Below are 52,519 nucleotides of genomic sequence, written 5' to 3'. Positions count from 1 at the left end.
GTGCTGTTCGCGCTCTGGCACCATCTGCACGTTCGGATCACGCTTGTCGCTGTTGATGAAGTGTTTGAAGCGAGTCTGCGCGGACGGTGTATTGACCGTTTCAGTCCACTCACATACTACCGCTTCACGCAGGCGCGCCATCTCTTCTTCCAGATGTGCGTTCAGCCCCAGTTTGTCGTCAATGATCACCGCTTTCAGGTAATCGATGCCGCCTTCAAGGTTTTCTAACCACGGCGCGGTACGCGTCAGTTTGTCGGCGGTACGGATGTAGAACATCATGAAGCGGTCGAGATATTTGATCAGCGTTTCGCGATCGATATCCGCTGCCAGCAGATCCGCATGACGCGGTTTCATGCCGCCGTTACCGCAAACATACAGGTTCCAGCCTTTTTCAGTGGCGATAATACCCACGTCTTTACCCTGAGCTTCTGAACATTCACGGGTACAGCCGGAGACACCGAACTTCATTTTGTGCGGCGTACGGATGCCTTTGTAGCGGTTTTCCAGTTCCACGCCGAGGCCGACGCTGTCGCCAACGCCGTAGCGGCACCAGGTGCTACCCACGCAGGTTTTCGCCATACGCAGTGCTTTCGCATAGGCATGACCGGTTTCGAAGCCGGCTTCAATCAGCTGACGCCAGATCTCCGGCAGATCGTCTTTCTGTGCGCCAAACATCGCCAGGCGCTGGGAGCCGGTGATTTTGGTGTAGAGATTAAATTCACGCGCGATACGACCTACTGCCATCAGCCCTTCCGGGGTGATTTCACCGCCCGGAGAACGCGGGATCACCGAGTAGGTGCCGTCTTTCTGGATGTTAGCGAGGAAGTTATCGTTTGAATCCTGCAGCGGAGTATGTTCCGGTTTCAGAATGTATTCGTTCCAGCAGGAGGCCAGCAGCGAACCGACGGTCGGTTTACAAACTTCACAACCGTAGCCTTTGCCGTGTTTCGCCAGCAGTTCTTCGAAGGTTTTAATGCCTTCAACGCGGATTAAATGGAACAGTTCCTGACGCGAATAAGCAAAGTGTTCGCACAGGTTGTTGTTAACTTCGATGCCCTGTTTCGCCAGTTCCGCGTTCAGTACCTGAGTGACCAGCGGGATACAGCCACCGCAGCCAGTACCCGCTTTGGTTTCAGCTTTCAGCGCCGCAACGGTGTGGCAGCCTTTGTTGATGGCAGCAATCAGATCACCTTTGGTGACGTCGAAGCAGGAGCAGATTTGCGCGCTGTCCGGCAGTTTATCAACACCGATAGACGGCTTACCGCTACCCGAGTGCGCCGGCAGAATCAGAGAATCCGGGTTTTCCGGCAGCTCGATAGCGTTCAGCACCAGTTGCAGCAGGTTGCCGTAGTCGCTGGTATCGCCCACCAGTACCGCACCGAGCAGGGTTTTGTTGTCTTCGCTGACAATAAGGCGTTTGTAGATCTCTTTGCTTTCGTCGAGGTAAACGTAGCTACGTGCGCCAGGCGTGCGACCGTGCGCATCACCAATACCGCCTACGTCTACGCCCAGCAGTTTCAGCTTGGCGCTAAGGTCAGCACCTTCAAAGGCATTTTCGCTACCGAGAATATGGTCAACGGCGACCTGCGCCATTTTGTAGCCTGGTGCTACCAGACCAAATACACGGTTGTTCCAGCTTGCGCATTCACCGATGGCGTAGATATCCGGATCGGAAGTCTGGCAGGAATCATTAATGACAATACCCCCACGCGGAGCAACGTCCAGACCACACTGGGTTGCCAGCTTATCGCGCGGACGGATACCGGTTGAGAAGACGATAAAGTCGACTTCCAGCTCGCTGCCGTCGGCAAAACGCATGGTTTTACGCGCTTCGACACCTTCCTGCACAATCTCAAGGGTGTTTTTGCTGGTGTGAACGTGCACGCCCATACTTTCGATTTTGCGACGCAGCTGCTCGCCACCCATCTGATCAAGCTGTTCCGCCATCAGCATAGGGGCAAATTCGATAACGTGGGTTTCAATACCTAAGTTTTTCAGCGCGCCAGCGGCTTCCAGACCTAACAGGCCGCCACCAACAACGGCACCGCGTTTGCTGCGACGGGCACAGGATTCAATGGCGTTGAGGTCTTCAATGGTGCGATAGACAAAGCAGTCCTGAGTATCAGAACCTTTGATTGGTGGGATCCACGGGTAGGAACCGGTCGCCATGATCAGCTTGTCATAAAAAACGGTGCGCCCGGCGCTGGAGTGAATCACCTTCTCCTGACGGTTGATGGTGATAGCGCGTTCGCCGACCAGAACTTTGATGCCGTGTTTCTCGTAGAAGCCTTCGCGCACCAGCGACAGCTCTTCGGCGGTGTGGTGAGAGAAGTAAGACGAGAGGTGTACGCGGTCATAAGCGATGCGCGGTTCTTCACAGAAAACGGTAATATCAAAGTTGGCCGCATCAGATTTATCAAGAAGATCTTCGATAAAGCGATGGCCGACCATACCGTTACCGATAATTGCGAGTCTGACTTTGCTCATTTTTGCCTCGATTTCTTTTCTATTACCGCCTACCTTAACGATTCAGCAACCCCGCTTATTGATGTAAATCAAATTCACCTTTATATACTCCTTAAGGGGTATATTGCTGATTTGTATAAATTTTCTTAAGTCACGGAATTGTCTGACATTTCATGTTTGTGCAAAAAACAGACAAATTGAACGGGTTTATAGAAATAGATGCACGTAGCGGGGTTAGAGAGGAAAAGGCCGGACGACGATAGTGCCGTCCGGCATGAGCAATTAATGAGAGGTCAGGGTGTTATGCTGACGGTGACGGCTGACGAAACCTAACAGGAAGCACATCACAAAGACGACAGCGTACAGACCGTTTGCTGTAAGCAGTGCCGCCTGCGGACCGCTATGTTCAACAATCGGCCCGGTAACCACAAAGGTCAACATAGTACCGATGGTCCCGCAGGTCAGGACAAAGTTAACCAGTTTTGGCGACGGTACTTTGGTCTGCTGTGAACCCAGGGTGATGATGGTGGTATAGATCGCGCTGGAGAAGAAGCCCAGGGCGAGAATTGACCACGCCATATGTGCCGGTGTTCCGGTGTTAAAGACGTACATCAGAATCGCGGCCAGACCCGCCAGTACGGTCAGGATACGTTGCAAATCAAAGAAGCGAAGAATAAAGCTGAACGCCCACATGCCGACCATGTATGACATCCAGAAGTTACTCACCAGCGTACCAGCATCATTCAGGCTCATGCCCAGGCCTTTGGCATACTCAGGCACCCAGGAGATAAAACCTAACTGACCGAGGATGTAGCACAGTGCCGCAATGGAGAGAAACAGCACGCCGATCCCCCACTTTTCTTTCTCTACCGGAGCATCCGTTTTTGGTGCATGTTTGCCCAGTGCCGGGAACTCACAGCCGAAGGTCAGAATAAAAATAGCGACATACACCAGCCCGATGCAGGCATAAACCCAGTACCACTCAATGCTGCGCGCCAGTAGAAACGCGGCGATCATTGGGAAAATCATCCCAGCCATACTGAAGAAGGAGTCGGTAAATAACAGGCGGGAACCGCGCTGACGCCCTTCATACATTTGTGTTATCAGGAATGTACCAATCGACATGGTGATGCCGCTGACCACCCCGAGAATGAACATCGCCGCCGAGAACAGCGCCAGGCTGTGGCTGAACATCAAACCGGCAACCGCCAGCACCATCAGGAGAAAGCCAAAACGTAACTGCGTTTTCAACGGGACGATTTCCATCAGCCAGGCGTTGAGGAAGATAGAGATTAAAATGCCGGCGTTGAGGAAGGTGAAGGTATTACTCATACTGGAAACAGGCAGATTGAAATAATCGGCGATATTTCCCATCACCATCCCGGTGACAATAACCAACGCACCGGTCAGTGCGTAGGAGAGAAAGCTAATCCATGTGAGCTTGATGCGATTGCTGTTAGTCATGATTGGCCTGCGTTCAAAAATAAAATGGCATAGCGGGCTATGCCGCGAGCGGGCGATTTTAGGTGATTTTGTGATCTGATTAAATGTTTTATTGCAATCGGTTGCTAAATTGCATTTTAAGAGGTGATTTTTATCACAGAATAAAAAGTGATCGTCAGGTTACATATATTTCAGATACGTAAAATTAGGTAAAGGGATGGCCTTGTTCTTGAAGGCTATTTAGAATCTCTTCACTTGCTTTTTTTCTGCTCTGTTTGTTAAGGAAATCTCATGTTCAAATCGACCCTGGCGGCGATGGCTGCTGTTTTCGCTCTTTCTGCTCTTTCTCCCGCAGCAATGGCAGCGAAAGGGGACCCGCACGTATTGTTGACAACCTCAGCTGGTAACATCGAACTGGAACTGGATAAACAAAAAGCGCCAGTGTCTGTGCAAAACTTTGTCGATTATGTGAACAGCGGTTTTTATAACAACACTACCTTTCACCGCGTCATTCCTGGCTTTATGATTCAGGGCGGCGGTTTCACCGAGCAGATGCAGCAGAAAAAACCAAACCCGCCAATCAAAAATGAAGCCGATAACGGCCTGCGCAACACGCGTGGCACCATCGCGATGGCGCGTACCGCTGACAAAGACAGCGCCACCAGCCAGTTCTTTATCAACGTTGCCGATAACGCCTTCCTTGACCACGGTCAGCGTGATTTCGGTTACGCGGTATTTGGTAAAGTGGTGAAAGGCATGGACATTGCCGATAAGATTTCCCAGGTGCCGACTCATGATGTTGGTCCGTACCAGAATGTGCCGTCAAAACCGGTAGTTATCCTTTCCGCTAAAGTCCTGCCGTAATGATTTCTCGCGCGGGCAATCTTGCCCGCGCTTCTGCTCTCCCGGCGTAACCCGGATTTGCCGCTTATACTTGTGGCAAATGGACACGTTCAGGGAGGCATCAAGTGAAGAAACTCACCGATAAGCAAAAGTCCCGTCTCTGGGAGTTTCAGCGTAATCGTAATTTCCAGGCCAGTCGCCGTCTTGAAGGCGTCGAGATGCCTTTAGTCACTCTTACTGCCGCAGAGGCTTTAGCGCGACTTGAAGAGCTGAGGAGGCACTATGAGCGATAAATTCGGCGAAGGGCGCGATCCGTATCTTTATCCTGGCCTTGATATCATGCGTAACCGGCTGAACATCCGCCAGCAACAACGTCTGGAACAGGCCGCTTACGAAATGACGGCGCTACGTGCTGCGACCATTGAGCTTGGTCCGCTGGTGCGCGGTTTACCGCATTTGCGCACTATCCATCGCCAGCTGTATCAGGATATTTTCGACTGGGCGGGGCAACTGCGTGAAGTTGATATTTATCAGGGTGATACGCCGTTCTGCCACTTTGCTTATATCGAAAAAGAGGGCAATGCCCTGATGCAGGATCTGGAGGAAGACGGTTATCTGGTTGGCCTGGATAAAGCGAAGTTCGTCGAGCGGCTGGCGCATTACTATTGTGAAATCAACGTGCTGCATCCCTTCCGTGTGGGAAGCGGACTGGCACAGCGGATCTTCTTCGAGCAGCTGGCGATTCATGCGGGCTACCAACTGAGCTGGCAGGGTATCGAAAAAGAGGCCTGGAATCAGGCAAATCAGAGTGGGGCAATGGGGGATCTCACCGCGCTGCAGATGATATTTAGCAAAGTGGTAAGCGAAGCCGGGGAATCTGAGTAAAATAGCGCGGTTCTTTCGTACCGGAGCCGCCATGATCCTGCTTATTGATAACTACGATTCTTTTACCTGGAACCTCTACCAGTACTTTTGTGAACTGGGGGCGGATGTGCTGGTTAAGCGCAACGATGCGTTGACGCTGGCGGATATCGATGCCCTTAAACCACAAAAAATTGTCATCTCACCCGGACCCTGTACGCCAGATGAAGCCGGGATCTCCCTTGACGTTATTCGCAACTATGCCGGGTGCTTGCCGATTCTTGGCGTCTGCCTCGGTCATCAGGCAATGGCGCAGGCATTTGGCGGCAAAGTTGTGCGCGCCGCAAAGGTCATGCACGGCAAAACCTCGCCGATTACACATAACGGTGAGGGCGTATTTCGGGGGCTGGCAAATCCACTTACCGTGACACGCTACCATTCGCTGGTGGTGGAACCTGACTCATTACCAGCGTGCTTTGAAGTGACGGCCTGGAGCGAAACCCGCGAGATTATGGGGATTCGCCATCGCCAGTGGGATCTGGAAGGCGTGCAGTTCCATCCAGAAAGTATTCTCAGCGAACAAGGACATCAACTGCTGGCTAATTTCCTGCATCGCTGATTTCTGATTGCTATTAAGTGATTTTTTATGCATATTTTGTGATTATAATTTCACATTTATTTATGTGTAACAGGGTGATCATGAGATGGCAACTGAACAAACAGCAATTACACGCGCGACTTTCGATGAAGTGATCCTGCCGATTTATGCTCCGGCAGAGTTTATTCCGGTAAAAGGTCAGGGGAGCCGAATCTGGGATCAGCAAGGCAAGGAGTATGTCGATTTCGCGGGTGGCATTGCAGTTACGGCGTTGGGCCATTGCCATCCTGCGCTGGTGAACGCGTTAAAAACCCAGGGCGAAACTCTGTGGCATATCAGTAACGTTTTCACCAATGAACCGGCGCTGCGTCTTGGTCGTAAACTGATTGAGGCAACGTTTGCCGAACGCGTGGTGTTTATGAACTCCGGCACGGAAGCTAACGAAACCGCCTTTAAACTGGCACGCCATTACGCCTGTGTGCGTCATAGCCCGTTCAAAACCAAAATTATTGCCTTCCATAACGCTTTTCATGGTCGCTCGCTGTTTACCGTTTCGGTGGGTGGGCAGCCAAAATATTCCGACGGCTTTGGGCCAAAACCGGCAGACATCATCCACGTGCCTTTTAACGATATCCACGCAGTGAAAGCGGTGATGGATGATCACACCTGTGCGGTGGTGGTTGAGCCGATCCAGGGCGAGGGCGGCGTGACGGCAGCGACGCCAGAGTTTTTGCAGGGCTTGCGCGAGCTGTGCGATCAACATCAGGCATTATTGGTGTTTGATGAAGTGCAGTGCGGGATGGGGCGGACCGGCGATCTGTTTGCTTACATGCACTACGGCGTGACGCCGGATATTCTGACCTCTGCGAAAGCGTTAGGCGGCGGCTTCCCGATTAGCGCCATGCTGACCACGGCGGAAATTGCTTCTGCATTTCATCCTGGTTCTCACGGTTCCACCTACGGCGGTAATCCTCTGGCCTGTGCAGTAGCGGGCGCGGCGTTTGATATCATCAATACCCCTGAAGTGCTGGAAGGCATTCAGGCGAAACGCCAGCGTTTTGTTGACCATTTGCAGAAGATCGATCAGCAGTACGATGTGTTTAGCGATATTCGCGGTATGGGGCTGTTAATTGGCGCGGAGCTGAAACCACAGTACAAAGGTCGGACGCGTGATTTCCTGTATGCGGGCGCAGAGGCTGGCGTAATGGTGCTGAATGCCGGACCGGATGTGATGCGTTTTGCACCGTCGCTGGTGGTGGAAGATGCGGATATCGATGAAGGGATGCAACGTTTCGCCCACGCGGTGGCGAAGGTGGTTGGGGCGTAAATAAGACGCATCAGGCAAAAGATGTCGGATGCGGCGTGAATGCCTTATCCGATGGTTTAGCCTGTATTACGCCTTCGAATCCCGCAACTTGCGACTCAGCCAAATCCCATGATGTGGTCGCTGACGCCATGCCATCGACGAAATGGTGTGCATGGTGTTCAGATGACCTATAACCCGCTGTAAATGCTGCTCCAGCGTACCTGCCGCGCCTTCGTGCGGCTGCATCTCCGGCGCATCCATGATATTGGCATCGCCGGAACTACCCGGTTCGTCATACTCCAGCCGCTGCTGACAACGCTGAATGGCGATTTCACAAGACTGTAAATACTCTTGTGCCAGTTCCGGTGGCAATGCCCGGTGTTCCCGCGCCAGCGTGGTCATGGCATTAATATGCTCAACAATAAACTGGCTGTGCGTTACCCACAGTTTCATATCTGCCAGATAATGGCTGTTAAACGCCGGTTCCTGCATCGCCTGATTCAATGAGTTATACAGAGTGTTATGCGCCTGATTTACCCGCATTCGCTGCCAGGCCAGTGGCGTAGGTTGCGGGTCCTCGCTCAGAATCAAGCGAATCGCGTCCTGATAGGCTTCTAAAGCGTCATGGGCGTTCTTACGCAATAACCCGCTCTGCCACTGCGGCCACAGCCAGACAGTACCGCCGAAAGCAATTAAACAACCAATAATGGTATCGATAAGACGCGGAAGGATGTACTGCTCACCGTTCAGCCACAACAGTTGCAGGGTATACACTGCGGTAATGGTAAAGCCGACCGTCGCCCAGCCGTAGTTTTTGCGCAATATCAGGTAGCTGGCGAGGGTGGTAATCAGCATCAAGGTCAGAGTGTAACCTTCGGGAATTTTAAAGTGCAGGGCAACGCCCGCAATGATTAACCCAACCACGGTTCCCACGGAGCGATTCACAATCCTCAGACGGGTTGCGCCATAGCCATTTTGCGTCACCAGCAATACCGTCATCAGGATCCAGTACGACTTCGGCAGATGTAGCGCGGTGCCCATCAGGCTGGCAACGCTTAACATCACACTGAGTCGTCCGGCATTGCGTAGCGCCGGAGACTTTAGTGACAGATAACTTTTCAGCGCCGGAAGTAACGGCATTCGCCGCTGTTTATCGGCCAGTAAGTCACGCGCATAGAGCGGTTTTTGGGTGCGCAGCACGCGGGCAATGCGGCTGAAGTGCCAATAGCAGAATTGCCCAACCGGATTATCCGGATGCTGGCGGGCGATTTTTTCCAGTGCGCCAATTTGCTTTTCCATCGTAAAACGCGTCGGCAGGCGATGGTAAAGAATGTCATCAGCCAGCACGCGCAGGCGAGCGGCGACGGTTTGCGCATTCCAGCGGATAACTTCCTCCGCATGGCTACGCTCGACCAGTTTTTGCACCTCTTCCGGCTGATGCAAACTGACCGAAATATGTTCCTGCAAATCCAGCGCCTCCTGGAAAATACGCAGCATCCGCTTGTAATCGTTATTATTTTGCGCGGAAAGCATATGCATTTGCTGATAGCACTGGGTAATTAAATCGACCGCTTTTTGCTGGCGCACCAGCAGCGGCGGCAGCGCTTTTTCAGGGTCGGTGTGCTGGGTAAGCAGGCTGTATTTGGCTTCACAATAATCTGCCAGTTCACGGTACAGCAGACTTAGTGACTCGCGCAGCGGTTGTTCGCGCCAGATCCAGAACCAAAACCAGTTAAACAATCCGTACCAGAGAGTGCCCAACGCATAGATGAGCAACGGTTCCCAGACCGGCATGTATCCCGCCAGACTGAGGGTAAAAATGGCGGCGAGCAGCGATGCGGGAAGCAATTTTGCGTGCAATGGCCCCAGCTCAGCAGTGACGCCAAGTACCAGCGTTAATCCGGTCAGCAAAAAGGGCAGGGGAACATCTTTTGCCAGTAGTAGCTGTGTCAGCAAGCTACAGGTGGCAAACAGCGACGCACCAATGATTAAGCGTTTGAAAAAACGTTTATGAGGCGTATCAAGGCCCGCAATATTGCAACAGGCAGGAACGAGGGAGAAGAGCAGACCGAATCGTAATTCGCCAAGCATTAACCCAACGGCCACGGGCAAACATAGCACCAGCGTTTGTCGCAGTGCATAGTTGATATCGGGGTGATAAATCAGTCTGCGCCACATCGGGGGAAACAAAATGGCGCGCTACCAGGTAACGCGCCACTCCGACGGGATTAACGAGTGCCGTAAACGACGATGGTTTTACCGTGTGCGGAGATCAGGTTCTGATCTTCCAGCATCTTCAGAATGCGTCCCACAGTTTCACGAGAACAGCCGACAATCTGACCGATTTCCTGACGGGTAATTTTGATTTGCATACCGTCCGGGTGAGTCATAGCATCTGGTTGTTTTGCCAGATTCAGCAGAGTCTGTGCAATGCGGCCCGTCACGTCGAGGAACGCCAGGTTGCCCACTTTCTCTGAAGTGACTTGCAGACGACGCGCCATCTGTGCAGACAGACGCATCAGAATGTCCGGGTTTACCTGAATCAATTGGCGAAATTTTTTGTACGAAATTTCAGCCACTTCACAGGCGGTTTTCGCACGTACCCATGCGCTACGTTCCTGGCCCTCTTCAAACAGGCCCAGTTCGCCAATAAAATCACCCTGATTCAGATAGGAGAGGATCATTTCTTTACCCTCCTCGTCTTTGATCAGCACTGCCACAGAGCCTTTAACGATGTAGTACAGCGTTTCCGCTTTTTCACCCTGGTGAATAAGCGTGCTCTTGGATGGGTACTTATGAATGTGGCAATGAGACAAGAACCATTCGAGAGTCGGGTCTGTTTGCGGTTTGCCAAGCACCATGCGCGGTTATCCTCTGTTATAAGCTTTCTCCAGAGCCAGATAACGCCGCTGTCTCTGGATTGCCGAAATATGCTTCCCGCTACCTGGGAAGGGGCTATCAACTGTACTGCACGGTAATGTGACGTCCTTTGCATACATGCAGTACATCAATGTATTACTGTAGCATCCTGACTGTTTTAGCATAGCTTTCGCTTTGTGTCTCCTGGTGTCTCGCTTCAGCATGACCCAGGTCGCCTTCCGTTGCGCGATTTGGTTAGTACGCGTACTCTGTCAGGAAAATTGACGCAGTGGAGTAGCAAAAATGCAAGCGCGAGTGAAGTGGGTCGAAGGGTTAACTTTTCTGGGCGAATCCGCCTCTGGTCACCAGATTTTAATGGACGGCAACTCAGGCGATAAAGCACCAAGTCCGATGGAAATGGTGTTGATGGCGGCGGGGGGTTGCAGTGCCATCGATGTGGTTTCTATTCTGCAAAAAGGGCGTCAGGATGTGGTCGATTGTGAAGTAAAATTGACCTCTGAACGCCGCGAAGAGGCACCACGCCTGTTTACGCACATTAATCTGCATTTTATCGTCACCGGTCGCGACCTGAAAGACGCAGCGGTTGCGCGTGCGGTAGATCTCTCTGCCGAGAAATATTGTTCAGTAGCGTTGATGCTGGAAAAAGCGGTGAATATTACTCACTCGTATGAAGTGGTTGCCGCGTGATTTAACTATCCCATTGTGAAGCCGGATAGTATTTTATCCGGCGTAATAGCAAAGTTACTCGATTTTCTTTCCTTCCATCAATCGTTGCACCAGCGGCAGCATAATTAATTCCATTGCCAGACCCATTTTGCCGCCAGGCACCACTAAAGTATTGATGTGGGAAATGAATGAGCCCTGCAACATCGCCAGCAGCCAGGGGAAATCGATCCCTTCCAGATTACGAAAATGGATCACCACAAAGCTTTCATCCAGCGACGGGATACCTTTTGCCGCGAACGGGTTTGAAGTGTCGACGGTGGGAACGCGCTGGAAGTTAAGATGGGTGCGGGAAAACTGCGGTGTGATGTAGTTGATATAGTCTTCCATTGAGCGCACTACCGAGTCCATCACGGCTTCTCGTGAGTGCCCGCGCTCGCTGGTGTCGCGGATCAGTTTTTGAATCCACTCAAGGTTAACGATAGGCACCACGCCGACCAGTAAGTCCACATGCTGCGCAACGTTATGCTGTGGCGTGACGACGCCGCCGTGTAAACCTTCATAAAACAGTACATCAGTGGGTTCCGGTAAAGGTTGCCATGGGGTGAATGTCCCCGGTACCTGATTCCACGGTACGGCTTCGTCGTAGGTATGCAGATATTTGCGAGATTTCCCTTTGCCGCTCTGACCATATTCAATGAAGGTTTGTTCCAGCAGGCCAAAGTCGTTCGCTTCGGGGCCGAAGTAGCTGATATGCCGCCCGGCGTCGCGCGCTTTGCGGATCGCCATGTCCATTTCCGGGCGGGTGTAACGGTGAAAACTGTCGCCTTCCACCTCAGCTGCATGCAGATTTAACTGCGCGAATATTTTACGAAACGCGAGGCTGGTGGTGGTGGTCCCCGCGCCGCTGGATCCTGTTACCGCAATGACCGGATGTTTGGCAGACATAGTAACTCCATGACTTAGCTATCATTATTATCTCGTCCGCCGACGGTTGCAGGTTATTCGCGAAACTGACTGCGCGGCATGATATTGACCGTTTCGTGCAGCTCCGACCATACCAGCACCGCTTCTCCGCACTGTAGCTGGCGTTTGACGTCGGCGACTTTCTGTTCAAGTGTACGCTCATGTTCACCATAATCGGTGCCTTCACGTAACACAAAGCTTTCAATTAAATTTTCCAGCGTTTCGGGGGAGAGGTCTTGCCACGGAATCAACATGATTTCGCCTCCAGATACGTTGTTAACCAGTCAGGAATACGTGACTCCAGCCACATTTGCGGATGAAGTAATGTACCGCCAATAAAGCCAACATGACCGCCATGTTCAGTCAGCTGATACTCCACCTGCGGGGGGAGACTTTCCGGTTTCGGGATCACCTGATGATCCATAAACGGATCGTCTTTGGCGTGAATAATCAGCGTCGGTTTGGCTATCCGATTGAGCATCGGCATGGCGCTACACTGACGATAATAGTCGATAGCGTCAGCGTAGCCGTGAATTCTGGCGGTGATGAGATCGTCAAATTCACGGATGCGACGTACCGATTTTAACTGCGCGAGATTAATCGGCAGTGTTCCGGGGTAGGCTGCCAGCTTGCGCGCGGCATTGGCTTTTAACAGGTTCAGCAAGTAACGCTGATAAACGCGGGAAAAGCCCTTTTCCATATGGTAACTACAGGCCTCCAGCATAAATGGCGCGGAGACAATTACCGCGGCATCAATCGGGAGGTTATTACCTTCTTTTGCCAGCAAACAGGCCAGCATATTACCGCCGAGCGAATAGCCGACGGCAGCCGTTGGCGCATGACCAAATTCGCGTTGCAGCCAGCGTAAAAACCAGCTGGCGTCTTCGGTTTCGCCCGAATGGTAAATGCGGTGCATACGGTTTGGTTCACCGCTGCATCCGCGAAAATGCATCACCACGCCCAGCCAGCCGCGCTTTTGTGCCGCCTCAACCAGACCGTGGGCGTAAGGGCTATTGAGACTGCCTTCCAGCCCGTGAAACACCACTAAACGCGGTTTATGTTTCGCCTGTGCGGGGTCTTCACTCCACGCGAGATCGACAAAATCGCCGTCGGGCAACTCCAGTCGCTGCCAGTGTGGGGTGAATTTCACCTGACGACGAAACAGACGCGGCAGCATGGTTTGTAGATGACAATTGCTAAAGCCGCGCATGGGGGTGAATTCAGCACTGCTGCTGAATTCATTGGCATCGGTCGTCGTTATCTGCGCCATCAGTTGCTTTGGCCTTCCAGCAGCATCTGCTCAAGCTGCTCCTGGGCTTCCAGCCACGCCATTTCGCACTCTTCCAGGCCGGATTTGGCGCTGGCTTGCTGTTGCAGGCAGGCGGTCAACTCCGCTTTACGGCTTTGATCGTACAGTTCGCTGTCGCCGAGTTTCTCTTCCGCCTGCGCCAGCTGTGCGTTCAGCTTTTCCATCTCTTTTTCCAGACGGGCGATCTCTTTACGCAGCGGTTGGGTTTGCGCACGCAGCTCCGCTTCCCGACGCTTCTGATCTTTACGTGCCTGGGCGCTGTTTGCGTTCTCTTTTGGCGCTTCGTCGGTCTGGTTTTCCTGCTTTTGTACGTCGCTCAACCACTGTTGATAATCTTCCAGATCGCCGTCGAACGGTTCGACTTTACGATCGTGAACCAGGTAGAGATCGTCAGTGGTGGAACGCAGCAAATGACGGTCGTGCGAGACGACAACCAGCGCGCCTTCGAACTCGATTAATGCTTCAGTCAGTGCCTGACGCATGTCGAGGTCAAGGTGGTTAGTCGGTTCGTCGAGCAGCAGCAGATTCGGACGCTGCCAGACAATTAATGCCAGCACCAGGCGGGCTTTTTCCCCACCGGAGAAGCGGCGCGTTTCTTCCGTCACTTTATCGCCCTGGAAACCAAAGCCGCCGAGGTAGTCACGCAGTTTTTGCTCCAGTTCCTGCGGCGCTAAACGTGCCAGATGTTGAATAGGCGATTCGTCGGCGCGCAGGTATTCAAGTTGATGCTGGGCGAAGTAGCCGAGCTTGATCCCTTTCGCCAGACCAATTTCACCGCTGACTGGCGCAAGTTCACCGGCTAACAGTTTGATTAATGTCGATTTACCCGCGCCGTTGCGGCCTAGCAGACCAATGCGCGAGCCGGGGACCAGATTCAGTTTAATCGAGTCGAGAATAATGCGATCACCATAGCCTGCGCTGACCTTTTCCATCTTCAGTAACGGATTTGGCAGGCTTTCCGGCGCGCGGAAGCTAAAGCGGAACGGGTTGTCGACGTGCGCGGGGGCAATCAGCTCCATACGCTCAAGCATCTTAATGCGGCTCTGGGCCTGCTTCGCTTTGGTGGCTTTGGCACGGAAACGGTCGATATAACTTTGCAGATGCGCCACGCGTTCCTGCTGGCTTTCGTACATCGCTTGTTGCTGCGCCAGACGGGTGGCGCGCTGAACTTCAAACGAACTGTAGTTGCCGGTGTACTCGAACATGCTTTGTTGTTCGATATGAATAATTTTATCGACGATCGGATCGAGGAAATCGCGGTCGTGAGAGATCAGGATCAGCGTGCCCTGATAGCTCTTCAGCCATTTTTCCAGCCAGATAACGGCATCGAGATCGAGGTGGTTAGTCGGTTCGTCGAGCAGCAGCAAGTCTGAACGGCAAATCAGCGCCTGGGCAAGGTTAAGACGCATACGCCAGCCACCGGAGAAATCACTTACCGGACGCTCGAGTTGTTCATTGCTGAAACCGAGGCCGTGCAACAGACTTGCGGCGCGGGAGCGAATACTCCATGCGTCAATAGCATCCAGCTTGCCATGAATGGTCGCAATGGCGTGCCCGTCGTTACGTTCGTTGGCGTCGCGTAGCTGCGCTTCCAGTTGGCGATATTCACGGTCGCCGTCAATGACATATTCCAGCGCTGCTTGCGGTAACGCCGGCGTTTCCTGATTCACCCACGCCAGTTGCCAGCTTCCCGGAAAGGTGTAGCTGCCGCCGTCGGCGCTGAGTTCATTTTTCAGCAATGCCAGCAGGGTAGATTTACCACAGCCGTTTTTACCCACCAGGCCGACTTTCTGCCCGGGGTTGATGGTGGCGGTGGCATTATCCAGCAGGACGCGCACGCCGCGACGAATTTGTAACGAGGAGAAAACAATCATAAGGTGCCGTATGTTCAGACTATGTTAACTTATCATTATGATAATGTAATGTATGGGCGAGCTGCCGCACCGGGCGCAATGGTAGCCCAAAACAGCGACTATACACAAAAACCATACCGGGAGGGGGATGATGTCTCAGCCAGCGAAAGTTTTGCTGCTGTATGCCCATCCGGAATCTCAGGACTCGGTGGCAAACCGGGTACTGCTTAAACCGGCCACGCAGCTCAGCAATGTTACCGTGCACGACCTTTACGCGCACTATCCCGATTTTTTTATTGATATCCCCCGTGAGCAGGCATTACTGCGCGAGCACGAGGTGATTGTCTTTCAGCATCCTCTTTATACCTATAGCTGCCCGGCGCTACTGAAAGAGTGGCTGGACCGGGTATTAAGCCGTGGTTTTGCCAGCGGGCCGGGAGGAAACCAACTGGCGGGAAAGTACTGGCGTAGCGTGATTACCACCGGCGAGCCGGAAAGTGCTTACCGTTATGACGCCTTGAATCGCTACCCGATGAGCGATGTTCTGCGCCCCTTTGAACTGGCGGCGGGCATGTGCCGGATGCATTGGTTGAGTCCCATCATTATTTACTGGGCGAGACGGCAAAGCGCACAGGAGCTGGCGAGTCACGCCAGAGCCTACGGTGACTGGCTGGCAAATCCGCTGTCTCCAGGAGGCCGCTGATGGAAGGTTCCGATTTTTTACTCGCAGGAGTGTTGTTTCTCTTCGCGGCGGTGGCTGCGGTGCCGCTGGCATCGCGGCTGGGTATTGGCGCTGTGTTGGGATATTTGCTGGCAGGGATTGCAATTGGCCCGTGGGGGCTGGGTTTTATTAGCGACGTCGATGAGATCCTCCACTTTTCGGAACTCGGCGTGGTGTTCCTGATGTTTATCATCGGCCTGGAGTTGAATCCCTCCAAGCTTTGGCAATTGCGGCGTTCGATTTTTGGCGTAGGTGCGGCACAGGTGCTGTTAAGCGCGGCGTTGCTGGCGGGATTATTGATGCTGACGGATTTCGCCTGGCAGGCGGCGGTGGTCGGTGGCATTGGCCTTGCGATGTCTTCAACTGCAATGGCGTTGCAACTGATGCGTGATAAAGGGATGAATCGCAGCGAATCCGGCCAGTTAGGTTTCTCGGTACTGCTGTTTCAGGATCTGGCGGTGATCCCGGCACTGGCGTTAGTGCCGTTGTTGGCGGGGTCGGCAGACGAACATTTCGACTGGATGAAGATCGGCATGAAGGTGCTGGCGTTTGTCGGCATGCTGATTGGCGGGCGTTATTTACTGCGTCCGGTATTCCGTTTTATTGCAGCTTCTGGCGTGCGGGAAGTGTTCACCGCCGCGACTCTGCTGCTGGTGTTGGGTTCCGCGTTATTTATGGATGCGCTGGGGCTGTCGATGGCGCTCGGTACGTTTATTGCGGGCGTGCTGCTGGCGGAAAGTGAATATCGCCATGAACTGGAAACGGCTATCGATCCCTTCAAAGGCTTGCTGCTCGGTTTGTTCTTTATCTCTGTCGGCATGTCACTCAACCTCGGGGTGCTTTATACCCATCTGTTGTGGGTAGTGATAGCTGTGGTTGTGCTGGTGGCGGTGAAAATTCTCGTGCTGTATCTGCTGGCGCGATTGTATGGCGTGCGTAGCTCAGAGCGGATGCAGTTTGCTGGCGTGTTGAGTCAGGGCGGCGAGTTTGCCTTTGTCCTCTTTTCTACCGCTTCTTCGCAACGCTTATTCCAGGGCGACCAGATGGCGCTGTTGCTGGTGACGGTGACGCTTTCCATGATGACCACACCGTTGCTGATGAAGCTGGTGGATAAATGGCTATCCCGCCAGTTTAACGGACCGGAAGAAGAAGACGAAAAACCGTGGGTCAACGATGATAAACCCCAGGTCATTGTCGTGGGCTTTGGGCGTTTTGGTCAGGTGATTGGTCGCTTGCTGATGGCAAATAAAATGCGCATTACCGTGCTGGAGCGGGATATCAGTGCCGTTAACCTGATGCGTAAATATGGCTACAAAGTTTATTACGGCGACGCCACGCAGGTCGATCTGTTACGTTCTGCGGGTGCAGAGGCCGCTGAGTCTATCGTCATTACCTGTAACGAGCCGGAAGACACCATGAAACTGGTGGAAATATGCCAGCAGCACTTTCCGCATTTACATATTCTTGCGCGAGCGCGCGGACGTGTGGAGGCGCATGAGTTATTACAGGCAGGGGTGACGCAGTTTTCTCGTGAGACATTCTCCAGTGCGTTAGAGCTGGGACGCAAGACGCTGGTCACGCTTGGCATGCATCCGCATCAGGCACAGCGGGCGCAGCTGCATTTTCGTCGCCTGGATATGCGGATGTTGCGAGAGCTCATCCCAATGCATGCCGATACCGTACAAATTTCTCGCGCCAGGGAAGCCCGACGCGAACTGGAAGAGATTTTCCAGCGTGAAATGCAACAAGAACGACGCCAGCTGGACGGCTGGGATGAATTTGAGTAGAGGGTAAAGATGGCAATCCGAAAACGTTTTATTGCGAGCGCAAAATGCCCGGCCTGTCAGGCGCAGGATTCAATGGCGATGTGGCGCGAAAATAATATTGATATTGTTGAATGTGTTAAGTGCGGACATCAGATGCGAGAAGCAGACAAAGAAGCCCGCGATCACGTTCGCAAAGATGAGCAAGTGATCGGGATTTTTCATCCGGACTAGCGATATGCGCCGAGTTTTTTTAAGCTAGTGAGTACACGGCTGCAGAATTCCGCTACAATCTGCGCCACTATTCTTCCCATGCTCAGGAGATATCATGAAAGTAGCAAAAGACCTGGTGGTCAGCCTGGCCTATCAGGTACGTACAGAAGACGGTGTGTTGGTTGATGAGTCTCCGGTGAGTGCGCCGCTGGACTACCTGCATGGTCACGGTTCCCTGATCTCTGGCCTGGAAACGGCGCTGGAAGGTCACGAAGTTGGCGACAAATTTGATGTCGCTGTTGGCGCGAACGACGCTTACGGTCAGTACGACGAAAACCTGGTGCAACGCGTTCCTAAAGACGTATTTATGGGCGTTGATGAACTGCAGGTAGGTATGCGTTTCCTGGCTGAAACTGACCAGGGTCCGGTACCGGTTGAAATCACTGCGGTTGAAGACGATCACGTCGTGGTTGATGGTAACCACATGCTGGCCGGTCAGAACCTGAAATTCAACGTTGAAGTTGTGGCGATTCGCGAAGCGACTGAAGAAGAACTGGCTCATGGCCACGTTCACGGTGCGCACGATCATCACCACGATCACGACCACGACGGTTGCTGCGGTGGTCATGGCCACGATCACGGTCATGAACACGGTGGCGAAGGCTGCTGCGGCGGTAAAGGTAACGGCGGTTGCGGTTGCCACTAATACCGAAAAAGTGACAAAAAAGCGGGGAATCCCCGCTTTTTTTACGCCTCAATAATGTGGCGGTGGCGTTTCTTCAGCCTGCGACGCGATGTTCGACGGCTGGCTGGCTTTTAGCTTCTCGGTCAGCAGACGCAGATGATCGCGCAGTTTCGCCATCTCCATTTCATGAGCGGTCACCGTGACGTTCAGTTCTTCAATGGTGATTTCCTGAAAAGCCAGTCGGCTCTCCAGCTCTGCCAGGCGTGCTTCAAATGATAAATCCTGCATGATTCACCTCTTTTGTCGAATGGTCGCCGCGGATTCTACTTAACTTTGCTGCCCGAGACAGCACTCATTTCGCGGTCATCGAAACTAATTTAAACAAAAAGAGTCTGAAAATAGATGATAATAGGGCGTGTCTGTATGTAGATTTGTTCGACAACGCTTTATAGTACCCTTCTGATAATAGTTAACCCTGGGGTGAGATGCCCCGATCCTGGAGATATGGATGAAATCACTGTTTAAAGTAACGCTGCTGGCGACCACAATGGCCGTTGCCCTGCATGCACCGATCACTTTTGCTGCTGAAGCTGCAAAACCTGCTACAACTGCTGACAGCAAAGCAGCGTTCAAAAATGACGATCAGAAATCAGCTTATGCACTGGGTGCTTCGCTGGGTCGTTACATGGAAAACTCTCTTAAAGAACAAGAAAAACTGGGCATCAAACTGGATAAAGATCAGCTGATCGCTGGTGTTCAGGATGCATTTGCTGATAAGAGCAAACTCTCTGACCAAGAGATCGAACAGACACTGCAAGCATTCGAAGCTCGCGTGAAGTCTTCTGCTCAGGCGAAGATGGAAAAAGACGCGGCTGATAACGAAGCAAAAGGTAAAGAGTACCGCGAGAAATTTGCCAAAGAGAAAGGTGTGAAAACCTCTTCAACTGGTCTGGTTTATCAGGTAGTCGAAGCCGGTAAAGGCGAAGCACCGAAAGACAGCGATACTGTTGTCGTGAACTACAAAGGTACGCTGATCGACGGTAAAGAGTTCGACAACTCTTACACCCGTGGTGAACCGCTCTCTTTCCGTCTGGACGGTGTTATTCCGGGTTGGACAGAAGGTCTGAAGAACATCAAGAAAGGCGGTAAGATCAAACTGGTTATTCCACCAGAACTGGCTTACGGCAAAGCGGGTGTTCCGGGGATCCCACCGAATTCTACCCTGGTGTTTGACGTAGAGCTGCTGGATGTGAAACCAGCGCCGAAGGCTGATGCAAAGCCGGAAGCTGATGCGAAAGCCGCAGATTCTGCTAAAAAATAAGCATTAAGAACCGCCGCCTGACCAGGCGGCGGTTTTTTTATTACAGGCCGGATATAATTAGTGCTGGAAAGCGGAACCTCCGCTGTATTAATTTAGTTACCCGCATCATTAATGAGCCTGCCCTGAAAAGTTAACGACAGGCTCCTGAAAAGGAGTGTTTTTTTTCATGTCCAGGTCGCTTTTAACCAACGAAACCAGTGAGTTGGATTTACTGGATCAACGTCCTTTCGACCAGACCGATTTTGATATTCTGAAATCCTACGAAGCGGTGGTGGACGGGTTAGCGATGCTTATTGGCTCCCACTGTGAAATCGTTTTGCACTCTTTGCAGGATCTAAAATGTTCAGCCATTCGCATTGCTAACGGTGAACATACAGGCCGGAAGATTGGTTCGCCAATTACCGACCTGGCGCTACGTATGCTGCACGATATGACGGGAGCGGATAGCAGCGTTTCTAAATGCTACTTTACTCGCGCCAAAAGCGGCGTATTAATGAAGTCCCTGACTATCGCGATTCGTAACCGCGAACAGCGTGTAATTGGTCTGCTGTGCATCAATATGAATCTTGATGTTCCCTTCTCGCAGATTATGAGCACTTTTGTGCCGCCAGAAACCCCGGATGTCGGTTCAAGCGTCAACTTTGCCTCTTCTGTTGAAGATCTGGTTACCCAAACGCTGGAGTTCACCATCGAAGAAGTGAATGCCGATCGCAATGTTTCTAATAACGCCAAAAATCGTCAGATCGTGCTGAATCTCTACGAGAAAGGGATCTTCGATATTAAAGACGCGATCAACCAGGTTGCTGACCGCCTGAACATCTCCAAACACACTGTCTATCTCTACATCCGCCAGTTCAAGAGCGGTGATTTCCAGGGGCAAGATAAGTAATGCGTTTTGCCATCGTGGTGACCGGGCCAGCATACGGTACGCAACAGGCGAGTAGTGCTTTTCAGTTTGCGCAGGCGCTGATTGCAGAAGGCCATGAGTTAAGCAGCGTCTTTTTTTATCGGGAAGGGGTCTATAACGCTAACCAATTGACCTCACCGGCAAGCGATGAATTTGACCTTGTGCGCGGCTGGCAACAATTGAATGCGCAACATGGTGTGGCGCTGAATATCTGCGTAGCGGCAGCGTTACGCCGCGGTATCGTCGATGAAACTGAAGCAGGAAGGCTGGGGCTGGCTTCGTCAAATCTTCAGTCGGGATTTACCTTAAGCGGACTTGGCGCGCTGGCGGAAGCCTCGCTGACCTGTGACAGGGTGGTACAGTTCTGATGAAACGAATTGCGTTTGTTTTTTCTACTGCACCTCATGGTACAGCTGCTGGTCGGGAAGGTTTAGATGCTTTACTGGCAACTTCCGCATTAACTGACGATCTGGCCGTCTTCTTTATTGCTGATGGCGTTTTTCAGCTGCTGCAAGGACAAAAGCCCGATGCAGTGCTGGCGCGTGATTACATTGCCACTTTTAAATTGTTGGGTCTGTACGACATTGAACAGTGCTGGGTTTGTGCGGCTTCACTGCGCGAACGCGGGTTAGATCCGCAGACACCCTTTGTTGTCGAAGCCACGCCGCTCGAAGCAGATGCCTTACGCCGCGAACTCGCCAACTACGATGTTATTTTGAGGTTTTGAGGCGTTTATGCTGCACACATTACATCGTTCACCCTGGCTGACGGATTTTGCTGCGCTGTTGCGTCTACTCAGTGAAGGCGACGAACTGCTATTATTGCAAGATGGTGTAACTGCCGCAGTTGACGGTAACCGCTACCTTGAAAGTCTGCGTAATGCCCCCATTAAGGTCTATGCCCTGAACGAAGACCTTATTGCCCGCGGTTTGACTGGTCAAATTTCGAACGACATCATTCCCATTGACTATACTGATTTCGTCAGACTTACGGTTAAGCACTCCAGCCAGATGGCCTGGTGATGGCGGGATCGTTGTATATTTCTTGACACCTTTTCGGCATCGCCCTAAAATTCGGCGTCCTCATATTGTGTGAGGACGTTTTATTACGTGTTTACGAAGCAAAAGCTAAAACCAGGAGCTATTTAATGGCAACAGTTAACCAGCTGGTACGCAAACCACGTGCTCGCAAAGTTGCGAAAAGCAACGTGCCTGCGCTGGAAGCATGCCCGCAAAAACGTGGCGTATGTACTCGTGTATATACTACCACTCCTAAAAAACCGAACTCCGCGCTGCGTAAAGTATGCCGTGTTCGTCTGACTAACGGTTTCGAAGTGACTTCCTACATCGGTGGTGAAGGTCACAACCTGCAGGAGCACTCCGTGATCCTGATCCGTGGCGGTCGTGTTAAAGACCTCCCGGGTGTTCGTTACCACACCGTACGTGGTGCGCTTGACTGCTCCGGCGTTAAAGACCGTAAGCAGGCTCGTTCCAAGTATGGCGTGAAGCGTCCTAAGGCTTAATGGTTCTCCGTTAAGTAAGGCCAAACGTTTTAACTTAAATGTCAAACTAAACTCGTAGAGTTTTGGACAATCCTGAATTAACAACGGAGTATTTCCATGCCACGTCGTCGCGTCATTGGTCAGCGTAAAATTCTGCCGGATCCGAAGTTCGGATCAGAACTGCTGGCTAAATTTGTAAATATCCTGATGGTAGATGGTAAAAAATCTACTGCCGAATCTATCGTATACAGCGCGCTGGAGACCCTGGCTCAGCGCTCTGGTAAATCTGAACTGGAAGCATTCGAAGTAGCTCTCGAAAACGTGCGCCCGACTGTAGAAGTTAAGTCTCGCCGCGTTGGTGGTTCTACTTATCAGGTACCAGTTGAAGTCCGTCCGGTTCGTCGTAATGCTCTGGCAATGCGTTGGATCGTTGAAGCTGCTCGTAAACGCGGTGATAAATCCATGGCTCTGCGCCTGGCGAACGAACTTTCTGATGCTGCAGAAAACAAAGGTACTGCAGTTAAGAAACGTGAAGACGTTCACCGTATGGCCGAAGCCAACAAGGCGTTCGCACACTACCGTTGGTAATCCCTTCGGAGTTTTAGTCACCAGGCGGGCGCTTCCAGTAAGCAGCCCGCTTTGGGCTACTTAAATTGAACGCCTAAAAGATAAACGAGGAAACAAATGGCTCGTACAACACCCATCGCACGCTACCGTAACATCGGTATCAGTGCGCACATCGACGCCGGTAAAACCACTACTACCGAACGTATTCTGTTCTACACCGGTGTAAACCATAAAATCGGTGAAGTTCATGACGGCGCTGCAACCATGGACTGGATGGAGCAGGAGCAGGAACGTGGTATTACCATCACTTCCGCTGCGACTACTGCATTCTGGTCTGGTATGGCTAAGCAGTATGAGCCGCATCGCATCAACATCATCGACACCCCGGGGCACGTTGACTTCACAATCGAAGTAGAACGTTCCATGCGTGTTCTCGATGGTGCGGTAATGGTTTACTGCGCAGTTGGTGGTGTTCAGCCGCAGTCTGAAACCGTATGGCGTCAGGCAAACAAATATAAAGTTCCGCGCATTGCGTTCGTTAACAAAATGGACCGCATGGGTGCGAACTTCCTGAAAGTTGTTAACCAGATCAAAACCCGTCTGGGCGCGAACCCGGTTCCGCTGCAGCTGGCGATTGGTGCTGAAGAACATTTCACCGGTGTTGTTGACCTGGTGAAAATGAAAGCTATCAACTGGAACGACGCTGACCAGGGCGTAACCTTCGAATACGAAGATATCCCGGCAGACATGGTTGAACTGGCTAACGAATGGCACCAGAACCTGATCGAATCCGCAGCTGAAGCTTCTGAAGAGCTGATGGAAAAATACCTGGGTGGTGAAGAACTGACTGAAGAAGAGATTAAAGGTGCTCTGCGTCAGCGCGTTCTGAACAACGAAATCATCCTGGTAACCTGTGGTTCTGCGTTCAAGAACAAAGGTGTTCAGGCGATGCTGGATGCGGTAATCGATTACCTGCCATCCCCGGTTGACGTACCTGCGATCAACGGTATCCTGGACGACGGTAAAGACACTCCGGCTGAACGTCACGCAAGTGATGACGAGCCGTTCTCTGCACTGGCGTTCAAAATCGCTACCGACCCGTTTGTTGGTAACCTGACCTTCTTCCGTGTTTACTCCGGTGTGGTTAACTCTGGTGATACCGTACTGAACTCCGTGAAAGCTGCACGTGAGCGTTTCGGTCGTATCGTTCAGATGCACGCTAACAAACGTGAAGAGATCAAAGAAGTTCGCGCGGGCGACATCGCTGCTGCTATCGGTCTGAAAGACGTAACCACTGGTGACACCCTGTGTGACCCGGATGCGCCGATCATTCTGGAACGTATGGAATTCCCTGAGCCGGTAATCTCCATCGCAGTTGAACCGAAAACCAAAGCTGACCAGGAAAAAATGGGTCTGGCTCTGGGCCGTCTGGCTAAAGAAGACCCGTCTTTCCGTGTATGGACTGACGAAGAATCTAACCAGACCATCATCGCGGGTATGGGCGAACTGCACCTCGACATCATCGTTGACCGTATGAAGCGTGAATTCAACGTTGAAGCGAACGTAGGTAAACCGCAGGTTGCTTACCGTGAAACTATCCGCCAGAAAGTTACCGATGTTGAAGGTAAACACGCGAAACAGTCTGGTGGTCGTGGTCAGTATGGTCATGTTGTTATCGACATGTACCCGCTGGAGCCGGGTTCAAACCCGAAAGGCTACGAGTTCATCAACGACATTAAAGGTGGTGTAATCCCTGGCGAATACATCCCGGCCGTTGATAAAGGTATCCAGGAACAGCTGAAAGCAGGTCCGCTGGCAGGCTACCCGGTAGTAGACATGGGTATTCGTCTGCACTTCGGTTCTTACCATGACGTTGACTCCTCTGAACTGGCGTTTAAACTGGCTGCTTCTATCGCCTTTAAAGAAGGCTTTAAGAAAGCGAAACCAGTTCTGCTTGAGCCGATCATGAAGGTTGAAGTAGAAACTCCGGAAGAGAACACCGGTGACGTTATCGGTGACTTGAGCCGTCGTCGTGGTATGCTCAAAGGTCAGGAATCTGAAGTTACTGGCGTTAAGATCCACGCTGAAGTACCGCTGTCTGAAATGTTCGGATATGCAACTCAGCTGCGTTCTCTGACCAAAGGTCGTGCATCATACACCATGGAATTCCTGAAGTATGATGAAGCGCCGAGTAACGTTGCTCAGGCCGTAATTGAAGCCCGTGGTAAATAAGCCTAAGGGTTAATACCAAAGTCCCGTGCTCTCTCCTGAAGGGGAGAGCACTATAGTAAGGAATATAGCCGTGTCTAAAGAAAAATTTGAACGTACAAAACCGCACGTTAACGTTGGTACTATCGGCCACGTTGACCACGGTAAAACTACTCTGACCGCTGCAATCACCACCGTACTGGCTAAAACCTACGGCGGTGCTGCTCGTGCATTCGACCAGATCGATAACGCGCCGGAAGAAAAAGCTCGTGGTATCACCATCAACACTTCTCACGTTGAATATGACACCCCGACCCGTCACTACGCACACGTAGACTGCCCGGGGCACGCCGACTATGTTAAAAACATGATCACCGGTGCTGCTCAGATGGACGGCGCGATCCTGGTAGTTGCTGCGACTGACGGCCCGATGCCGCAGACTCGTGAGCACATCCTGCTGGGTCGTCAGGTAGGCGTTCCGTACATCATCGTGTTCCTGAACAAATGCGACATGGTTGATGACGAAGAGCTGCTGGAACTGGTTGAAATGGAAGTTCGTGAACTTCTGTCTCAGTACGACTTCCCGGGCGACGACACTCCGATCGTTCGTGGTTCTGCTCTGAAAGCGCTGGAAGGCGACGCAGAGTGGGAAGCGAAAATCCTGGAACTGGCTGGCTTCCTGGATTCTTACATTCCGGAACCAGAGCGTGCGATTGACAAGCCGTTCCTGCTGCCGATCGAAGACGTATTCTCCATCTCCGGTCGTGGTACCGTTGTTACTGGTCGTGTAGAACGCGGTATCATCAAAGTTGGTGAAGAAGTTGAAATCGTTGGTATCAAAGAGACTCAGAAGTCTACCTGTACTGGCGTTGAAATGTTCCGCAAACTGCTGGACGAAGGCCGTGCTGGTGAGAACGTAGGTGTTCTGCTGCGTGGTATCAAACGTGAAGAAATCGAACGTGGTCAGGTACTGGCTAAGCCGGGCACCATCAAGCCGCACACCAAGTTCGAATCTGAAGTGTACATTCTGTCCAAAGATGAAGGCGGTCGTCATACTCCGTTCTTCAAAGGCTACCGTCCGCAGTTCTACTTCCGTACTACTGACGTGACTGGTACCATCGAACTGCCGGAAGGCGTAGAGATGGTAATGCCGGGCGACAACATCAAAATGGTTGTTACCCTGATCCACCCGATCGCGATGGACGACGGTCTGCGTTTCGCAATCCGTGAAGGCGGCCGTACCGTTGGCGCGGGCGTTGTTGCTAAAGTTCTGGGCTAATTACACGTTAATTAGTTTCGAATTAAAAAGGGCGCTTCGGCGCCCTTTTTGCTGCCCGTAATTTGAGCTCGAAATATTTAGTCGCAATTTCACTCGCTGAACTATGGCGCAAATAAAACTGTGCTATTGTAATCATAACCATTCTCATTTACACTTTGCGCAGAATTTGAACGGGAGCAATCATGTACGTTTGTTTGTGTAATGGTGTAAGTGACAAAAAAATTCGCCAGGCAGTCCGTCAGTTTCATCCGCAATCTTTCCAACAATTGCGTAAGTTTATTCCTGTGGGAAATCAATGCGGTAAGTGCATTCGCGCCGCGCGCGAAGTGATGCAGGACGAGTTGATGCAGATGCCAGAATTTAAAGAGATTGCCTGAAGCCCACGCTTATTTTTTGACATCCCGCTAGCCCCATCTACGCTCTAATAGTGGAAGCGGAGGGACTATAAAATGAAAGGTGATGTTAAAATCATAAATTATCTCAATAAACTATTGGGAAATGAGCTTGTCGCAATCAATCAGTATTTTCTCCATGCCCGGATGTTTAAAAACTGGGGCCTGATGCGTCTTAATGACGTCGAATACCATGAATCTATCGATGAGATGAAACACGCTGATAAATATATCGAGCGTATTTTGTTTTTAGAAGGAATCCCCAACTTACAGGATTTAGGCAAACTGGGGATTGGTGAAGATGTCGAGGAGATGCTGCAATCCGACCTGCGATTAGAACTGGAAGGCGCGAAGGATCTCCGTGAGGCTATCGCGTATGCCGACAGCGTTCATGACTATGTTAGCCGTGATATGATGATCGAGATCCTTGCCGATGAAGAAGGTCATATTGACTGGCTCGAAACTGAGTTGGATCTCATCGGTAAAATCGGTCTACAAAATTACCTGCAATCACAAATAAAAGTTAAAGATTAACGGCCTGCCAGCAAACTATCCCAGCCTACAACGAAACCCGCAGCCGCCAGAAATGGACCAAACGGCAGCGGGTTTTTTAATGACTCTTTTCCTCTCATAAGCAAACCAATAACTACGGCTCCGCAAGCGAATGAGGCAGCAAGGAAAACCAGTCGTGGCAAGAAGGTCCATGTATGCCAGGCACCAAGGGCGGCGAGAAACTTCACATCACCATAGCCTAATCCTTCTTTATGGCGCAGTATGCGATACCCCCAGTAAATGACAGCGAATGTGCCGTAACCAATAATCGCCCCCCATAACGCATCGGCTAAACCGTCAGGATTACAAACTTGATAGAACAAAAGACCTGACCAGAGTAACGGGCAGGTAAACCTGTCAGGTAACAAGCCATGCTTTGCATCCCAGAAAAAAAGTAGGGTTGATAAACAAGCGTACAAAATCAGAAAGGGAAGGGCAGCGTCCATAAAATATCCTCTGTAATTGGAGTATCACCATCGAATAACTCCGGATGCTCAGCAACAGAGAAATCGCTGATTTGTTAACCTGGTTCCGGTGAAAAACGCTATCTTCACAACCTTACAAATTTCGTGGAATGCAGCTCGCAATCTGCGCGTTGCGATTAATTTCTACCCGATGCTTGCGTCAGGCTCAGATTTGCGTATAATGCGCGGGCTTGTCGTAGTTGACAGCAGGTTCAATCTGAACCTCAGTTAGCCGAATTTGGCTACCTAACAATGCTCCCAATCGGGGAGCTACGTAAGAACGGTTACACTCTCCCATCAATCGTAATGGGTCTGAGGAGTAATCATTTTCGTTTATAAAATAATTGGAGCTCTGGTCTCATGCAGAACCAAAGAATCCGTATCCGCCTGAAAGCGTTTGATCATCGTCTGATCGATCAAGCAACCGCGGAAATCGTCGAGACTGCCAAGCGCACTGGTGCGCAGGTCCGTGGTCCGATCCCGCTGCCGACACGCAAAGAGCGCTTCACTGTTCTGATCTCCCCGCACGTCAACAAAGACGCGCGCGATCAGTACGAAATCCGTACTCACTTGCGTCTGGTTGACATCGTTGAGCCAACCGAGAAAACCGTTGATGCTCTGATGCGTCTGGATCTGGCTGCCGGTGTAGACGTGCAGATCAGCCTGGGTTAATCAGGTCATTGAGCGATTGAGAGGTTGAAACAATGATTGGTTTAGTCGGTAAAAAAGTGGGTATGACCCGTATCTTCACAGAAGACGGCGTTTCTATCCCAGTAACCGTAATCGAAGTTGAAGCAAACCGCGTTACTCAGGTTAAAGACCTGGCTAACGATGGCTACCGTGCTATTCAGGTAACCACCGGTGCTAAAAAAGCTAACCGTGTGACCAAGCCTGAAGCTGGCCACTTCGCTAAAGCTGGCGTAGAAGCTGGCCGTGGTCTGTGGGAATTCCGCCTGGCTGAAGGCGAAGAGTTCACTGTAGGTCAGAGCATTAGCGTTGAACTGTTTGCTGACGTTAAAAAAGTTGACGTAACTGGCACCTCTAAAGGTAAAGGTTTCGCAGGTACCGTTAAGCGCTGGAACTTCCGTACCCAGGACGCTACTCACGGTAACTCCTTGTCTCACCGCGTTCCGGGTTCTATCGGTCAGAACCAGACTCCGGGCAAAGTGTTCAAAGGCAAGAAAATGGCAGGTCAGATGGGTAACGAACGTGTAACCGTTCAGAGCCTTGACGTAGTACGCGTTGACGCTGAGCGCAACCTGCTGCTGGTTAAAGGTGCTGTCCCGGGTGCAACCGGTAGCGACCTGATCGTTAAACCAGCTGTGAAGGCGTAAGGAGATAGCAATGGAATTAGTATTGAAAGACGCGCAGAGCGCGCTGACTGTTTCCGAAACTACCTTCGGTCGTGATTTCAACGAAGCGCTGGTTCACCAGGTTGTTGTTGCTTATGCAGCTGGTGCTCGTCAGGGTACTCGTGCTCAGAAGACTCGTGCTGAAGTAACTGGTTCCGGTAAAAAACCGTGGCGCCAGAAAGGCACCGGCCGTGCGCGTTCTGGTTCTATCAAGAGCCCGATCTGGCGTTCTGGTGGCGTGACCTTTGCTGCTCGTCCGCAGGACCACAGTCAAAAAGTTAACAAGAAGATGTACCGCGGCGCGCTGAAAAGCATCCTGTCCGAACTGGTACGTCAGGATCGTCTGATCGTTGTCGAGAAGTTCTCTGTAGAAGCGCCGAAAACTAAGCTGCTGGCACAGAAACTGAAAGACATGGCTCTGGAAGATGTGCTGATCATCACCGGTGAGCTGGACGAAAACCTGTTCCTGGCTGCGCGCAACCTGCACAAGGTTGACGTACGCGATGCAACTGGTATCGACCCGGTTAGCCTGATCGCCTTCGACAAAGTCGTAATGACTGCTGATGCTGTTAAGCAAGTTGAGGAGATGCTGGCATGATTCGTGAAGAACGTCTGCTGAAGGTGCTGCGTGCACCGCACGTTTCTGAAAAAGCGTCTACTGCGATGGAAAAATCCAACACCATCGTACTCAAAGTTGCTAAAGACGCGACCAAAGCAGAAATCAAAGCTGCTGTGCAGAAACTGTTTGAAGTCGAAGTCGAAGTCGTTAACACCCTGGTAGTTAAAGGGAAAGTTAAACGTCACGGACAGCGTATCGGTCGTCGTAGCGACTGGAAAAAAGCTTACGTCACCCTGAAAGAAGGCCAGAATCTGGACTTCGTTGGCGGCGCTGAGTAAGTCGGAGGAGTAATACAATGGCAGTTGTTAAATGTAAACCGACATCTCCGGGTCGTCGCCACGTTGTTAAAGTGGTTAACCCTGAGCTGCACAAGGGCAAACCTTTTGCTCCGTTGCTGGAAAAAAACAGCAAATCCGGTGGTCGTAACAACAATGGCCGTATCACCACTCGTCATATCGGTGGTGGCCACAAGCAGGCTTACCGTATTGTTGACTTCAAACGCAACAAAGACGGTATCCCGGCAGTTGTTGAACGTCTTGAGTACGATCCGAACCGTTCCGCGAACATCGCGCTGGTTCTGTACAAAGACGGTGAACGCCGTTACATCCTGGCCCCTAAAGGCCTGAAAGCTGGCGACCAGATTCAGTCTGGCGTTGATGCTGCAATCAAACCAGGTAACACCCTGCCGATGCGCAACATCCCGGTTGGTTCTACTGTTCATAACGTAGAAATGAAACCAGGTAAAGGCGGTCAGCTGGCACGTTCCGCTGGTACTTACGTTCAGATCGTTGCTCGTGATGGTGCTTATGTCACCCTGCGTCTGCGTTCTGGTGAAATGCGTAAAGTAGAAGCAGACTGCCGTGCAACTCTGGGCGAAGTTGGCAATGCTGAGCATATGCTGCGCGTTCTGGGTAAAGCAGGTGCTGCACGCTGGCGTGGTGTTCGTCCGACCGTTCGCGGTACCGCGATGAACCCGGTAGACCACCCACATGGTGGTGGTGAAGGTCGTAACTTTGGTAAGCACCCGGTAACTCCGTGGGGCGTTCAGACCAAAGGTAAGAAGACCCGCAGCAACAAGCGTACTGATAAATTCATCGTACGTCGCCGTAGCAAATAATTTTAGAGGATAAGCCATGCCACGTTCTCTCAAGAAAGGTCCTTTTATTGACCTGCACTTGCTGAAGAAGGTAGAGAAAGCGGTGGAAAGCGGAGACAAGAAGCCCCTGCGCACTTGGTCCCGTCGTTCAACGATCTTTCCTAACATGATCGGTTTGACCATCGCTGTCCATAATGGTCGTCAGCACGTTCCGGTATTTGTAACCGATGAAATGGTCGGTCACAAACTGGGTGAATTCGCACCGACTCGTACTTATCGCGGCCACGCTGCTGATAAAAAAGCGAAGAAGAAATAAGGTAGGAGGAAGAGATGGAAACTATCGCTAAACATCGCCATGCTCGTTCTTCTGCTCAGAAGGTTCGCCTTGTTGCTGACCTGATTCGCGGTAAGAAAGTGTCGCAGGCTCTGGATATTTTGACCTACACCAACAAGAAAGCGGCTGTACTGGTCAAGAAAGTTCTGGAATCTGCCATTGCTAACGCTGAACACAACGATGGCGCTGACATTGACGATCTGAAAGTTACGAAAATTTTCGTAGACGAAGGCCCGAGCATGAAGCGCATTATGCCGCGTGCAAAAGGTCGTGCAGATCGCATCCTGAAGCGCACCAGCCACATCACTGTGGTTGTGTCCGATCGCTGAGACTCTGGAGACTAGCAATGGGTCAGAAAGTACATCCTAATGGTATTCGCCTGGGTATTGTAAAACCATGGAACTCTACCTGGTTTGCGAACACCAAAGAATTCGCTGACAACCTGGACAGCGATTTTAAAGTACGTCAGTACCTGACTAAGGAACTGGCTAAAGCGTCCGTATCTCGTATCGTTATCGAGCGTCCGGCTAAGAGCATCCGTGTAACCATTCACACTGCTCGCCCGGGTATCGTTATCGGTAAAAAAGGTGAAGACGTAGAAAAACTGCGTAAGGTCGTAGCGGACATCGCTGGCGTTCCTGCACAGATCAACATCGCCGAAGTTCGTAAGCCTGAACTGGACGCAAAACTGGTTGCTGACAGCATCACTTCTCAGCTGGAACGTCGCGTTATGTTCCGTCGTGCTATGAAGCGTGCTGTACAGAACGCAATGCGTCTGGGCGCTAAAGGTATTAAAGTTGAAGTTAGCGGCCGTCTGGGCGGCGCGGAAATCGCACGTACCGAATGGTACCGCGAAGGTCGCGTACCGCTGCACACTCTGCGTGCTGACATCGACTACAACACCTCTGAAGCGCACACCACTTACGGTGTAATCGGCGTTAAAGTGTGGATCTTCAAAGGCGAGATCCTGGGTGGTATGGCTGCTGTTGAACAACCGGAAAAACCGGCTGCTCAGCCTAAAAAGCAGCAGCGTAAAGGCCGTAAATAAGGAGCGTCGCTGATGTTACAACCAAAGCGTACAAAATTCCGTAAAATGCACAAAGGCCGTAACCGCGGTCTGGCGCAGGGTACGGATGTTAGCTTCGGCAGCTTCGGTCTGAAAGCTGTTGGCCGTGGTCGTCTGACTGCACGTCAGATCGAAGCAGCACGTCGTGCTATGACCCGTGCAGTTAAGCGTCAAGGTAAGATCTGGATCCGTGTGTTCCCGGACAAACCGATCACTGAAAAGCCGCTGGCAGTGCGTATGGGTAAAGGTAAAGGTAACGTGGAGTATTGGGTTGCCTTGATTCAGCCGGGTAAAGTCCTGTATGAAATGGACGGTGTTCCGGAAGAGCTGGCCCGTGAAGCATTCAAGCTGGCAGCAGCGAAACTGCCGATTAAAACCACCTTTGTAACTAAGACGGTGATGTAATGAAAGCAAAAGAGCTGCGTGAGAAGAGCGTTGAAGAGCTGAACACCGAGCTGCTGAACCTGCTGCGTGAGCAGTTCAACCTGCGTATGCAGGCTGCAAGTGGCCAGCTGCAACAGTCTCACCTGTTGAAGCAAGTGCGTCGCGATGTCGCACGCGTTAAGACTTTACTGAACGAGAAGGCGGGTGCGTAATGACCGATAAAATCCGTACTCTGCAAGGTCGCGTTGTTAGCGACAAAATGGAGAAATCCATTGTTGTTGCTATCGAACGTTTTGTGAAACACCCGATCTACGGTAAATTCATCAAGCGTACGACCAAACTGCACGTACATGACGAGAACAACGAATGCGGTATCGGTGACGTGGTTGAAATCCGCGAATGCCGTCCGCTGTCCAAGACTAAATCCTGGACGCTGGTTCGCGTTGTAGAGAAAGCGGTTCTGTAATACAGTACACTCTCTCGATACGAATAAACGGCTCAGAAATGAGCCGTTTATTTTTTCTACCCATATCCTTGAAGCGGTGTTATAATGCCGCGCCCTCGATATGGGGATTTTTAACGACCTGATTTTCGGGTCTCAGTAGTAGTTGACATTAGCGGAGCACTAAAATGATCCAAGAACAGACTATGCTGAACGTCGCCGACAACTCCGGTGCACGTCGCGTAATGTGTATCAAGGTTCTGGGTGGCTCGCACCGTCGCTACGCAGGCGTAGGCGACATCATCAAGATCACCATCAAAGAAGCAATTCCGCGTGGTAAGGTCAAAAAAGGTGATGTGCTGAAGGCGGTAGTGGTGCGCACCAAGAAGGGTGTTCGTCGCCCGGACGGTTCTGTCATTCGCTTCGATGGTAATGCTTGTGTTCTTCTGAACAACAACAGCGAGCAGCCTATCGGTACGCGTATTTTTGGGCCGGTAACTCGTGAGCTTCGTAGTGAGAAGTTCATGAAAATTATCTCTCTGGCACCAGAAGTACTCTAAGGAGCGAATCATGGCAGCGAAAATCCGTCGTGATGACGAAGTTATCGTGTTAACCGGTAAAGATAAAGGTAAACGCGGTAAAGTTAAGAATGTCCTGTCTTCCGGCAAGGTCATTGTTGAAGGTATCAACCTGGTTAAGAAACATCAGAAGCCGGTTCCGGCCCTGAACCAACCGGGTGGCATCGTTGAAAAAGAAGCCGCTATTCAGGTTTCCAACGTAGCAATCTTCAATGCGGCAACCGGCAAGGCTGACCGTGTAGGCTTTAGATTCGAAGACGGTAAAAAAGTCCGTTTCTTCAAGTCTAACAGCGAAACTATCAAGTAATTTGGAGTAGTACGATGGCGAAACTGCATGATTACTACAAAGACGAAGTAGTTAAAAAACTCATGACTGAGTTTAACTACAATTCTGTCATGCAAGTCCCTCGGGTCGAGAAGATCACCCTGAACATGGGTGTTGGTGAAGCGATCGCTGACAAAAAACTGCTGGATAACGCAGCAGCAGACCTGGCAGCAATCTCCGGTCAAAAACCGCTGATCACCAAAGCACGCAAATCTGTTGCAGGCTTCAAAATCCGTCAGGGCTATCCGATCGGCTGTAAAGTAACTCTGCGTGGCGAACGCATGTGGGAGTTCTTTGAGCGCCTGATCACTATTGCTGTACCTCGTATCCGTGACTTCCGTGGCCTGTCCGCTAAGTCTTTCGACGGTCGTGGTAACTACAGCATGGGTGTCCGTGAGCAGATCATCTTCCCAGAAATCGACTACGATAAAGTCGACCGCGTTCGTGGTTTGGATATTACCATTACCACTACTGCGAAATCTGACGAAGAAGGCCGCGCTCTGCTGGCTGCCTTTGACTTCCCGTTCCGCAAGTAAGGTAGGGTTACTAAATGGCTAAGCAATCAATGAAAGCACGCGAAGTAAAACGCGTAGCTTTAGCTGATAAATACTTCGCGAAACGCGCTGAACTGAAAGCGATCATCTCTGATGTGAACGCTTCCGACGAAGATCGTTGGAACGCTGTTCTCAAGCTGCAGACTCTGCCGCGTGATTCCAGCCCGTCTCGTCAGCGTAACCGCTGCCGTCAAACAGGTCGTCCGCATGGTTTCCTGCGGAAGTTCGGGTTGAGCCGTATTAAGGTCCGTGAAGCCGCTATGCGCGGTGAAATCCCGGGTCTGAAAAAGGCTAGCTGGTAATTGTCACCAATTGAATCACGGGAGTAAAGACAGATGAGCATGCAAGATCCGATCGCGGATATGCTGACCCGTATCCGTAACGGTCAGGCCGCGAACAAAGCTGCGGTCACCATGCCTTCCTCCAAGCTGAAAGTGGCAATCGCCAACGTGCTGAAGGAAGAAGGTTTTATTGAAGATTTTAAAGTTGAAGGCGACACCAAGCCTGAACTGGAACTTACTCTGAAGTATTTCCAGGGCAAAGCTGTTGTAGAAAGCATTCAGCGTGTCAGCCGCCCAGGTCTGCGCATCTACAAACGTAAAGATGAGCTGCCGAAAGTTATGGCGGGTCTGGGTATCGCAGTTGTTTCTACCTCTAAAGGTGTTATGACTGATCGTGCAGCGCGCCAGGCTGGTCTTGGTGGCGAAATTATCTGCTACGTAGCCTAATCGGAGGAAAAAATGTCTCGTGTTGCTAAAGCACCGGTCGTTGTTCCTGCCGGCGTTGACGTAAAAATCAACGGTCAGGTTATTACGATCAAAGGTAAAAACGGCGAGCTGACTCGTACTCTCAACGATGCTGTTGAAGTTAAACATGCAGATAATACCCTGACCTTCGGTCCGCGTGATGGTTACGCAGACGGTTGGGCACAGGCTGGTACCGCGCGTGCCCTGCTGAACTCAATGGTTATCGGTGTTACCGAAGGCTTCACTAAGAAGCTGCAGCTGGTTGGTGTAGGTTACCGTGCAGCGGTTAAAGGCAATGTGATTAACCTGTCTCTGGGTTTCTCTCATCCTGTTGACCATCAGCTGCCTGCGGGTATCACTGCTGAATGTCCGACTCAGACTGAAATCGTGCTGAAAGGCGCTGATAAGCAGGTGATCGGCCAGGTTGCAGCGGATCTGCGCGCCTACCGTCGTCCTGAGCCTTACAAAGGCAAGGGTGTTCGTTACGCCGACGAAGTCGTGCGTACCAAAGAGGCTAAGAAGAAGTAAGGTAACACTATGGATAAGAAATCTGCTCGTATCCGTCGTGCGACCCGCGCACGCCGCAAGCTCCAGGAGCTGGGCGCAACTCGCCTGGTGGTACATCGTACCCCGCGTCACATTTACGCACAGGTAATTGCACCGAACGGTTCTGAAGTTCTGGTAGCTGCTTCTACTGTAGAAAAAGCTATCGCTGAACAACTGAAGTACACCGGTAACAAAGACGCGGCTGCAGCTGTGGGTAAAGCTGTCGCTGAACGCGCTCTGGAAAAAGGCATCAAAGATGTATCCTTTGACCGTTCCGGGTTCCAATATCATGGTCGTGTCCAGGCACTGGCAGATGCTGCCCGTGAAGCTGGCCTTCAGTTCTAAGGTAGAGGTGTAAGATGGCTCACATCGAAAAACAAGCTGGCGAACTGCAGGAAAAGCTGATCGCGGTAAACCGCGTATCTAAAACCGTTAAAGGTGGTCGTATTTTCTCCTTCACAGCTCTGACTGTAGTTGGCGATGGTAACGGTCGCGTTGGTTTTGGTTACGGTAAAGCGCGTGAAGTTCCAGCAGCGATCCAGAAAGCGATGGAAAAAGCCCGTCGCAATATGATTAACGTCGCGCTGAATAACGGCACTCTGCAACACCCTGTTAAAGGTGTTCATACGGGTTCTCGCGTATTCATGCAGCCGGCTTCCGAAGGTACCGGTATCATCGCCGGTGGTGCAATGCGCGCCGTTCTGGAAGTCGCTGGGGTTCATAACGTTCTGGCTAAAGCATATGGTTCCACCAACCCGATCAACGTGGTTCGTGCAACTATTGATGGCCTGGAAAATATGAATTCTCCAGAAATGGTCGCTGCCAAGCGTGGTAAATCCGTTGAAGAAATTCTGGGGAAATAAACCATGGCAAAGACTATTAAAATTACTCAAACCCGCAGTGCAATCGGTCGTCTGCCGAAACACAAGGCAACGCTGCTTGGCCTGGGTCTGCGTCGTATTGGTCACACCGTAGAGCGCGAGGATACTCCTGCTATTCGCGGTATGATCAACGCGGTTTCCTTCATGGTTAAAGTTGAGGAGTAAGAGATGCGTTTAAATACTCTGTCTCCGGCCGAAGGCTCCAAAAAGGCGGGTAAACGCCTGGGTCGTGGTATCGGTTCTGGCCTCGGTAAAACCGGTGGTCGTGGTCACAAAGGTCAGAAGTCTCGTTCTGGCGGTGGCGTACGTCGCGGTTTCGAGGGTGGTCAGATGCCTCTGTACCGTCGTCTGCCGAAATTCGGCTTCACTTCTCGTAAAGCAGCGATTACAGCCGAAGTTCGTCTGTCTGACCTGGCTAAAGTAGAAGGCGGTGTTGTAGACCTGAACACGCTGAAAGCGGCTAACATTATCGGTATCCAGATCGAGTTCGCGAAAGTGATCCTGGCTGGCGAAGTAACTACTCCGGTAACTGTTCGTGGCCTGCGTGTTACTAAAGGCGCTCGTGCTGCTATCGAAGCTGCTGGCGGTAAAATCGAGGAATAAGTAGCAGATGGCTAAACAACCGGGATTAGATTTTCAAAGTGCCAAAGGTGGCTTAGGCGAGCTGAAACGCAGACTGCTGTTTGTTATCGGTGCGCTGATTGTGTTCCGTATTGGCTCTTTTATTCCGATCCCTGGTATTGATGCCGCTGTACTTGCCAAACTGCTTGAGCAACAGCGAGGCACCATCATTGAAATGTTTAACATGTTCTCTGGTGGTGCTCTCAGCCGTGCTTCTATCTTTGCTCTGGGGATCATGCCGTATATTTCGGCATCGATCATTATCCAGCTGCTGACGGTGGTTCACCCAACGTTGGCAGAAATTAAGAAAGAAGGGGAGTCTGGTCGTCGTAAGATCAGCCAGTACACCCGCTACGGTACTCTGGTGCTGGCAATATTCCAGTCGATCGGTATTGCTACCGGTCTGCCGAATATGCCTGGTATGCAAGGCCTGGTCATTAACCCGGGCTTTGCATTCTACTTCACCGCTGTTGTAAGTCTGGTCACAGGAACCATGTTCCTGATGTGGTTGGGCGAACAGATTACTGAACGAGGTATCGGCAACGGTATTTCAATCATTATCTTCGCCGGTATTGTCGCGGGACTCCCGCCAGCCATTGCCCATACTATCGAGCAAGCGCGTCAAGGCGACCTGCACTTCCTCGTGTTGCTGTTGGTTGCAGTATTAGTATTTGCAGTGACGTTCTTTGTTGTATTTGTTGAGCGTGGTCAACGCCGCATTGTGGTAAACTACGCGAAACGTCAGCAAGGTCGTCGTGTCTATGCTGCACAGAGCACACATTTACCGCTGAAAGTGAATATGGCGGGGGTAATCCCGGCAATCTTCGCTTCCAGTATTATTCTGTTCCCGGCGACCATCGCGTCATGGTTCGGGGGCGGTACTGGTTGGAACTGGCTGACAACAATTTCGCTGTATTTGCAGCCTGGGCAACCGCTTTATGTGTTACTCTATGCGTCTGCAATCATCTTCTTCTGTTTCTTCTACACGGCGTTGGTTTTCAACCCGCGTGAAACAGCAGATAACCTGAAGAAGTCCGGTGCATTTGTACCAGGAATTCGTCCGGGAGAGCAAACGGCGAAGTATATCGATAAAGTAATGACCCGCCTGACCTTGGTTGGTGCGCTGTACATTACCTTTATCTGCCTGATCCCGGAGTTCATGCGTGATGCAATGAAAGTACCGTTCTACTTCGGTGGGACCTCACTGCTTATCGTTGTTGTCGTGATTATGGACTTTATGGCTCAAGTGCAAACTCTGATGATGTCCAGTCAGTATGAGTCTGCATTGAAGAAGGCGAACCTGAAAGGCTACGGCCGATAATTGGTCGCCCGAGAAGTTACGGAGAGTAAAAATGAAAGTTCGTGCTTCCGTCAAGAAATTATGCCGTAACTGCAAAATCGTTAAGCGTGATGGTGTCATCCGTGTGATTTGCAGTGCCGAGCCGAAGCATAAACAGCGCCAAGGCTGATTTTTTCGCATATTTTTCTTGCAAAGTTGGGTTGAGCTGGCTAGATTAGCCAGCCAATCTTTTGTATGTCTGTGCGTTTCCATTTGAGTATCCTGAAAACGGGCTTTTCAGCATGGAACGTACATATTAAATAGTAGGAGTGCATAGTGGCCCGTATAGCAGGCATTAACATTCCTGATCATAAGCATGCCGTAATCGCATTAACTTCGATTTATGGCGTCGGCAAGACCCGTTCTAAAGCCATCCTGGCTGCAGCGGGTATCGCTGAAGATGTTAAGATCAGTGAGCTGTCTGAAGGACAAATCGACACGCTGCGTGACGAAGTTGCCAAATTTGTCGTTGAAGGTGATCTGCGCCGTGAAATCAGCATGAGCATCAAGCGCCTGATGGATCTTGGTTGCTATCGCGGTTTGCGTCATCGTCGTGGTCTCCCGGTTCGCGGTCAGCGTACCAAGACCAACGCACGTACCCGTAAGGGTCCGCGCAAACCGATCAAGAAATAATCGGGGTGATTGAATAATGGCAAAGGCACCAATTCGTGCACGTAAACGTGTAAGAAAACAAGTCTCTGACGGCGTGGCTCATATCCATGCTTCTTTCAACAACACCATCGTGACTATCACTGATCGTCAGGGTAACGCGTTGGGTTGGGCAACAGCCGGTGGTTCCGGTTTCCGTGGTTCTCGCAAATCCACTCCGTTTGCAGCTCAGGTTGCAGCAGAGCGTTGCGCTGACGCCGTGAAAGAATACGGCATCAAGAATCTGGAAGTTATGGTTAAAGGTCCGGGTCCAGGCCGCGAATCTACTATTCGTGCTCTGAACGCCGCAGGTTTCCGCATCACTAACATTACTGATGTGACTCCGATCCCTCATAACGGTTGTCGTCCGCCGAAAAAACGTCGCGTATAACGCTTCGTTTTCCAGGTTTGTTGGAGAAAGAAAATGGCAAGATATTTGGGTCCTAAGCTCAAGCTGAGCCGTCGTGAGGGCACCGACTTATTCCTTAAGTCTGGCGTTCGCGCGATCGATACCAAGTGTAAAATTGAACAAGCTCCTGGCCAGCACGGTGCGCGTAAACCGCGTCTGTCTGACTATGGTGTGCAGTTGCGTGAAAAGCAAAAAGTTCGCCGTATCTATGGTGTGCTGGAGCGTCAGTTCCGTAACTACTACAAAGAAGCAGCACGTCTGAAAGGCAACACCGGTGAAAACCTGTTGGCTCTGCTGGAAGGTCGTCTGGACAACGTTGTATACCGTATGGGCTTCGGTGCCACTCGTGCAGAAGCACGTCAGCTGGTTAGCCATAAAGCAATTATGGTAAACGGTCGTGTTGTTAACATCGCTTCTTATCAGGTTAGTCCGAATGACGTTGTAAGCATTCGTGAGAAAGCGAAGAAGCAGTCTCGCGTGAAAGCCGCTCTGGAGCTGGCTGAGCAGCGTGAAAAGCCAACCTGGCTGGAAGTTGATGCTGGCAAGATGGAAGGTACGTTTAAGCGTAAGCCGGAGCGTTCTGATCTGTCTGCGGACATTAACGAACACCTGATCGTCGAGCTTTACTCCAAGTAAAGCTTAGTACCAAAGAGAGGACACAATGCAGGGTTCTGTGACAGAGTTTCTAAAACCGCGCCTGGTTGATATCGAGCAAGTGAGTTCGACGCACGCCAAGGTGACCCTTGAGCCTTTAGAGCGTGGCTTTGGCCATACTCTGGGTAACGCACTGCGCCGTATTCTGCTCTCATCGATGCCGGGTTGCGCGGTGACCGAGGTTGAGATTGATGGTGTACTACATGAGTACAGCACCAAAGAAGGCGTTCAGGAAGATATCCTGGAAATCCTGCTCAACCTGAAAGGGCTGGCGGTGAGAGTTCAGGGCAAAGATGAAGTTATTCTTACCTTGAATAAATCTGGCATTGGCCCTGTGACTGCAGCCGATATCACCCACGACGGTGATGTCGAAATCGTCAAGCCGCAGCACGTGATCTGCCACCTGACCGATGAGAACGCGTCTATTAGCATGCGTATCAAAGTTCAGCGCGGTCGTGGTTATGTGCCGGCTTCTACCCGAATTCATTCGGAAGAAGATGAGCGCCCAATCGGCCGTCTGCTGGTCGACGCATGCTACAGCCCTGTGGAGCGTATTGCCTACAATGTTGAAGCAGCGCGTGTAGAACAGCGTACCGACCTGGACAAGCTGGTCATCGAAATGGAAACCAACGGCACAATCGATCCTGAAGAGGCGATTCGTCGTGCGGCAACCATTCTGGCTGAACAACTGGAAGCTTTCGTTGACTTACGTGATGTACGTCAGCCTGAAGTGAAAGAAGAGAAACCAGAGTTCGATCCGATCCTGCTGCGCCCTGTTGACGATCTGGAATTGACTGTCCGCTCTGCTAACTGCCTTAAAGCAGAAGCTATCCACTATATCGGTGATCTGGTACAGCGTACCGAGGTTGAGCTCCTTAAAACGCCTAACCTTGGTAAAAAATCTCTTACTGAGATTAAAGACGTGCTGGCTTCCCGTGGACTGTCTCTGGGCATGCGCCTGGAAAACTGGCCACCGGCAAGCATCGCTGACGAGTAACCGGATCACAGGTTAAGGTTTTACTGAGAAGGATAAGGTCATGCGCCATCGTAAGAGTGGTCGTCAACTGAACCGCAACAGCAGCCATCGCCAGGCTATGTTCCGCAATATGGCAGGTTCACTGGTTCGTCATGAAATCATCAAGACGACTCTGCCTAAAGCGAAAGAGCTGCGCCGCGTAGTTGAGCCGCTGATTACTCTTGCCAAGACTGATAGCGTTGCTAATCGTCGTCTGGCATTCGCCCGTACTCGTGATAACGAGATCGTGGCAAAACTGTTTAACGAACTGGGCCCGCGTTTCGCGAGCCGTGCCGGTGGTTACACTCGTATTCTGAAGTGTGGCTTCCGTGCAGGCGACAACGCGCCGATGGCTTACATCGAGCTGGTTGATCGTTCAGAGAAAGCAGAAGCTGCTGCAGAGTAATCTGAAGCAACGTAAAAAAACCCGCCCCGGCGGGTTTTTTTATACCCTTAGTATCCCCACTTATCTACAATAGCTGTACTCTTTTTGTTCATCCCCTGGAGTATTTATGTGGTTACTTGACCAGTGGGCAGAGCGTCATATTACTGAGGCACAATCCAAAGGTGAGTTTGATAATCTTCCGGGAAGTGGCGAGCCATTGATTCTGGATGATGATTCACACGTGCCACCAGAATTACGTGCGGGGTATCGCTTGCTGAAGAATGCCGGTTGCTTACCGCCAGAACTTGAGCAGCGGAGGGAAGCAATACAGCTTCTGGATATCCTCAAAGGTATCCGTCATGATGATCCGCAATATAAAGAGGTTAGTCGTCGATTGTCATTACTGGAATTGAAGCTGCGACAAGCTGGATTGAGTACCGATTTTTTACGCGGCGATTATGCTGACAAGTTGTTGAACAAAATCAACGATAACTAGTGGAGTATGTATGTATCGCATTGGCGAGCTGGCAAAAATGGCGGAAGTAACACCCGACACGATTCGTTATTACGAAAAGCAGCAGATGATGGAGCATGAAGTACGCACCGAAGGTGGGTTTCGCCTGTACACCGAAAGCGATCTCCAGCGATTGAAATTTATCCGCCATGCCAGACAACTTGGTTTCAGTCTGGAGTCGATCCGCGAGTTGCTGTCGATCCGTATCGATCCTGAACACCATACCTGTCAGGAGTCAAAAGGCATTGTGCAGGAAAGATTGCAGGAAGTCGAAGCACGGATAGCCGAGTTGCAGAGTATGCAGCGTTCCCTCCAACGCCTTAACGATGCCTGTTGTGGGACCGCCCATAGCAGTGTTTATTGCTCGATTCTTGAAGCTCTTGAACAAGGGGCGAGTGGCGTTAAGAGTGGCTGTTGATTTTTTACACTGGCAGGATTACACTCGCGCCGTTAAATAACCAATTGGAGTTTTTATGAGCCGATATCAGCATACTAAAGGGCAGATAAAGGATAATGCGATAGAAGCATTACTACATGATCCCTTATTCCGACAGCGCGTAGAGAAAAATAAGAAAGGGAAAGGCAGTTACATGCGAAAAGGAAAACATGGCAATCGGGGGAACTGGGAGGCCAGTGGCAAGAAAGTAAATCACTTTTTTACCACTGGCCTTCTGCTTTCAGGCGCTTGTTAAGAGCGGTTATTCTGCTCTTTCAGCAAATCACGAATTTCTGTCAGTAATACTTCTTCTTTAGTTGGTGCAGGCGCGGCTGCTGGTTCTTCTTTTTTCCGATTCAGTTTGTTGATTAGCTTAATCGCCATAAAGATGGCAAAGGCTACAATCAGAAAATCAAAGACGTTTTGAATGAAGACACCGTAATGCATCACAACAGCAGGGATATCCCCCTGCGCATCGCGTAGCGTGACAGCAAACTGTTTGAAATCGATCCCGCCAATTAATAAGCCCAGAGGTGGCATAATGATATCGGCAACCAATGAAGATACAATCTTCCCGAATGCCGCACCGATAATGACACCCACCGCCAAATCCACCACGTTCCCGCGCATCGCAAATTCGCGAAATTCTTTAATAATGCTCATGTTATTCTCCCTATGAAGCCGACAATCATAAGTCTAACAAATGTTAAGCTATTTTCCTGCCAGGAATGGATTTAATTAATCCTTGATAATCAAAGGGAAATAATAAGGCGTCATTAGACGCCTTATTAATTACAAGAAGAAAGGACTTGGCTGGAAGAGTCTTTCGACGTCGGTAATAAACTTTTTATCTGTGAGGAACATAATTACGTGATCGCCTTGCTCAATGCGCAGATTGTCATTGGCAATCATCACGTCGTTTCCACGTACCACCGCTCCAATAATCGTTCCTGGCGGTAGCTTGATTTCATCAATGACTCTGCCGACAACGCGTGAGGTGCTTTCATCACCGTGAGCAACGGCTTCAATAGCTTCTGCTACGCCGCGGCGTAATGAGGAAACACCAACAATATCTGCTTTTCGCACATGGCTAAGCAACGCAGAAATAGTTGCTTGTTGCGGTGAAATCGCAATATCGATCACGCTCCCCTGAACCAGATCCACATAAGCGCGACGCTGGATCAATACCATCACCTTTTTCGCACCCATACGTTTGGCAAGCATGGCGGACATGATATTGGCTTCGTCATCGTTGGTGACGGCAATAAACAGATCAACTTGATCGATATGTTCTTCGGCCAGCAGTTCTTGATCCGACGCATCACCAAAAAAGACGATCGTATTCTGCAACTTTTCCGCCAGTTCGGCAGCGCGCTGCTGATTACGTTCGATGAGTTTGACGCTGTAATCTTTTTCCAGACGACGCGCCAGCCCTGCACCGATATTACCACCACCAACCAGCATGATCCGCTTATACGGTTTTTCCAGTCGCTGTAATTCACTCATCACCGCGCGGATATGCTGTGAAGCGGCAATAAAGAACACTTCATCACCAGCTTCAACAATGGTCGAACCTTGCGGACGAATGGGGCGATCATGGCGGAAAATTGCTGCCACACGAGTATCGATATGTGGCATATGTTCGCGCATGGTCGAAAGTGCATTACCAATCAGCGGGCCGCCATAATAGGCTTTAACCACAGCCAGGCTGACTTTACCCTCAGCGAAGTTCACCACCTGCAATGCGCCGGGATACTCAATCAGTCGGTAAATATTATCGATAACCAACTGCTCTGGTGCGATCAGATGATCAATCGGTACAGCATCTGAATGAAATAGCTTATCGGCATCGCGCACGTAGTCTGGTGAGCGGATACGAGCGATGCGATTAGGGGTGTTGAAAAGTGAGTAGGCTACCTGGCAGGCAACCATATTGGTTTCATCTGAACTGGTTACAGCAACCAGCATATCGGCGTCGTCGGCACCTGCCTCCCGCAATACGCGTGGATGAGAGCCATGCCCCTGCACGACTCGCAGGTCAAATTTATCCTGCAAGGTCCGCAGACGCTCACCGTTGGTATCGACAACAGTAATATCGTTGTTCTCGCCAACCAGGTTTTCCGCCAGTGTGCCGCCAACCTGGCCGGCACCCAGAATGATAATTTTCATCAGTCGCGACCCGTTATCTCATCACTTTTTGATTAGCTTAGCGTAAAAGAAGCCGTCGCCCTCTTCGGCACCAGGCAGATTTTGTTTACCCGGTTGCTCTGGTGTTCCTGTTTCGCAAAGTTCGGCATCAGCGGTACGTTGCAAAAAGGCTTTAATCTGCAGGCTATTCTCTTCCGGTAACACCGAACAGGTGGCATAGATCAGGGTTCCACCGGATTTTAAATGCGGCCAAATGGCGTCGAGAATTTCAGACTGCAATTGCGCGAGTTCCGGGATATCGCGATCGCGACGTAACCATTTAATATCCGGATGGCGACGAATCACACCGGTTGCTGAACAAGGCGCATCTAATAAAATGCGATCAAACTGTTGCTCGCCACACCATTGGGAAGGGTAGCGGCCATCACCTTGTTTCACGGTCGCCTTCATACCAAGGCGTTTTAAATTGTCGTAAACGCGAGAGAGGCGCTGTTCGTCAATATCAACCGCAACAACCTGCGCTTCTGGTGCCACCTCAAGGATATGCGTTGTTTTACCGCCGGGGGCAGCGCAAAGATCCAGAATGTGTTCACCGTTTTGTGGCGCAAGCCAGGCCATGCAACCTTGTGCTGATGCATCCTGAACGGTAACCCATCCTTCTTCAAAACCTGGTAGCACATGAACAGGTGCAGGTGTTTCCAGCCGTACAGCATCAGGGTAATCCGCATGCGGGAAACCTTTCATTCCTGCTTCATCCAGCAATGCAAGCCAGCTGTCGCGGGAATGATGCGTACGATTAACGCGCAGCCACATTGGCGGACGCTGGTTATTGGCTTCAACGATGGATTGCCATTGCTCTGGATACGCTTTTTGCAGACGTTTCAGTAACCAGGAAGGATGCAGATAACATGCATCACTGGCATTAAACTCGGCTAATAACTCTTCTTGCTGACGTTGGAACTGGCGTAACACGCCGTTAATCAGCCCCTTAAGTTGCGGGCGCTTAATTGCGACAGCACCTTCAACCGTTTCAGCCAGCGCAGCATGAGGTGGAATGCGGGTATAAAGCAGTTGATACAAACCAACCATAATCAGGTAATGCACGGTCCGCTGTTTGCCGGTCATCGGACGGGCCATTAACTTATTAATCAGCCAGTCTAACTGCGAAAGCGTACGCAGTACGCCAAAGCACAACTCTTGAAGAAGTGCTTTGTCTTTATCGGAAACTTTTTGCTGGAGCGGTGGCAGAATGTTGCTTAATGATTGCCCTTGCTCGACGACTTGTTCAACGGCCTGGGCCGCCATGCTACGTAAATTACGTTGTTTTTTCATAAGTATAAAAATGCCCGGCAAGACCGGGCTTAGAAGAGTGGACTATCAGACCAGACGGTTGCCCGGAACAAACCATTCCCGACGAGAATTCAGGAGGTCTTGCGCGCTCATCGCTTTCTTACCCGCAGGTTGTAACGAGAGCAGGTTCAGGATGCCATCACCAGTCGCAACCTGAATGCCTTGTTTATTGGCTTCAAGGATCGTTCCTGGTGCAGCGTTGGTTGCCGTATCAATGACCGACGCTTTCCAGACTTTAACCGGCTGTCCTTCAATTTCCAGCCAGCTCATTGGCCATGGATTGAAAGCGCGAATGCAGCGTTCAAGCTGCGCTGCCGAAAGCGACCAGTCAATACGCGCTTCTTCTTTACTCAACTTTTCGGCGTAAGTGACAAGAGTTTCGTCCTGAACTTCTGGTTTCGCCGTGCCGTCTGCCAGTTGTTTCAATGTGGTGATAAGCCCTTGTGGGCCAAGCTCTGCCAGCTTGTCGTACAGCGTACCACTGGTATCTTCTGCAGTAATCGGGCAGGAGAGCTTATAGAGCATGTCACCGGTGTCTAAACCAACATCCATTTGCATAATGGTCACACCAGTTTCTGCATCACCTGCCCATAGTGAGCGTTGGATTGGTGCAGCACCGCGCCAGCGTGGCAGCAGTGAACCATGAACGTTGATACAGCCAAGACGCGGCATCTCCAGCACTGCTTTAGGCAGAATTAAGCCATAGGCGACGACAACCATAACATCAGCCTGTAGATCGGCGACCAGTTGCTGGTTTTCTTGTGGACGCAGGGAAACCGGTTGAAAAACGGGCAGAGCTTTTTCCTCAGCCAGAACTTTAACCGGGCTGGGCATCAGTTTTTTACCGCGTCCTGCCGGTCGGTCTGGCTGGGTGAACACGCCAACGACGTTATGACCAGAAGACAACAGCGCGTCGAGATGACGCGCTGCAAAGTCAGGTGTACCCGCAAAAATAATACGTAGTGATTCTGACACGTTAGTTCTTATCCTTAAGCCCGGGCTTTCAGACGATCCAGTTTTTCAACTTTCTGACGAATACGTTGTTGTTTCAGCGGTGACAGATAATCCATAAACAGTTTGCCGACCAGGTGATCCATCTCATGCTGAATACAGATGGCTAACAGACCGTCTGCTTCCAGTTCAAATGGTTTACCGTCGCGGTCCAGGGCGCGAATTTTAACTTTCTCTGCGCGTGGCACTAAAGCACGTTGTTCAGGGATCGACAGGCAACCTTCTTCAATGCCTGTTTCGCCGCTTTTTTCTAAAAGCTCCGGATTGATTAACACCAGCCGTTCGTCACGGTTTTCCGAAACATCAATAACAATGATACGTTGATGGATATCAACCTGGGTTGCCGCCAGGCCAATACCTTCTTCTGCGTACATCGTCTCGAACATATCATCGACGATACGCTGAATTTCTGCATTCACTTCTTCTACCGGTTTAGCAACTTTGCGAAGCCGCTCGTCCGGAATATGTAACACTTGCAAAACTGACATAAATCTCCAGAGATGTGTTCAGGAGTTAGAAAGATTATTTCTTCTATTCTAGACAAATCCCCCTCTGATTGACAGCATCACTGACCAATCGCAAAGATTGCTAAGGCTGCTTATGGCAGGGAGATAAGGATGGTCGATACAGAAATTTGGCTGCGTTTAATGAGCATCAGCAGCTTGTACGGCGATGATATGGTCCGTATAGCTCACTGGCTGGCAAAACAGTCGTATATTGATGCGGTTGTATTGCAGCAAACAGGGCTTACATTGCGGCAGGCACAACGCTTTCTTTCATTTCCGCGAAAGAGTATCGAAAGCTCACTTTGTTGGTTGGAGCAACCCAACCATCATTTAATCCCTGCGGACAGCGAATTTTATCCTCCTCAACTTCTTGCGACGACAGATTACCCCGGCGCACTGTTTGTTGAAGGAGAACTGCACGCGCTGCATTCATTTCAGCTTGCCGTAGTGGGGAGTCGGGCGCATTCATGGTATGGCGAGCGATGGGGACGATTATTTTGCGAAACTCTGGCGACGCGTGGAGTGACAATTACGAGTGGACTGGCGCGTGGAATCGATGGTGTGGCGCATAAAGCGGCCTTACAGGTAAATGGCGTCAGCATTGCTGTATTAGGGAATGGACTTAATACCATTCATCCGCGTCGCCATGCCCGACTGGCTACCAGTTTGCTTGAACATGGTGGGGCTCTTGTCTCGGAATTTCCCCTCGATGTTCCTCCCCTTGCTTACAATTTCCCACGAAGAAATCGCATTATCAGTGGTCTAAGTAAAGGTGTACTGGTGGTGGAAGCGGCTTTGCGCAGTGGTTCGCTGGTGACAGCACGTTGTGCGCTTGAGCAGGGACGTGAAATTTTTGCCTTGCCGGGTCCATTAGGGAATCCGGGAAGCGAAGGGCCTCACTGGTTAATAAAACAAGGTGCGATTCTTGTGACGGAACCGGAAGAAATTCTGGAAAACTTGCAATTTGGATTGCACTGGTTGCCAGACGCCCCTGAAAATTCATTTTATTCACCAGATCAGGAAGACGTGGCATTGCCATTTCCTGAGCTCCTGGCTAACGTAGGAGATGAGGTAACACCTGTTGACGTCGTCGCTGAACGTGCCGGCCAACCTGTGCCAGAGGTAGTAACTCAACTACTCGAACTGGAGTTAGCAGGATGGATCGCAGCTGTACCCGGCGGCTATGTCCGATTGAGGAGGGCATGCCATGTTCGACGTACTAATGTATTTGTTTGAAACCTATATTCACACAGAAGCTGAGTTGCGTGTGGATCAAGACAAACTTGAACAGGATCTTACCGACGCAGGATTTGATCGAGAAGATATCTACAATGCCCTGCTTTGGCTGGAAAAGCTTGCGGATTATCAGGAAGGACTGGCAGAACCGATGCAACTGGCCTCTGATCCACTCTCCATGCGTATTTATACCCCTGAAGAGTGTGAAAGGCTGGATGCCAGCTGTCGTGGTTTTCTGCTTTTCCTTGAGCAAATTCAGGTGCTTAACCTTGAAACCCGTGAAATGGTGATAGAGCGAGTGCTCGCGCTGGATACCGCAGAGTTCGACCTGGAAGACCTGAAATGGGTAATCCTGATGGTGTTGTTCAATATTCCGGGCTGCGAAAATGCGTACCAGCAAATGGAAGAATTACTCTTTGAAGTGAATGAAGGTATGCTGCATTAATCATTTCTTTAATTCAGCATAAGTTGTTATGGCAAAATCAGCACTGTTCACGGTGCGTAATAATGAGTCCTGCCCAAAGTGCGGGGCTGAACTGGTTATTCGATCCGGGAAACACGGTCCGTTTCTTGGATGCTCACAGTATCCGGCGTGTGACTACGTCCGTCCTCTGAAATCTTCAGCGGATGGACATATCGTCAAAGTTCTGGAGGGGCAGGTTTGCCCTGCATGTGGCGCAAATCTGGTATTACGCCAGGGACGCTTTGGTATGTTTATTGGTTGCAGTAACTACCCTGAATGCGAACATACCGAACTTATCGATAAACCGGACGAAACAGCAATTACATGCCCCCAATGCCGGACGGGCCATCTGGTCCAGCGCCGCTCCCGTTATGGCAAAACGTTTCACTCCTGTGATCGCTACCCGGAGTGTCAATTTGCCATTAACTTCAAACCCATAGCTGGAGAATGCCCTGAGTGTCATTATCCGCTACTCATCGAAAAGAAAACCGCGCAGGGTGTAAAACACTTTTGTGCCAGTAAACAATGTGGAAAGCCGGTTTCGGCGGAATAATAACGTGAATAATAACCTGCAAGGAGACGCTATCGCAGCTGCGATAGATGTTCTCAATGAAGAACGTGTCATCGCCTATCCAACGGAAGCCGTTTTCGGTGTTGGGTGTGATCCTGATAGCGAAATAGCAGTGATGAGACTGTTGGAGTTAAAACAGCGTCCGGTTGATAAGGGGCTGATTTTAATCGCAGCAAATTACGAGCAGCTTAAACCCTATATTGATGACACCATGCTGACTGATGCGCAGCGTGAAACCATTTTTTCCCGCTGGCCAGGTCCTGTCACCTTTGTCTTTCCCGCGCCTGCGACAACACCGCGCTGGTTGACGGGCCGCTTTGATTCGCTTGCTGTACGAGTCACCGACCATCCGTTGGTGGTTGCTTTGTGCCAGGCTTATGGTAAACCGCTGGTTTCTACCAGTGCCAACTTGAGTGGATTGCCACCTTGTCGAACAGTAGACGAAGTTCGCGCACAATTTGGCGCGGCGTTCCCGGTTGTGCCTGGTGAAACGGGGGGGCGTTTAAATCCTTCAGAAATCCGCGATGCCCTGACGGGTGAACTGTTTCGACAGGGGTAACATAATGGAAACCTATGCTGTTTTTGGTAATCCGATAGCCCACAGCAAATCGCCATTCATTCATCAGCAATTTGCTCAGCAACTGAATATTGAACATCCCTATGGGCGCGTGTTGGCACCCATCAATGATTTCATCAACACACTGAACGCTTTCTTTAGTGCTGGTGGTAAAGGTGCGAATGTGACGGTACCTTTTAAAGAAGAGGCTTTTGCCAGAGCGGATGAGCTTACTGAACGGGCAGCGTTGGCTGGTGCTGTTAATACCCTCAAGCGGTTAGAAGATGGACGCCTGCTGGGTGACAATACCGATGGTATAGGTTTGTTAAGCGATCTGGAACGTCTGTCTTTTATCCGTCCTGGTTTACGTATTCTGCTCATTGGCGCTGGTGGAGCATCTCGCGGCGTACTACTGCCACTCCTTTCCCTGGACTGTGCGGTGACAATCACTAATCGGACGGTATCTCGCGCAGAAGAGTTGACTAAATTGTTTGCGCACACTGGCAGTATTCAGGCGTTGGGTATGGACGAACTGGAAGGTCATGAGTTTGATCTCATTATTAATGCAACATCCAGTGGCATCAGTGGTGATATTCCGGCGATCCCGTCATCGCTCATTCATCCTGGCATTTATTGCTATGACATGTTCTATCAGAAAGGAAAAACTCCTTTTCTGGCATGGTGTGAGCAGCGAGGCTCAAAGCGTAATGCTGATGGTTTAGGAATGCTGGTGGCACAGGCGGCTCATGCCTTCCTTCTTTGGCATGGCGTTCTGCCTGATGTAGAACCGGTCATCAAACTATTGCAACAGGAGTTGTCAGCGTGAATCAGGCCATCCAGTTTCCGGATAGGGAAGAGTGGGACGAGAATAAAAAATGTGTATGTTTTCCCGCTCTCGTGAATGGTATGCAACTGACATGCGCGATCTCTGGCGAGAGTCTGGCGTATCGCTTTACTGGAGATACGCCAGAACAGTGGTTAGCGAGTTTTCGTCAGCATCGCTGGGACCTGGAAGAAGAAGCGGAAAACTTAATTCAGGAACAAAGTGAAGATGATCAAGGCTGGGTCTGGTTACTCTGATCCAGATATTCGTCCTTCCATTTCACGTAATTATTCGCGGAATAGCGTAACCCAGCCTTCTCTTCATCACTTAACGGGCGGATCTGTTTGACGGGGCTACCGAGATACAGATATCCGCTCTCCAGCCGTTTATTTTGTGGGACCAGACTACCCGCACCAATCATCACATCATCTTCTACTATTGCGCCATCAAGTAAAATTGAGCCCATCCCAACCAAAACTCGATTGCCAATGGTGCAGCCGTGGAGCATCACCTTGTGACCAACAGTGACATCTTCGCCAATGGTTAATGGGTTGCCATCTGGGTTGTACGAGGATTTATGAGTGACATGCAACATACTGCCATCCTGGATATTGGTGCGTGCTCCGATCTGTACATAATGTACATCTCCACGAATCACAACGAGCGGCCAGATCCCCACATCATCAGCCAGACGAACGTCACCAATCACGACGCTGCTATCGTCGATCATTACGCGCTGACCGATTTGTGGAAAAAGATCGCGGTATGGGCGTAAAACATCAGACATACTCACCTCAACAATAAATGATTTCCTAATGACTTTGGGTGCATTATTGGCCTTGTGCAAGTCTTTTAGTATGCAAAAAAGCACCGTTTTGTGTGCGAATGCAGCAAAAAGGGTGAAAAAACAACAAACAGAAAAAAAGATCAAAAAAGTACTTGTGCAAAAAATTGGGATCCCTATAATGCGCCTCCGTTGAGACGACAACGTGAAACACTTCACAAGATGGTCGTAACAACAAAGAGAAAAAATCCTGAAATTCAGGGTTGACTCTGAAAGAGGAAAGCGTAATATACGCCACCTCGCGACAGTGAGCTGAAAGCCGCGTCGCAACTGCTCTTTAACAATTTATCAGACAATCTGTGTGGG

The 52,519-nt window shown here is 50.8% G+C and carries 74 protein-coding genes (1 of these 74 cut by a window edge); 58 read left to right on the top strand and 16 right to left on the bottom strand.

All coding sequences use genetic code 11. From position 1 onward, the window contains the following. Together nirB and tsgA are read right to left on the bottom strand one after the other, a co-directional pair. Window positions 1-2,487, bottom strand: partial view of an NADPH-nitrite reductase large subunit gene (gene nirB / locus G434_RS11635; protein ID WP_000049197.1) — the 5' portion only. Its footprint begins 57 nt before the window's first position; 2,487 of the gene's 2,544 nt are visible here — the first part of the coding sequence; its start codon is at window positions 2,485-2,487; the stop codon falls past the left edge of the window. A 261-nt stretch (window positions 2,488-2,748) separates the two neighbouring features. Beyond that, window positions 2,749-3,930 (bottom strand): MFS transporter TsgA, encoded by a 1,182-nt coding sequence (gene tsgA / locus G434_RS11640; RefSeq protein WP_000185232.1) that lies wholly within the window; start codon window positions 3,928-3,930, stop codon window positions 2,749-2,751. A 270-nt stretch (window positions 3,931-4,200) separates the two neighbouring features. On the opposite strand from tsgA, the gene ppiA reads away from it, so the two are divergent. From ppiA to argD, 5 genes are all read left to right on the top strand, one after another. Beyond that, window positions 4,201-4,773 (top strand): peptidylprolyl isomerase A, encoded by a 573-nt coding sequence (gene ppiA / locus G434_RS11645; protein WP_000477220.1) that lies wholly within the window; start codon window positions 4,201-4,203, stop codon window positions 4,771-4,773. A 104-nt stretch (window positions 4,774-4,877) separates the two neighbouring features. Then, window positions 4,878-5,045, top strand: coding sequence for a YhfG family protein (locus tag G434_RS11650; protein ID WP_000736851.1), 168 nt, complete (start codon window positions 4,878-4,880; stop codon window positions 5,043-5,045). Further along, window positions 5,035-5,637: a putative adenosine monophosphate-protein transferase Fic gene (locus tag G434_RS11655; protein ID WP_001280634.1), complete on the top strand. Its 603-nt coding sequence runs from the start codon at window positions 5,035-5,037 to the stop codon at window positions 5,635-5,637. The genes G434_RS11650 and G434_RS11655 overlap by 11 nt, the downstream gene beginning before the upstream one ends. Window positions 5,638-5,668: 31 nt before the next feature. Then, on the top strand, window positions 5,669-6,232 hold the full coding sequence (gene pabA / locus G434_RS11660; RefSeq protein ID WP_000601862.1) for an aminodeoxychorismate synthase component 2: 564 nt from the start codon (window positions 5,669-5,671) through the stop codon (window positions 6,230-6,232). Window positions 6,233-6,317: 85 nt separating this feature from the next. Then, window positions 6,318-7,538 carry a bifunctional acetylornithine/succinyldiaminopimelate transaminase gene (gene argD / locus G434_RS11665; RefSeq protein WP_000190012.1) on the top strand — a complete coding sequence of 407 codons (1,221 nt, stop codon included), beginning with the start codon at window positions 6,318-6,320 and terminating at the stop codon, window positions 7,536-7,538. A 66-nt stretch (window positions 7,539-7,604) separates the two neighbouring features. Here argD and G434_RS11670 read toward each other — a convergent pair whose 3' ends face one another. Together G434_RS11670 and crp are read right to left on the bottom strand one after the other, a co-directional pair. After that, window positions 7,605-9,695: a YccS/YhfK family putative transporter gene (locus tag G434_RS11670; RefSeq protein ID WP_001309799.1), complete on the bottom strand. Its 2,091-nt coding sequence runs from the start codon at window positions 9,693-9,695 to the stop codon at window positions 7,605-7,607. Between the two features lie 50 nt (window positions 9,696-9,745). Next, the gene (gene crp, locus G434_RS11675; RefSeq protein ID WP_000242755.1) at window positions 9,746-10,378 is read right to left on the bottom strand and encodes a cAMP-activated global transcriptional regulator CRP; all 633 of its coding nucleotides are present in this window, start codon (window positions 10,376-10,378) and stop codon (window positions 9,746-9,748) included. Between the two features lie 301 nt (window positions 10,379-10,679). Between crp and G434_RS11680 the strand changes: the two genes are divergently transcribed. Next, on the top strand, window positions 10,680-11,084 hold the full coding sequence (locus G434_RS11680; RefSeq protein WP_001148908.1) for an OsmC family protein: 405 nt from the start codon (window positions 10,680-10,682) through the stop codon (window positions 11,082-11,084). Window positions 11,085-11,138: 54 nt separating this feature from the next. Here G434_RS11680 and G434_RS11685 read toward each other — a convergent pair whose 3' ends face one another. The 4 genes from G434_RS11685 to G434_RS11700 are packed head-to-tail and all read right to left on the bottom strand — an operon-like array spanning window position 11,139 to window position 15,209. Continuing rightward, complete coding sequence (locus G434_RS11685) at window positions 11,139-12,008, bottom strand: phosphoribulokinase (protein WP_001274680.1); 870 nt, start codon at window positions 12,006-12,008, stop codon at window positions 11,139-11,141. Window positions 12,009-12,061: 53 nt separating this feature from the next. Then, window positions 12,062-12,280 carry a YheU family protein gene (locus tag G434_RS11690; protein ID WP_000907085.1) on the bottom strand — a complete coding sequence of 73 codons (219 nt, stop codon included), beginning with the start codon at window positions 12,278-12,280 and terminating at the stop codon, window positions 12,062-12,064. Next, window positions 12,274-13,296, bottom strand: coding sequence for a hydrolase (locus tag G434_RS11695; protein WP_000057395.1), 1,023 nt, complete (start codon window positions 13,294-13,296; stop codon window positions 12,274-12,276). Before G434_RS11695 ends, G434_RS11690 begins: the two co-directional genes overlap by 7 nt. Continuing rightward, window positions 13,296-15,209: an ABC transporter ATP-binding protein gene (locus G434_RS11700; RefSeq protein WP_000634840.1), complete on the bottom strand. Its 1,914-nt coding sequence runs from the start codon at window positions 15,207-15,209 to the stop codon at window positions 13,296-13,298. Before G434_RS11700 ends, G434_RS11695 begins: the two co-directional genes overlap by 1 nt. A gap of 130 nt (window positions 15,210-15,339) precedes the next feature. Between G434_RS11700 and kefG the strand changes: the two genes are divergently transcribed. The 4 genes from kefG to slyD all read left to right on the top strand — a co-directional run bounded on the left by kefG (window position 15,340) and on the right by slyD (window position 18,591). Beyond that, window positions 15,340-15,891: a glutathione-regulated potassium-efflux system ancillary protein KefG gene (kefG, locus tag G434_RS11705; protein ID WP_001297514.1), complete on the top strand. Its 552-nt coding sequence runs from the start codon at window positions 15,340-15,342 to the stop codon at window positions 15,889-15,891. Further along, window positions 15,891-17,696, top strand: a complete 1,806-nt coding sequence (kefB, locus tag G434_RS11710; protein ID WP_000399099.1) for a glutathione-regulated potassium-efflux system protein KefB — start codon at window positions 15,891-15,893, stop codon at window positions 17,694-17,696. The genes kefG and kefB overlap by 1 nt, the downstream gene beginning before the upstream one ends. Window positions 17,697-17,705: 9 nt before the next feature. Then, window positions 17,706-17,906 (top strand): YheV family putative zinc ribbon protein, encoded by a 201-nt coding sequence (locus G434_RS11715; RefSeq protein WP_001007741.1) that lies wholly within the window; start codon window positions 17,706-17,708, stop codon window positions 17,904-17,906. Window positions 17,907-18,000: 94 nt separating this feature from the next. Beyond that, window positions 18,001-18,591 (top strand): peptidylprolyl isomerase, encoded by a 591-nt coding sequence (slyD, locus tag G434_RS11720; protein ID WP_000861334.1) that lies wholly within the window; start codon window positions 18,001-18,003, stop codon window positions 18,589-18,591. 48 nt (window positions 18,592-18,639) lie between these two features. On the opposite strand, the gene G434_RS11725 is transcribed toward slyD, so the two are convergent. Then, window positions 18,640-18,858 carry a protein SlyX gene (locus G434_RS11725; RefSeq protein WP_001153537.1) on the bottom strand — a complete coding sequence of 73 codons (219 nt, stop codon included), beginning with the start codon at window positions 18,856-18,858 and terminating at the stop codon, window positions 18,640-18,642. Window positions 18,859-19,078: 220 nt separating this feature from the next. Between G434_RS11725 and fkpA the strand changes: the two genes are divergently transcribed. From fkpA to bfr, 11 genes are all read left to right on the top strand, one after another. Continuing rightward, window positions 19,079-19,891: an FKBP-type peptidyl-prolyl cis-trans isomerase gene (fkpA, locus tag G434_RS11730; protein ID WP_000838261.1), complete on the top strand. Its 813-nt coding sequence runs from the start codon at window positions 19,079-19,081 to the stop codon at window positions 19,889-19,891. 166 nt (window positions 19,892-20,057) lie between these two features. After that, window positions 20,058-20,780, top strand: coding sequence for a helix-turn-helix transcriptional regulator (locus G434_RS11735; RefSeq protein ID WP_000091466.1), 723 nt, complete (start codon window positions 20,058-20,060; stop codon window positions 20,778-20,780). Next, on the top strand, window positions 20,780-21,166 hold the full coding sequence (gene tusD, locus G434_RS11740) for a sulfurtransferase complex subunit TusD (RefSeq protein WP_001209690.1): 387 nt from the start codon (window positions 20,780-20,782) through the stop codon (window positions 21,164-21,166). Before G434_RS11735 ends, tusD begins: the two co-directional genes overlap by 1 nt. Next, a complete protein-coding gene (tusC, locus tag G434_RS11745; protein ID WP_000820718.1) occupies window positions 21,166-21,525 on the top strand; it encodes a sulfurtransferase complex subunit TusC in 360 nt (119 codons plus the stop codon). Before tusD ends, tusC begins: the two co-directional genes overlap by 1 nt. 7 nt (window positions 21,526-21,532) lie before the next feature. After that, window positions 21,533-21,820, top strand: coding sequence for a sulfurtransferase complex subunit TusB (gene tusB / locus G434_RS11750; RefSeq protein WP_000903377.1), 288 nt, complete (start codon window positions 21,533-21,535; stop codon window positions 21,818-21,820). A gap of 125 nt (window positions 21,821-21,945) precedes the next feature. Next, the gene (gene rpsL / locus G434_RS11755; protein WP_000246815.1) at window positions 21,946-22,320 is read left to right on the top strand and encodes a 30S ribosomal protein S12; all 375 of its coding nucleotides are present in this window, start codon (window positions 21,946-21,948) and stop codon (window positions 22,318-22,320) included. A gap of 96 nt (window positions 22,321-22,416) precedes the next feature. Further along, on the top strand, window positions 22,417-22,887 hold the full coding sequence (gene rpsG, locus G434_RS11760) for a 30S ribosomal protein S7 (RefSeq protein ID WP_001138043.1): 471 nt from the start codon (window positions 22,417-22,419) through the stop codon (window positions 22,885-22,887). Between the two features lie 96 nt (window positions 22,888-22,983). Beyond that, window positions 22,984-25,098, top strand: a complete 2,115-nt coding sequence (fusA, locus tag G434_RS11765) for an elongation factor G (RefSeq protein WP_000124703.1) — start codon at window positions 22,984-22,986, stop codon at window positions 25,096-25,098. A 70-nt stretch (window positions 25,099-25,168) separates the two neighbouring features. Further along, window positions 25,169-26,353 (top strand): elongation factor Tu, encoded by a 1,185-nt coding sequence (gene tuf, locus G434_RS11770; protein ID WP_000031783.1) that lies wholly within the window; start codon window positions 25,169-25,171, stop codon window positions 26,351-26,353. A gap of 182 nt (window positions 26,354-26,535) precedes the next feature. Further along, window positions 26,536-26,730: a bacterioferritin-associated ferredoxin gene (gene bfd, locus G434_RS11775; protein WP_000289090.1), complete on the top strand. Its 195-nt coding sequence runs from the start codon at window positions 26,536-26,538 to the stop codon at window positions 26,728-26,730. Between the two features lie 72 nt (window positions 26,731-26,802). Beyond that, window positions 26,803-27,279 carry a bacterioferritin gene (gene bfr / locus G434_RS11780; RefSeq protein WP_000675515.1) on the top strand — a complete coding sequence of 159 codons (477 nt, stop codon included), beginning with the start codon at window positions 26,803-26,805 and terminating at the stop codon, window positions 27,277-27,279. Here the strand turns inward: bfr and G434_RS11785 are convergent. After that, window positions 27,276-27,743: a prepilin peptidase gene (locus G434_RS11785; protein WP_000338336.1), complete on the bottom strand. Its 468-nt coding sequence runs from the start codon at window positions 27,741-27,743 to the stop codon at window positions 27,276-27,278. The genes bfr and G434_RS11785 overlap by 4 nt on opposite strands. 378 nt (window positions 27,744-28,121) lie before the next feature. Here G434_RS11785 and rpsJ point away from each other — a divergent pair, with 378 nt between their 5' ends. The 31 genes from rpsJ to arfA all read left to right on the top strand — a co-directional run bounded on the left by rpsJ (window position 28,122) and on the right by arfA (window position 42,961). Further along, window positions 28,122-28,433 (top strand): 30S ribosomal protein S10, encoded by a 312-nt coding sequence (gene rpsJ, locus G434_RS11790; protein ID WP_001181004.1) that lies wholly within the window; start codon window positions 28,122-28,124, stop codon window positions 28,431-28,433. Between the two features lie 32 nt (window positions 28,434-28,465). Beyond that, on the top strand, window positions 28,466-29,095 hold the full coding sequence (rplC, locus tag G434_RS11795; RefSeq protein ID WP_000579833.1) for a 50S ribosomal protein L3: 630 nt from the start codon (window positions 28,466-28,468) through the stop codon (window positions 29,093-29,095). 10 nt (window positions 29,096-29,105) lie between these two features. Beyond that, the gene (gene rplD / locus G434_RS11800) at window positions 29,106-29,711 is read left to right on the top strand and encodes a 50S ribosomal protein L4 (protein ID WP_000424395.1); all 606 of its coding nucleotides are present in this window, start codon (window positions 29,106-29,108) and stop codon (window positions 29,709-29,711) included. Beyond that, window positions 29,708-30,010 carry a 50S ribosomal protein L23 gene (gene rplW, locus G434_RS11805; RefSeq protein WP_000617544.1) on the top strand — a complete coding sequence of 101 codons (303 nt, stop codon included), beginning with the start codon at window positions 29,708-29,710 and terminating at the stop codon, window positions 30,008-30,010. The genes rplD and rplW overlap by 4 nt, the downstream gene beginning before the upstream one ends. Window positions 30,011-30,027: 17 nt before the next feature. Beyond that, window positions 30,028-30,849: a 50S ribosomal protein L2 gene (rplB, locus tag G434_RS11810; protein ID WP_000301864.1), complete on the top strand. Its 822-nt coding sequence runs from the start codon at window positions 30,028-30,030 to the stop codon at window positions 30,847-30,849. A 16-nt stretch (window positions 30,850-30,865) separates the two neighbouring features. After that, window positions 30,866-31,144, top strand: coding sequence for a 30S ribosomal protein S19 (gene rpsS, locus G434_RS11815; RefSeq protein ID WP_001138117.1), 279 nt, complete (start codon window positions 30,866-30,868; stop codon window positions 31,142-31,144). A gap of 14 nt (window positions 31,145-31,158) precedes the next feature. Continuing rightward, the gene (gene rplV, locus G434_RS11820) at window positions 31,159-31,491 is read left to right on the top strand and encodes a 50S ribosomal protein L22 (protein WP_000447529.1); all 333 of its coding nucleotides are present in this window, start codon (window positions 31,159-31,161) and stop codon (window positions 31,489-31,491) included. Between the two features lie 17 nt (window positions 31,492-31,508). Further along, a complete protein-coding gene (gene rpsC / locus G434_RS11825) occupies window positions 31,509-32,210 on the top strand; it encodes a 30S ribosomal protein S3 (RefSeq protein WP_000529945.1) in 702 nt (233 codons plus the stop codon). Window positions 32,211-32,222: 12 nt separating this feature from the next. Next, the gene (rplP, locus tag G434_RS11830) at window positions 32,223-32,633 is read left to right on the top strand and encodes a 50S ribosomal protein L16 (protein ID WP_000941212.1); all 411 of its coding nucleotides are present in this window, start codon (window positions 32,223-32,225) and stop codon (window positions 32,631-32,633) included. Continuing rightward, window positions 32,633-32,824, top strand: a complete 192-nt coding sequence (gene rpmC / locus G434_RS11835; protein WP_000644741.1) for a 50S ribosomal protein L29 — start codon at window positions 32,633-32,635, stop codon at window positions 32,822-32,824. Before rplP ends, rpmC begins: the two co-directional genes overlap by 1 nt. Then, entirely contained in the window at window positions 32,824-33,078 is a 255-nt protein-coding gene (rpsQ, locus tag G434_RS11840; RefSeq protein ID WP_000130100.1) for a 30S ribosomal protein S17, read from the top strand. Before rpmC ends, rpsQ begins: the two co-directional genes overlap by 1 nt. 164 nt (window positions 33,079-33,242) lie before the next feature. Next, a complete protein-coding gene (gene rplN / locus G434_RS11845) occupies window positions 33,243-33,614 on the top strand; it encodes a 50S ribosomal protein L14 (RefSeq protein ID WP_000613955.1) in 372 nt (123 codons plus the stop codon). Between the two features lie 10 nt (window positions 33,615-33,624). Next, window positions 33,625-33,939 carry a 50S ribosomal protein L24 gene (rplX, locus tag G434_RS11850; RefSeq protein WP_000729185.1) on the top strand — a complete coding sequence of 105 codons (315 nt, stop codon included), beginning with the start codon at window positions 33,625-33,627 and terminating at the stop codon, window positions 33,937-33,939. A 14-nt stretch (window positions 33,940-33,953) separates the two neighbouring features. Next, on the top strand, window positions 33,954-34,493 hold the full coding sequence (rplE, locus tag G434_RS11855) for a 50S ribosomal protein L5 (protein WP_001096200.1): 540 nt from the start codon (window positions 33,954-33,956) through the stop codon (window positions 34,491-34,493). A gap of 14 nt (window positions 34,494-34,507) precedes the next feature. After that, entirely contained in the window at window positions 34,508-34,813 is a 306-nt protein-coding gene (rpsN, locus tag G434_RS11860) for a 30S ribosomal protein S14 (protein ID WP_001118930.1), read from the top strand. A gap of 33 nt (window positions 34,814-34,846) precedes the next feature. Continuing rightward, a complete protein-coding gene (rpsH, locus tag G434_RS11865) occupies window positions 34,847-35,239 on the top strand; it encodes a 30S ribosomal protein S8 (RefSeq protein WP_000062611.1) in 393 nt (130 codons plus the stop codon). A gap of 12 nt (window positions 35,240-35,251) precedes the next feature. Further along, window positions 35,252-35,785: a 50S ribosomal protein L6 gene (rplF, locus tag G434_RS11870; protein ID WP_000091945.1), complete on the top strand. Its 534-nt coding sequence runs from the start codon at window positions 35,252-35,254 to the stop codon at window positions 35,783-35,785. Window positions 35,786-35,794: 9 nt separating this feature from the next. After that, on the top strand, window positions 35,795-36,148 hold the full coding sequence (gene rplR / locus G434_RS11875; protein WP_000358960.1) for a 50S ribosomal protein L18: 354 nt from the start codon (window positions 35,795-35,797) through the stop codon (window positions 36,146-36,148). A 14-nt stretch (window positions 36,149-36,162) separates the two neighbouring features. After that, entirely contained in the window at window positions 36,163-36,666 is a 504-nt protein-coding gene (gene rpsE / locus G434_RS11880; RefSeq protein WP_000940121.1) for a 30S ribosomal protein S5, read from the top strand. A gap of 3 nt (window positions 36,667-36,669) precedes the next feature. After that, window positions 36,670-36,849: a 50S ribosomal protein L30 gene (gene rpmD, locus G434_RS11885; RefSeq protein ID WP_001140433.1), complete on the top strand. Its 180-nt coding sequence runs from the start codon at window positions 36,670-36,672 to the stop codon at window positions 36,847-36,849. Between the two features lie 3 nt (window positions 36,850-36,852). Next, window positions 36,853-37,287, top strand: a complete 435-nt coding sequence (gene rplO, locus G434_RS11890) for a 50S ribosomal protein L15 (RefSeq protein WP_001238917.1) — start codon at window positions 36,853-36,855, stop codon at window positions 37,285-37,287. A 7-nt stretch (window positions 37,288-37,294) separates the two neighbouring features. Next, on the top strand, window positions 37,295-38,626 hold the full coding sequence (gene secY, locus G434_RS11895; protein WP_001118861.1) for a preprotein translocase subunit SecY: 1,332 nt from the start codon (window positions 37,295-37,297) through the stop codon (window positions 38,624-38,626). A 31-nt stretch (window positions 38,627-38,657) separates the two neighbouring features. Beyond that, complete coding sequence (rpmJ, locus tag G434_RS11900; protein ID WP_000868187.1) at window positions 38,658-38,774, top strand: 50S ribosomal protein L36; 117 nt, start codon at window positions 38,658-38,660, stop codon at window positions 38,772-38,774. A gap of 146 nt (window positions 38,775-38,920) precedes the next feature. After that, window positions 38,921-39,277 carry a 30S ribosomal protein S13 gene (gene rpsM, locus G434_RS11905; protein WP_000090775.1) on the top strand — a complete coding sequence of 119 codons (357 nt, stop codon included), beginning with the start codon at window positions 38,921-38,923 and terminating at the stop codon, window positions 39,275-39,277. A gap of 16 nt (window positions 39,278-39,293) precedes the next feature. Further along, on the top strand, window positions 39,294-39,683 hold the full coding sequence (rpsK, locus tag G434_RS11910) for a 30S ribosomal protein S11 (protein ID WP_001029684.1): 390 nt from the start codon (window positions 39,294-39,296) through the stop codon (window positions 39,681-39,683). Between the two features lie 33 nt (window positions 39,684-39,716). Beyond that, entirely contained in the window at window positions 39,717-40,337 is a 621-nt protein-coding gene (gene rpsD, locus G434_RS11915) for a 30S ribosomal protein S4 (RefSeq protein WP_000135224.1), read from the top strand. Between the two features lie 25 nt (window positions 40,338-40,362). Then, window positions 40,363-41,352, top strand: a complete 990-nt coding sequence (locus G434_RS11920) for a DNA-directed RNA polymerase subunit alpha (RefSeq protein ID WP_001162094.1) — start codon at window positions 40,363-40,365, stop codon at window positions 41,350-41,352. Window positions 41,353-41,392: 40 nt separating this feature from the next. Next, window positions 41,393-41,776, top strand: coding sequence for a 50S ribosomal protein L17 (gene rplQ / locus G434_RS11925; RefSeq protein WP_001216368.1), 384 nt, complete (start codon window positions 41,393-41,395; stop codon window positions 41,774-41,776). 106 nt (window positions 41,777-41,882) lie between these two features. Beyond that, complete coding sequence (locus tag G434_RS11930) at window positions 41,883-42,251, top strand: DnaJ family domain-containing protein (RefSeq protein WP_000266531.1); 369 nt, start codon at window positions 41,883-41,885, stop codon at window positions 42,249-42,251. Window positions 42,252-42,261: 10 nt separating this feature from the next. Beyond that, window positions 42,262-42,687 carry a Zn(2+)-responsive transcriptional regulator gene (zntR, locus tag G434_RS11935; protein WP_000285607.1) on the top strand — a complete coding sequence of 142 codons (426 nt, stop codon included), beginning with the start codon at window positions 42,262-42,264 and terminating at the stop codon, window positions 42,685-42,687. A 55-nt stretch (window positions 42,688-42,742) separates the two neighbouring features. Next, a complete protein-coding gene (gene arfA, locus G434_RS11940; RefSeq protein WP_000092696.1) occupies window positions 42,743-42,961 on the top strand; it encodes an alternative ribosome-rescue factor ArfA in 219 nt (72 codons plus the stop codon). Here the strand turns inward: arfA and mscL are convergent. The 5 genes from mscL to def form a co-directional block, all read right to left on the bottom strand. After that, a complete protein-coding gene (gene mscL / locus G434_RS11945) occupies window positions 42,958-43,368 on the bottom strand; it encodes a large-conductance mechanosensitive channel protein MscL (RefSeq protein ID WP_000022442.1) in 411 nt (136 codons plus the stop codon). The genes arfA and mscL overlap by 4 nt on opposite strands. Before the next feature lie 129 nt (window positions 43,369-43,497). Beyond that, window positions 43,498-44,874 carry a Trk system potassium transporter TrkA gene (gene trkA, locus G434_RS11950; protein ID WP_000691382.1) on the bottom strand — a complete coding sequence of 459 codons (1,377 nt, stop codon included), beginning with the start codon at window positions 44,872-44,874 and terminating at the stop codon, window positions 43,498-43,500. 21 nt (window positions 44,875-44,895) lie between these two features. After that, window positions 44,896-46,185, bottom strand: a complete 1,290-nt coding sequence (gene rsmB / locus G434_RS11955) for a 16S rRNA (cytosine(967)-C(5))-methyltransferase RsmB (protein WP_001309796.1) — start codon at window positions 46,183-46,185, stop codon at window positions 44,896-44,898. 45 nt (window positions 46,186-46,230) lie between these two features. Further along, a complete protein-coding gene (gene fmt, locus G434_RS11960) occupies window positions 46,231-47,178 on the bottom strand; it encodes a methionyl-tRNA formyltransferase (protein WP_000004443.1) in 948 nt (315 codons plus the stop codon). Between the two features lie 14 nt (window positions 47,179-47,192). After that, on the bottom strand, window positions 47,193-47,702 hold the full coding sequence (gene def, locus G434_RS11965; protein WP_000114984.1) for a peptide deformylase: 510 nt from the start codon (window positions 47,700-47,702) through the stop codon (window positions 47,193-47,195). Window positions 47,703-47,831: 129 nt separating this feature from the next. On the opposite strand from def, the gene dprA reads away from it, so the two are divergent. Genes dprA through G434_RS11995 form a run of 6 tightly spaced genes read left to right on the top strand, consistent with a single transcriptional unit; the run spans window position 47,832 to window position 51,626 of the window. Next, on the top strand, window positions 47,832-48,956 hold the full coding sequence (gene dprA, locus G434_RS11970; RefSeq protein ID WP_016238966.1) for a DNA-protecting protein DprA: 1,125 nt from the start codon (window positions 47,832-47,834) through the stop codon (window positions 48,954-48,956). Continuing rightward, window positions 48,928-49,401, top strand: coding sequence for a DUF494 family protein Smg (gene smg, locus G434_RS11975; RefSeq protein ID WP_000460672.1), 474 nt, complete (start codon window positions 48,928-48,930; stop codon window positions 49,399-49,401). Before dprA ends, smg begins: the two co-directional genes overlap by 29 nt. A gap of 28 nt (window positions 49,402-49,429) precedes the next feature. Further along, on the top strand, window positions 49,430-49,972 hold the full coding sequence (locus G434_RS11980) for a DNA topoisomerase family protein (RefSeq protein WP_001129723.1): 543 nt from the start codon (window positions 49,430-49,432) through the stop codon (window positions 49,970-49,972). A 4-nt stretch (window positions 49,973-49,976) separates the two neighbouring features. Further along, on the top strand, window positions 49,977-50,549 hold the full coding sequence (tsaC, locus tag G434_RS11985) for an L-threonylcarbamoyladenylate synthase type 1 TsaC (RefSeq protein WP_001310090.1): 573 nt from the start codon (window positions 49,977-49,979) through the stop codon (window positions 50,547-50,549). Between the two features lie 4 nt (window positions 50,550-50,553). Continuing rightward, window positions 50,554-51,372, top strand: a complete 819-nt coding sequence (gene aroE, locus G434_RS11990) for a shikimate dehydrogenase (protein WP_000451230.1) — start codon at window positions 50,554-50,556, stop codon at window positions 51,370-51,372. Beyond that, window positions 51,369-51,626 (top strand): DUF1488 family protein, encoded by a 258-nt coding sequence (locus tag G434_RS11995; protein ID WP_001070562.1) that lies wholly within the window; start codon window positions 51,369-51,371, stop codon window positions 51,624-51,626. Before aroE ends, G434_RS11995 begins: the two co-directional genes overlap by 4 nt. Here G434_RS11995 and G434_RS12000 read toward each other — a convergent pair. After that, a complete protein-coding gene (locus G434_RS12000) occupies window positions 51,602-52,156 on the bottom strand; it encodes a gamma carbonic anhydrase family protein (RefSeq protein ID WP_001286217.1) in 555 nt (184 codons plus the stop codon). The genes G434_RS11995 and G434_RS12000 overlap by 25 nt on opposite strands. Window positions 52,157-52,519: the final 363 nt, after the last annotated feature.

The sequence above is a fragment of the Escherichia sp. KTE172 genome, from assembly GCF_000408845.1.
Taxonomy (GTDB): domain Bacteria; phylum Pseudomonadota; class Gammaproteobacteria; order Enterobacterales; family Enterobacteriaceae; genus Escherichia; species Escherichia coli.
This window is presented reverse-complemented; position numbering and strand designations above follow the sequence as displayed.

Excerpts from the sequence above, each read along its gene's own strand:
- tsgA (WP_000185232.1), bottom strand. The coding sequence starts at position 3,930 with ATGACTAACAGCAATCGCATCAAGCTCACATGGATTAGCTTTCTCTCC.
- ppiA (WP_000477220.1), top strand. The coding sequence starts at position 4,201 with ATGTTCAAATCGACCCTGGCGGCGATGGCTGCTGTTTTCGCTCTTTCT.
- G434_RS11655 (WP_001280634.1), top strand. The coding sequence starts at position 5,035 with ATGAGCGATAAATTCGGCGAAGGGCGCGATCCGTATCTTTATCCTGGC.
- pabA (WP_000601862.1), top strand. The coding sequence starts at position 5,669 with ATGATCCTGCTTATTGATAACTACGATTCTTTTACCTGGAACCTCTAC.
- argD (WP_000190012.1), top strand. The coding sequence starts at position 6,318 with ATGGCAACTGAACAAACAGCAATTACACGCGCGACTTTCGATGAAGTG.
- G434_RS11670 (WP_001309799.1), bottom strand. The coding sequence starts at position 9,695 with ATGTGGCGCAGACTGATTTATCACCCCGATATCAACTATGCACTGCGA.
- crp (WP_000242755.1), bottom strand. The coding sequence starts at position 10,378 with ATGGTGCTTGGCAAACCGCAAACAGACCCGACTCTCGAATGGTTCTTG.
- G434_RS11680 (WP_001148908.1), top strand. The coding sequence starts at position 10,680 with ATGCAAGCGCGAGTGAAGTGGGTCGAAGGGTTAACTTTTCTGGGCGAA.
- G434_RS11685 (WP_001274680.1), bottom strand. The coding sequence starts at position 12,008 with ATGTCTGCCAAACATCCGGTCATTGCGGTAACAGGATCCAGCGGCGCG.
- G434_RS11690 (WP_000907085.1), bottom strand. The coding sequence starts at position 12,280 with ATGTTGATTCCGTGGCAAGACCTCTCCCCCGAAACGCTGGAAAATTTA.
- G434_RS11695 (WP_000057395.1), bottom strand. The coding sequence starts at position 13,296 with ATGGCGCAGATAACGACGACCGATGCCAATGAATTCAGCAGCAGTGCT.
- G434_RS11700 (WP_000634840.1), bottom strand. The coding sequence starts at position 15,209 with ATGATTGTTTTCTCCTCGTTACAAATTCGTCGCGGCGTGCGCGTCCTG.
- kefG (WP_001297514.1), top strand. The coding sequence starts at position 15,340 with ATGTCTCAGCCAGCGAAAGTTTTGCTGCTGTATGCCCATCCGGAATCT.
- kefB (WP_000399099.1), top strand. The coding sequence starts at position 15,891 with ATGGAAGGTTCCGATTTTTTACTCGCAGGAGTGTTGTTTCTCTTCGCG.
- G434_RS11715 (WP_001007741.1), top strand. The coding sequence starts at position 17,706 with ATGGCAATCCGAAAACGTTTTATTGCGAGCGCAAAATGCCCGGCCTGT.
- slyD (WP_000861334.1), top strand. The coding sequence starts at position 18,001 with ATGAAAGTAGCAAAAGACCTGGTGGTCAGCCTGGCCTATCAGGTACGT.
- G434_RS11725 (WP_001153537.1), bottom strand. The coding sequence starts at position 18,858 with ATGCAGGATTTATCATTTGAAGCACGCCTGGCAGAGCTGGAGAGCCGA.
- fkpA (WP_000838261.1), top strand. The coding sequence starts at position 19,079 with ATGAAATCACTGTTTAAAGTAACGCTGCTGGCGACCACAATGGCCGTT.
- G434_RS11735 (WP_000091466.1), top strand. The coding sequence starts at position 20,058 with ATGTCCAGGTCGCTTTTAACCAACGAAACCAGTGAGTTGGATTTACTG.
- tusD (WP_001209690.1), top strand. The coding sequence starts at position 20,780 with ATGCGTTTTGCCATCGTGGTGACCGGGCCAGCATACGGTACGCAACAG.
- tusC (WP_000820718.1), top strand. The coding sequence starts at position 21,166 with ATGAAACGAATTGCGTTTGTTTTTTCTACTGCACCTCATGGTACAGCT.
- tusB (WP_000903377.1), top strand. The coding sequence starts at position 21,533 with ATGCTGCACACATTACATCGTTCACCCTGGCTGACGGATTTTGCTGCG.
- rpsL (WP_000246815.1), top strand. The coding sequence starts at position 21,946 with ATGGCAACAGTTAACCAGCTGGTACGCAAACCACGTGCTCGCAAAGTT.
- rpsG (WP_001138043.1), top strand. The coding sequence starts at position 22,417 with ATGCCACGTCGTCGCGTCATTGGTCAGCGTAAAATTCTGCCGGATCCG.
- fusA (WP_000124703.1), top strand. The coding sequence starts at position 22,984 with ATGGCTCGTACAACACCCATCGCACGCTACCGTAACATCGGTATCAGT.
- bfd (WP_000289090.1), top strand. The coding sequence starts at position 26,536 with ATGTACGTTTGTTTGTGTAATGGTGTAAGTGACAAAAAAATTCGCCAG.
- bfr (WP_000675515.1), top strand. The coding sequence starts at position 26,803 with ATGAAAGGTGATGTTAAAATCATAAATTATCTCAATAAACTATTGGGA.
- G434_RS11785 (WP_000338336.1), bottom strand. The coding sequence starts at position 27,743 with ATGGACGCTGCCCTTCCCTTTCTGATTTTGTACGCTTGTTTATCAACC.
- rpsJ (WP_001181004.1), top strand. The coding sequence starts at position 28,122 with ATGCAGAACCAAAGAATCCGTATCCGCCTGAAAGCGTTTGATCATCGT.
- rplC (WP_000579833.1), top strand. The coding sequence starts at position 28,466 with ATGATTGGTTTAGTCGGTAAAAAAGTGGGTATGACCCGTATCTTCACA.
- rplD (WP_000424395.1), top strand. The coding sequence starts at position 29,106 with ATGGAATTAGTATTGAAAGACGCGCAGAGCGCGCTGACTGTTTCCGAA.
- rplW (WP_000617544.1), top strand. The coding sequence starts at position 29,708 with ATGATTCGTGAAGAACGTCTGCTGAAGGTGCTGCGTGCACCGCACGTT.
- rplB (WP_000301864.1), top strand. The coding sequence starts at position 30,028 with ATGGCAGTTGTTAAATGTAAACCGACATCTCCGGGTCGTCGCCACGTT.
- rpsS (WP_001138117.1), top strand. The coding sequence starts at position 30,866 with ATGCCACGTTCTCTCAAGAAAGGTCCTTTTATTGACCTGCACTTGCTG.
- rplV (WP_000447529.1), top strand. The coding sequence starts at position 31,159 with ATGGAAACTATCGCTAAACATCGCCATGCTCGTTCTTCTGCTCAGAAG.
- rpsC (WP_000529945.1), top strand. The coding sequence starts at position 31,509 with ATGGGTCAGAAAGTACATCCTAATGGTATTCGCCTGGGTATTGTAAAA.
- rplP (WP_000941212.1), top strand. The coding sequence starts at position 32,223 with ATGTTACAACCAAAGCGTACAAAATTCCGTAAAATGCACAAAGGCCGT.
- rpmC (WP_000644741.1), top strand. The coding sequence starts at position 32,633 with ATGAAAGCAAAAGAGCTGCGTGAGAAGAGCGTTGAAGAGCTGAACACC.
- rpsQ (WP_000130100.1), top strand. The coding sequence starts at position 32,824 with ATGACCGATAAAATCCGTACTCTGCAAGGTCGCGTTGTTAGCGACAAA.
- rplN (WP_000613955.1), top strand. The coding sequence starts at position 33,243 with ATGATCCAAGAACAGACTATGCTGAACGTCGCCGACAACTCCGGTGCA.
- rplX (WP_000729185.1), top strand. The coding sequence starts at position 33,625 with ATGGCAGCGAAAATCCGTCGTGATGACGAAGTTATCGTGTTAACCGGT.
- rplE (WP_001096200.1), top strand. The coding sequence starts at position 33,954 with ATGGCGAAACTGCATGATTACTACAAAGACGAAGTAGTTAAAAAACTC.
- rpsN (WP_001118930.1), top strand. The coding sequence starts at position 34,508 with ATGGCTAAGCAATCAATGAAAGCACGCGAAGTAAAACGCGTAGCTTTA.
- rpsH (WP_000062611.1), top strand. The coding sequence starts at position 34,847 with ATGAGCATGCAAGATCCGATCGCGGATATGCTGACCCGTATCCGTAAC.
- rplF (WP_000091945.1), top strand. The coding sequence starts at position 35,252 with ATGTCTCGTGTTGCTAAAGCACCGGTCGTTGTTCCTGCCGGCGTTGAC.
- rplR (WP_000358960.1), top strand. The coding sequence starts at position 35,795 with ATGGATAAGAAATCTGCTCGTATCCGTCGTGCGACCCGCGCACGCCGC.
- rpsE (WP_000940121.1), top strand. The coding sequence starts at position 36,163 with ATGGCTCACATCGAAAAACAAGCTGGCGAACTGCAGGAAAAGCTGATC.
- rpmD (WP_001140433.1), top strand. The coding sequence starts at position 36,670 with ATGGCAAAGACTATTAAAATTACTCAAACCCGCAGTGCAATCGGTCGT.
- rplO (WP_001238917.1), top strand. The coding sequence starts at position 36,853 with ATGCGTTTAAATACTCTGTCTCCGGCCGAAGGCTCCAAAAAGGCGGGT.
- secY (WP_001118861.1), top strand. The coding sequence starts at position 37,295 with ATGGCTAAACAACCGGGATTAGATTTTCAAAGTGCCAAAGGTGGCTTA.
- rpmJ (WP_000868187.1), top strand. The coding sequence starts at position 38,658 with ATGAAAGTTCGTGCTTCCGTCAAGAAATTATGCCGTAACTGCAAAATC.
- rpsK (WP_001029684.1), top strand. The coding sequence starts at position 39,294 with ATGGCAAAGGCACCAATTCGTGCACGTAAACGTGTAAGAAAACAAGTC.
- rpsD (WP_000135224.1), top strand. The coding sequence starts at position 39,717 with ATGGCAAGATATTTGGGTCCTAAGCTCAAGCTGAGCCGTCGTGAGGGC.
- G434_RS11920 (WP_001162094.1), top strand. The coding sequence starts at position 40,363 with ATGCAGGGTTCTGTGACAGAGTTTCTAAAACCGCGCCTGGTTGATATC.
- rplQ (WP_001216368.1), top strand. The coding sequence starts at position 41,393 with ATGCGCCATCGTAAGAGTGGTCGTCAACTGAACCGCAACAGCAGCCAT.
- G434_RS11930 (WP_000266531.1), top strand. The coding sequence starts at position 41,883 with ATGTGGTTACTTGACCAGTGGGCAGAGCGTCATATTACTGAGGCACAA.
- zntR (WP_000285607.1), top strand. The coding sequence starts at position 42,262 with ATGTATCGCATTGGCGAGCTGGCAAAAATGGCGGAAGTAACACCCGAC.
- arfA (WP_000092696.1), top strand. The coding sequence starts at position 42,743 with ATGAGCCGATATCAGCATACTAAAGGGCAGATAAAGGATAATGCGATA.
- mscL (WP_000022442.1), bottom strand. The coding sequence starts at position 43,368 with ATGAGCATTATTAAAGAATTTCGCGAATTTGCGATGCGCGGGAACGTG.
- trkA (WP_000691382.1), bottom strand. The coding sequence starts at position 44,874 with ATGAAAATTATCATTCTGGGTGCCGGCCAGGTTGGCGGCACACTGGCG.
- rsmB (WP_001309796.1), bottom strand. The coding sequence starts at position 46,185 with ATGAAAAAACAACGTAATTTACGTAGCATGGCGGCCCAGGCCGTTGAA.
- def (WP_000114984.1), bottom strand. The coding sequence starts at position 47,702 with ATGTCAGTTTTGCAAGTGTTACATATTCCGGACGAGCGGCTTCGCAAA.
- dprA (WP_016238966.1), top strand. The coding sequence starts at position 47,832 with ATGGTCGATACAGAAATTTGGCTGCGTTTAATGAGCATCAGCAGCTTG.
- smg (WP_000460672.1), top strand. The coding sequence starts at position 48,928 with ATGTTCGACGTACTAATGTATTTGTTTGAAACCTATATTCACACAGAA.
- G434_RS11980 (WP_001129723.1), top strand. The coding sequence starts at position 49,430 with ATGGCAAAATCAGCACTGTTCACGGTGCGTAATAATGAGTCCTGCCCA.
- aroE (WP_000451230.1), top strand. The coding sequence starts at position 50,554 with ATGGAAACCTATGCTGTTTTTGGTAATCCGATAGCCCACAGCAAATCG.
- G434_RS12000 (WP_001286217.1), bottom strand. The coding sequence starts at position 52,156 with ATGTCTGATGTTTTACGCCCATACCGCGATCTTTTTCCACAAATCGGT.